The organism is Haloarcula sp. Atlit-120R (genome assembly GCF_003665885.1).
Classification (GTDB): Archaea; Halobacteriota; Halobacteria; order Halobacteriales; family Haloarculaceae; genus Haloarcula; species Haloarcula taiwanensis.
The window spans coordinates 1-51,730 of record NZ_QPLN01000011.1 but is presented as its reverse complement, the minus strand read 5'-3'; the positions used below and the strand labels follow the sequence as shown (position 1 = coordinate 51,730).

Below are 51,730 nucleotides of genomic sequence, written 5' to 3'. Positions count from 1 at the left end.
TCGCGTCGATCATAAAATCCTCAACATCGGTCTCGTCGAACGGCACCTTCGCGTTTGTCGTCCAGTACCCAAACAACAACTCAATCGCATTCCAAAACGTCTCATCGTCAACGTCACCAAGCCGGACACCAGTCGACTCTCCGCCAGATATGCACCCGTCTCGCTTGTTGACACGAGCGGCCCGCAGATGCACCCGGTTACCCTCTCCGTGCGGGCGCGCACAAGGTTCGCTCAGTTCGACGGGCGTCTTCGCCGGATCGTCTAGCGACGCGCCGCACAATTTTGGCGCGACATCCCGCAGAATCTGAAAGGTCGTGTGGCGGGCCTTGTCGCTGACGATCTCAGTCTCATCCCACTCGGTGCCGACCTCGTGGTGCTCGGTGGCGACAGTCTCAACCTGAGGGTCGCCCCACCAGTCATCCCGGCGGGGTTCTGGGGCGCTCGATGGCTCTTCGTGTGGCGACCGGTCGGCGTCAACGGGATCGGGCAGGCCGAGGTCCTCGCCACGTTCGATAGTCGTCTCGCCCGGCGCGAACGCCGAGTCGCGTCGCTGTTGCTCGCTATCGCTGGGGCTGGAGTTGTTGGTTGACATGGGTGGTGAGAGAAACGACTGACGACCGATCCGATTAGGGATCGGAAGCACACGCCGATTGGTCGGCCACCGCGGCCGTTCCTGGACCGCGTCCGTCCCGGCCTGTCAACCGGAGCGGCGCTTCCAGGGGGTCATCCCGTTTGGGACCACGACGATGTCCTGTTAGCTATTACAACTCATGCAACTAGCTTAAACCTGACGACAGTCAGCGATTCTAAGTAAGCTTCAGCTACTCTGAGTTAGCTTCATTCAATTCGCGTGACCCCGTCGCACGCATTTCTTCGAGTTCTTCGAGGCGGCGGAGGCGATCTACGGCAGCTCGGAGAAGGTTCGAATCTTTGTCGGCCGAGGCGGGGAACTTTTGCTGGAGCCACTCGTACTCAGATTTGGGGATACTACCCTGTATTCGGACGGCTTCATCATCAACCATACCCGTCCGTTTTCGAGGCCCGTAAAATAAGACTGCGGGAGTTACTGGAGCAAGTATCTATTGTCTAACAGCGCATACGACATATTGAAACTCGGCAGTCGCTACGCCGTTGCGACGACGATCGCCATGTCACCCTGCGATGGCTTCGGCCGCAACCTCAAGTCGTTGAGGAGAATCGCCCGCGAACGGGGCTGGATCCCGAGTGCTATCTCCGCCAGATCAACGAGACGTGACTGTAGTGGTGCCCACAGTCTTATTTACACCCCTTAATTATACTGGGCTATGTTTGACCAGCACCCCGCTAAATCATTCAAAACGGAATCAATCTCTCAACCTTGTCTTCTATTTTTACTGATTTTGGCCATGTTGAATGTCTATACATATCTTCAAGGGCAACACTTTCCTGCTGTCCGGGCTGGCCTATATCTACAGGGTGCCGAAGCGATCGCAGAGAACGGCTTCGGACTCCCTGTTCGAATTCCGAATTACGCTACATCAACGGGAATCCCGTTTGCCTATCCCCCTCTCGGAATGTACATTGTGGCTGTGTTGCACATGCTCTTTCCAGTCTCATATATTGATCTTGCTTTATACTGGCCGACGGTAATCTATGTGATCGGAGTTGCCCTGTTCTACTTTTTAGCCCGTGAATTTGCAGATCCAGTGCCAGCAGTTTTCGCGGGGGTTCTCTTCGCAACGGCAGCTGGTCCAATCAAATATCTGATGACTGCTGGTGGCATCGTCCGTGGAGTAGGTATCTGCTTTTTTATTGCGTCAGCTATCATAGGATATCGGTACTATACCGCCCCCTCTCGCCGGCGGTTGTTTATAACAGCTATCTTGGTCGCGTTGACAGGGCTTAGCCATCCAGCTTGGGCGAAAATCGCGATTGTAACCCATATTGTATTTGCTCTGACCGGGTCTGGATCGATGCGAGCAAGAATTCGTCGATTACTGACGGTCGGGGCGGTTTCGTTCACCCTCGTACTCCCGTGGCTGGCGGCCGTGATTGGCATGCACGGACTAGGCCCGTTTTCAGAGGCTCTAGCTCGACGATCGACAGGGAATTCCCTCAATCTGGGTACTGTTCCGGTCACATTGTTTGGTTTGGTTGTTATAGGTGGCGCCGGTGTACAACTCAACAACCGAGAATATACACTTCCATTGTGGCTGTTCGCGACCTGGAAAATGGAGATGGCCCAGTACATCCTCTTCGCCATCGGGATTTGGACACTCCTGCCGGCGATCCTTCGAGCCACCTTCAGAACGCTCCAAGATACTCCGATGCCAGATGTGAATCAGCAGGTTTCGCTCGTCATGACTGGCATATTGATCTTAACACTGGTCCACTCGGCTGCGGGTATTGGAATGAAAAATGCAGAGACAGGAGAACTTGTTGATGAGGGTGATCGAACTGCCTTCCAGTGGATAAGGGACAACACAGAGAGCGACGCGACGTTTGCAGCCGGCTCTTACGCCTCCGAATGGCTTCCATACATGACCGATCGGGCAGGCGTTGCGCTGCCCTTCGGATATGAATGGATCAATGGAGAGGGAGTCGATCGGCGGATCAGACTTCACAAACAAATGCGAACCTGCGACACAGCCCAGTGTCTGGAACGAACTATTACTTCCCTCCCGACACATCCAGATTATCTCTACCTTGACGACGCCTCGGGATCGCTTCGGTCGGATCTCTCGAATCACACTTGGTTCGAGCTCAGATATAATCGTGAAGGAGTCCTCATTTACCAAGTGGAGTATAATCAAACGACCTCCGCAACTTGACATCCGCAGACGATACACTGAATGGCCCAGGCATCACCGATCAGTACCGTCCGCACGGTGGGTTCGGTGGGCTTGTAGCCGGAGGCCAGTTGAGTTGGCGCTGGCTCGCTCAGGCCGTCGCGACGACGATCGCCATGTCACCCTGCGATGGCTTCGGCCGCAACGTCAGCCCGACGAGTGCCAACTCCCGGAGCACCGCCGGCGGGATGCCCTCGGTGTCACATAGCGCCGCGTCGAGCGTCCAGCGGTCGTACTGGCTCTCACTCGGCGGCAGCACGTCGACCGCGGCCGTCTCGTGAGTCACTGCAAGCGTTCGGGCCGCCCGGCGAACCTTCTCGCGGGCTTCGGCGGTACAGTTGCTCATCGGTCGTACCCTTTGACGAGGTCACCGACGAGCGACCCACCGACGTTGGGTTCGCTTTCCCAGCCGCGCCGGTCGCGGACGAACTCGCACCACTGTGCAAGTGTTCGCGTACGCGGGAGGGTGTGTTTCTCGGCGTCGCCGTCGGCCTCGATCACGGCAACGGCCCACTCGTATGAGTCCCAGTAGTGGGCCGCGCCGTCTCCGTCAACGCCCAAGAAGAGTGGTCGTCCTTGGGTGAGTAGTTCGCGGGCGCGTCGCTCTTGGGGATGGTCGGTGTCGGTACGCTTTTCAGAACTGCGGTGTGTAGTTGCCATTGTTCTCGTTCCGTCGAGAACTCACGGCCGGTGTCTCAAGCACCGGTCGGCCTTTACTGCGACCGACGACACCGTGAGTCTCTACTGTATACACAGTGCCGCAAAACCTTAATAGTATCGGATTTCTGTAATAGCTGGAAGTGGCTACCGGGTTGTGGTTTTGGTGGCATAAATATCAGATTCAATATCTAAAATACTGGCTTGTTCGACATGTGTAACAAGGTTTACAGTAGTGTCAAACTCTAAATACCCCCACCCGTTACTAGAGTCTAGTCCGACTATTCGCGGGGCTGTCATTTCAGGTTCCGCGGCCAAAACTGAGGACACCATGACCAACCACAAAGCGGAGCACGACGACACGGGTGCAGAATTAGGAAACGGCGATACGCTCGCCGAGCGTCTCGAAGACATCGATATCGATGAAGACGAGACGTGTTCATCCGACGAAATGCGAGAACGGCTTGATCTCTAAGTAGTTAGCAGTCGGATGCCAGATATCTCCTCAGTCGAGTTGGTCGAGGACTATGTTTTTGAGGACCTTTCAGACTCAAGTTTCGACAAGCAGGATCAGCGAGAGGTCCTTGACGATATTGATGAACTCGAAGAACACCTTGTCCAGTGGGGCCGAGACATCACCGATTGCACTACAATACTGAACAACACTACGCAAACGATTTACCGGCGTAGACAGGGCAATTTTCGGATATTCTTCGTTCGCGATGGCGATATCCTGTACTGCATCGGTGTGGGACTGCGGAAGCGGACGTACCAGCGCGACATAGGCAAATTCCAACGTCGAGCTTCCGCTCAGTTGGACGAGTGCTAACCAACACAATGGCCTGAATTAGTCCCGGTGTTGGTTAGCGCGCTCACTTTCACTTCCGCCGCGCATGGCTGACCACTAAGGGTGCGTCCCGTCTTGCCGCTGGTAGGCCATGATTACCGACGCTCGGGCTTTGCGATTGGAGTTCGTTCCCCAAGATTTAGAGCATCGGGGCGGACAAATCGACTACCTGTCTTCGATTTTCGAACCGTTGATGAACGACCAGCAGGGCGAACACGTCTGCATTCACGGCCCCTCGGGAGCGGGGAAGACCACGCTCGCGAAGTACACGCTAGACCACCTGAAATCACAGACCTTCGGAATCCGGTGGGGCTACGTGAACTGTATGTCCGACTCCGCGCCGGGATCGGTGCTGTACGAGCTCGTCCGGGACGCCGGCCTCGGTCGCGATCTCCGACGCGAGGGGACACCGACCGCGACGGCGCTGGATTACTTTCGCTCGCACGATGACCAGATCGTCCTTGTTATCGACGAGGTCGACGTGCTCGACGACATCCAGACGCTGCTCGCCCTGTACGAGCAGCCCAACGTCACGCTCGTCTGTATCACACTCAAGCAAACTGAATGGCTTGCCGACATGGACCCGCGGGCTGAATCGCGGTTTCGCTGCATCGAGAGCTTGCGGCTGGAGAAGTACAGCTACGACGAACTGATGGATATTCTGAAGAGTCGCGTTTCGCATGGGCTGGTTCGTAGTCGCGTCGACGACAGGGCCATCGAGACCATCGCGGACATTGCTGCCGGGGATGCCCGCCACGGGATCACGCTGTTGCGCCGGTCCGCCCGACAGGCCAGTCGTGAAGAGACTGATTTGACCGTTGAGATTGTGGACTCGAACGTCGAGGCCGCCCAGGAGGATCTCGAAGACCACCGGATTCGCTACTACGGGACGCACAAGCGAGCGCTGTATGAGATTATCAAGGCCGCCGGGGAGATCGAGCCCGGGACGTTGCACCGCCGGTACGAAGAGCGCGTCAAATCACCCAAGGCCAAGAGCACGCGCCGGAAGTATCTGGCCTACCTCAAGCGGTACGACGAGATTGATACCGTAGGGAACGGGCCAGCAACGACATACCGTTACGTTCGCTAATCGCCAGACGGCGGCGGCTCCGTTCGTAACCGTTCGCGAACCGTTCTTCTGGTGATACTGGTCGGTAGCAGCGCTGTTCGTTCGATTTAGTTTCCGAAAAGACGGGAAATAGCGGAACCGTTCGTCGCCCCGCCACAGCCCTATAGGGAGTGTCGGTCTCCGTTCAGGTATGAGCCGAGTCGCGCGTGTGAGACGATTACGTGTCGTCCGGCGGGCCTTCAGTCATCCGCTCAGATATGTCCATCTGTTCGTCGGCGGTGAGGTCGTCCGAGAGATACCGCTCACCGTAGTCACTGAGTTCAAAGAATCGCTCCTCCAATTCGTTCACCAGACCGGCGTAGACGAGCCGGTCGATCCTTCTGTAAAACGTTGTTTTCGAAGTGTCAGGGAACTCCTCGTTGTTATTGATGTACCACAGGATCGTCCCCCTTTGGACCGGGATGGATGTCCGAGACAGTATCTCCAGAATCGAGTGGTCTGTCTCTTTCATACCAAACACCGGGGACATATGCCCCGGACTTCAATGCCGGGGAGTTTGAAACCACACCATACTGTCCGTAATCGGAACACTGCGTTTTTTAATCCGTCCATAACGTCAACTATAGGTGAAACGTGGTGTCCCGAAATTATAAGTGTAGGGGGACGAGATACACGAGTGACTCAGGCGGCGTCACGTCGTTCGCAGAAATCCTGCGGCGACCGCACTGGAGGTGCGGACGCCGCCTGGGCACGAAAACCCATGTACGACTTTACACCACACCCGCAAAAAGCGTTCGACACTTTAGCGTGGAATAGCCAGCCTACCGGATTTAACAAGCAGATTATTCGAGGGGTGTCCGCATGACGGCCCAGCAATCGTTCGACCGGATGCGAGCCTCCGTCGACCGCGAAACCAACCGCGTGACGATCTGGGAAGAGCCAAAGCGGACGGATGTCACTGACGGCCAGTGGATTAGCGCCGAACTCACCCTTGACCTGGAGGCGTGCCGATGAGCGTGCAACCGTCGGCCGACCTCTACGGCGACACCATCGAGGAACACATCGAACGCGCTCGCGATGGACGCTCAAACGTCGAGAACGAAGCGATGTTCTGGACCCACGAGTGTATCGTCCCCTACACCGACCTCTCGGAAGCTCGGGAGACGCTCCTGAACGAAGTGGTGGGAATCGCCGGCATAAGTTGCTCGGAGGCGTTGAAACGATGAGCCGCCAACAGTCCCAGTCCACGCATACGGACGTGCCCGACTGGACGCCCGACGCTGACGGCCCACACGAGGACATCACTGTCGAAGCGGTCATGCGTGAGGATGTGGACGACGAGTTGTACTTCTACGACACTGTCGGGCCGGTCGACTCCGTCGAAGAGGAGTGGATACAGGCCAACACCGAAGACCTACTGGAACTGGGGGCGATGCGATGAGCCACCAGCCCAGTAACGAGGGGTATCTCGTCGCCTACGTCGCGCTGATGATCCTCGCCGCCGTCGCTGGCTACGTCCTGTTCGGAGGTGTCCTGTAGATGCCTACATGCGACTACTGCGGGAAAAACATCGACTGGGACGAACAGTTCATTCGCCACGAGACGGAGTGGTGTGACGAACGTCCGGCCGACGGCCAGCAGACGCTGGAGGAGGCGGCTCACTGATGGCGCGGTGTCAGAACTGCGAGAGTCACGTCACCGAGCAGTACGTCGCGGTTTTCGCGCCCAATGATGCGGATCATCCCCGCTGCTGTCCGAACTGCGAAGACAAGATTCGAGAGGGTGCCGATGTCCGAGATGCCCGCGCCCACCGCGGCGGGAACGGTGAGGACCCCATCAGCTACGACCCCGAAATGTTCGCCGGCGGAGGGTCAGCATGATGGGCGAGTTTCGGAGTGCCAGCGAGCAGCGCGTGTACGAGACCTGCGAGGGTACCCGCTCGGTCGAGGACCGCCTGGCGACCGCGCGTGAACTGCTGGTCGGCCTCGAAACCGCTGGCTGTCCGCACATCGTGATGGCCTACCAGAGCCTCGATCTCGTGCGCGGTGTCGACGACGTGTGTGTCTCGCTGGAGGGTGCGGAGGTCGCGCTCGCCCAGCTCCAAAAGGCTCCGTCGCCAGTCCAGCCCGCCGCCGCTCGCCGGGTTCGCAACGCCGAACAGATTCTGCTCGGCCTCGTGGACGGTGATTTCGATGAGTGACCAGGACGAGTGGTACGTGATGCCCCGCAGCCAGTGGAACGACGCGAAGGTTCACACCCCGGCGAAGGGCGCGACGCGAGACGACCCGGCCCCGCTGTGCAATCACAACGTCGAGGGATCCGAGGAGTTTCGAGTCGCCGACCAGTCCGACCGGGAGCGCTACGGGTTCTGTCGAGTCTGTGCCGCGATGGCGAACGACGAACCCGACCCGCGGGGCAACCACGGCCAGTCCGGCCGGTCGCCCCAGGACGTACTTCGGGACTGTGGGTTCGAGACCGCTGCCGACAACCTGGAGGCCGACCATGTCTAAGGACATCGACCGTCGGCTCCGAGGGCTTGAGCACATCGTCTTCGACGACCGGGAGGGCGAGGATGAGTAAAGCCACTCAAGGCGCGCCGGCCAAGCGCAAAGAGCGCCCGGACGAGATCGCCGACGAGAATACGCCGGTCAAGGTCGAGCGGCTGAGTGGCGATTCGATGCTCGGCATTGTTCGCGAGCGCACTGAGTACGATGCGCATGGCGCGCCTGCACGCGTGCTGGTCGAAGGCGCTGACACGACAGTGAACGTTGCTGCTGGACAGGTCAGCGTCGCACGCGGGTCAAATGCCGATGTGGTGCGCAGTCTTGTCGGAGGGCAGGAAGATGTCTGACGCTCCTAGCGGTTTTAAGGCGGCGCGTGTGCAACTCGCAGGACAGAGCAAAGACTACGAGCAAACAACGCACCTGAGAATGGGCCACCGTTCCCGGCTCAAACCTGTTGGCGCAGGATTCGCCGGGAACGACCTCAATCGTAGTTGGTCCTTCTCAGCAATCGGGCTTAAGCGTTTTCCCCGAGTGGCGACGCTGCGCAGTGCCCGCATTGCTGGCGTCGAGAGGCGTCGGGTGTCCGGAAGCACCCATAATGAGTACGAACACGCAGGGGGTCAGGATGTCTAACTCCGCCCCTACCGAGACGACCGCACAGCCCGCCGTCGATGGCGAAGCAACCGATGACAGCGCGACCGATGTTGACTGGGCCGCGCTGTGGGACGAGTTCGGATTTGCCTCTCCCGACGCCGCTGGGAACAAGATGGCGTCGGACACGCAACTGGAGGCTGCCCTCCAGGCTACGGAGCAATCGCCCGCTGGCGACGTTACCGGCCACATCAGTCAGGCCGTCGCCAGTGGGACTCTCGTCAAGTGCAAGACCGACGCCGGCACGCTTCGCGGCTACGCGTTCGTTGGAGGTGACCGATGAGCGTGGACAACTCTGCAACGGGTTCCGACGAGCTGCCAGAGAACCCCCACGATCTTCGGGACGTTGTTGCCGACCTTACCGAGGAGGTCGCGCACCTCCGTGCAGAGAACGACCAACTCCGCGACCGCGTCGACCAGCTCGAAGCCGAACTCGAAGACCAGGAGACCGTCGAATACCGCGGTGACGTGAAACAAATCGAGAATCTGGTTGTTGGCGGCGTGCCAGTCGGCCACAGTATCGCGTCAAACAAGCGAGGCCGGAAGAAGCTCAACCGCATCGTGTTCGGGAATCCAAACCCCGACATCGAGAAGAGCGACATCGAACCGTTCGTCGAGGAACACGGCACGGTCAAGGAGACCGTCGCCAGCTCCGAACAGACGACTGACGGCGACGGTGTGTCAGAACAGAGCCGGGAGAACATGCTCCCGCTGCACCGGATGATGGTCGACATGAACTCCGGTGCTGGTTCGTCGCTCAACAAAGCACAGAAGCGCGCTGCTGCGCTGTATGAGCGCTTCGTGAACAAGGCCAAGGGCGAGACCAATCAGAACGTCACGCCCGACGGCCAGAAGTACACGATGAACACTGAGCAGGCTGTGGAGGTCCTCGAAGACGAGGGTCTGTTGGAAAGTCTGAAACCACAGTCCTACTCCAAGACAGCTGGTCGCGTCATGCGGGACGTCCAGCGCTTCACGATCGTCGACGAAGACGACCACGAGGAGTGTGTTGACATCGACAAGTGTTCCGAACACGGCCTCATCAACTTCCGTCCCGGGAAGCCCCACACGCTGACCGTGGACAAACGGAAGATGGAGGTAAGCGTCCTCAACGCTGACGCTTCTGACAAAGATGTCAGAACAGGCGGAGAGGACGAGAACAGCCAAGATTCCGACGATGAGGCCACAATTGATCCACAGTCCGAACAGGTGTACGAAGGAACGGCGGTGAATGACGATGACTGAGACGCATAATGACATTGTTGTCAGTACGCTCGCGAGTAGCGTGTCAGATAGAGGTGGTACACACGATAGGTAACCACTTCCCGACCTGACCCCTGCTACAAAATCCACACGGATGTGGTGCGTAAACTACGCTTGTTCTCGTTTCGTTAGAGTGACGTGAAACGACTTCCCTTTTCCTTCCCTCTATGAGATGTAGGAAAAGAAGTCGTAGAACGAACGATTCTATCTGACATCCTCCCTCTGTTCCTTCTGACAACAATGTCAGATAGCACGTCAGAACAAGTCAGGTGGTTCGGAGGCGGTCGGTCCGTGGCTCGTACACCTCGCCCTTTTGTTTGAGTTTGTCAATTTCGTGTTCGGCTTTCGACGCATCGATCCCAACGCGTCTGGCGTGCCGAATCACTCGCTGTTCCGGGGCGCCCTCGTCAAACCTATCTTCAAGTTCTGCGATAATCGCTTTGACATTCTGAATCCGGTCTCGTTGTGAAGTCGCTCCTCCAACGACATTATCGCCGATAATGAACTGCTGTGGATGGGGCAGACCGACATCAACACCATCGCCGACAACGTCATCCACGATCTCCATGGTTGCATCGTCGTACAGACTCACAACCAACTGTGCGTTCTCTCCGTCTGTTTCGGCATCCACTTCGACTTCAACTGAATCTGGCAGTTCTTCGCCGAGCATATTCTCTAGCTGCTCCTCAGATTTTTGACTCAATTCTTCAGCTCGGCGTTCGTGTTCTGCACTGGTCTGCAAGTGTTCGCTGGCCTGTTCAACGAGCTCCATCGGTGTTTCAGAATTCTGCTCAGACACGCCTCAAACATGCCGTGTATCCCACTTGATGGTTCGCAAACCGAAGTGGAAGTAAAGACGGTATACGCTTCGCGCCTCGTGATATCGGAGTGTTCCCACACACCACCGTTTCCGGAGTAACTTCCCTACGCTGGACTGACCGGCGCAACATACTGGCTACGCACTTTGTCCCCCTCGCGCCACTGGAGGTAGTAGTACTCCCGATCGTCGATTGTCTTGACCGTCAGCGTCCCCTTCGACCGGGGGATCTCCGCCTCGTCGTAGGCGTCGTCCATCTTCTCGTCCCATTCCTCCTCGTCGTCGGTCCACTCCTCGGGCGCGTCGACGGCGTGCTGCTCCTTGACCGTGTCGTCCGTGGCGGCCGTCAGCATCGCGGCCAACTCGTCGACAGCGGCCACGGCGTCGTCGTAACACTCACGGACGGGTTCGTCCTGGCCCTCGACGTCGATCCGCTCCAGCGCCGACAGCGCTTGGTGTGCGTATTCTTCGTCGCTCATGTGCTAACCAACACATTCGGACCAAATAGCGTTTGTGTTGGTTAGCCAGACACCCCGCCATCGATGTGTTCTCACACCCCACTGTTTCATGTGTAACACGCAAAAAGAACGCCGCTATTACGGCTTGACGACTTCTTAGCTTAGGCGTCGATGTCGCCCAAGACTTCCTCCAGCGTATCGCGTAGGGCCCTGGCCTCTTTGATGTCTAACTTCGCGCCCATCGTCTCATCGTACGCAAGGGGCTTCCGAACTATTTGTTCGAGTGTGACTGTTTCTGATTCGGTGCCGACATAAATATCGACCGGGAGTTCGGACTGCTGACTGCCGTCATCGACATAACCTTCGACTTCTCGCAGCGTCGTGTGGTTGTGTGCCACGCCGGCCGGCTTAGGCGTTGACACCTAAGAAGGTTCGCTTGAGCGATTCAAACCGGCTCTCAGGACAACAGTGTCTGACATACTTATTTGTATATCGAATATGTATACAGTATCTGTATATGGTATCGGTGAAACGAGCGGCCACGTATGTCGAAAAAGGCGGCGTTGGAAAGACGACCAGCGCGGCCCATATCGCCGTTGCAGCGCACGAGCAGGGCGAAACCGTCCTGCTGGTTGACCTCGCTGGAACACAGAACGACCTCGCGACGCACTTCGGGCTCGACCTCGGGGAGGACGCCGAGCGGATCGACGCGCCGATCTCCGCGGTCTTCGGCGACGACTGGGAGTTCCTCAAGGACAACGTCGACGACCTCCTCGACCGCATGACCTTCGACACGGACGAGGGCCCCGACCTGATCCCCGCTGACCCAGGCCTCGGCGGTGCTGACAACAACCTCGCGAACGTCCCCCTGGAGGACCGCTTCGACAAGCTGGACGACTTCGTCGACGACCTCGTCGCGCCCCAGTACGACCTCGTCATCTTCGACCTCCCCGGGAAGGAGGACAACATCGCACTCAACGGCCTCTTCGCGGCCCGCGATGTCGTCGCGCCCCTCAAGCCCGGCGCGTTCGAGCGTGACCAGCTCCGAAAGCTCGACGCAACACTCGACGAAATCAGCGACGACCTCGACGTCGACCTCGGGCTGACCCTGGTCATCCCCACGATCATCAACCAGAGCGAAAACTTGTCTGAAGAATTCGTCGCGTACGTGCGCGGAGAGTTCCCCGAGGTCGTCGGCCACCCTGTCACCAAAACCGCGGACATCGGGAACAACCAGGACGAGGGCCGCACCCTCTACGGCGTCTCCGATGACGAGCTGTACTCTACAGGGGATCGTGCCCGTGAATCGTACACTGCCAACACCGAACAACTACTCGACAGCCTAACTGAACGATGACTGATGATAAAGACCCCGAGGAACTACTAGCACAGTCCAAAGAACAGAAGCGCCACACCAGCGAACCGTCCACGACCGACTCGGACGACACCCAATCGCTTGAAGAGGCCATTGCCGATGTCTACCAGTCAATTGATGAGGGCGAGACACCCCACAATCTAACCATACGAGACGAGTCGCTTGCCGCGCTGCTCCGAGGTCTCGAAGACATGAACCAACTGTCGGAACTTGCCAGCGACGCCAGCGAGGAACTCGGCCGAGATGATGTCGGCCACGACACCAGAAGCCCTGTCCTCGGTATGCTTGTCCGAATCGGCCTTAGAGAGACTCGGCCTGATCTCATCGAGGCCGGTAAAGACGCGTTCGAGATATATCGTGACAGGCAAGAAGTAGAGTTCTAATACGTATACTACATTTGTATATCGAACTTGGATATCATATATGTATACAATATATGTATATGATGGCCACAGCAGTAGCCACTCCTTCAATTCCGTATAGCGATACACACTTTAAAGCAATATTTGCCAAACCACCGTTGAGACACAAGTCTGGTACTGGTCTGCTGTGGCAACAGAACTATCAGGTTTTAGTGTGTTTAGCTCTGTATGCCGAAATCGGCTGATTCAGATTCAGAACCGGGAAAGCACGACGCTTCACCCGGGATTGAGCGGACGAAGCCGTGGCACTCCGCCGACGACGTGCCCTGGACGCTGCTGACCGAGGCCCAGCTCGCCGACGCCTATGACGCCGTGGTCGTGCCGGCGCTGCGGCGGGACGGCTTCGACCCCGAAACCGACAGGCCATCCTACGAGTGGCTCTCGAACAACGGCTTCCGTGGGCTCACGTACGCGCTGAAAGAGTACCACGACACGACGTTCGCCACGTTCTGGTCCGAAACCCTGGGCTACGACACCGAATCCAGCGGCTACGACTGGGATATCGAACACGACGGGACACGCCAGTCCTTTCAGGAGTATCTCGACGCCAAGCAATCGGCCGCAGACGACTGGACGGACAGCACCCGCGACACCATCCGGTATCGGCTCGCTCGCTACGCCCGGTCCTATCGAGAGCGCCACGGCACCGACGATCTCCTCTCGCCCGTCGACGCCGACAGCGACATCACCGAGACCGAAGCCGTTGACCGTTGCCGGGAGACCTTCGCCTACATGTCCGGTGAGTACGCTGAGTCGACTATCGCGCGCGTCCACGATGCAATCCGAACGTGGTATGGCTGGCTCGTGGAACGGCGTGTGGCGACGGTCAACCCGACGAACGGTGCGGAGGACTGGTTCTCGTGGTCCCGCTCGTCGGACACGGACCCAGTCGCCCTCGATCCCGAGCACGTTCGGGCAATGTTCGACGCTGCGATCACCAGCCGCGACCGGATGCTCGTCGTCGCACTGGCGGGCTGGGGCCTGCGGGCCGGCGAGGTCGCGGCGCTGCACCAGGACCAACTCCATCTCGACGCCGACGACCCGTACATCCAGTTCGACGAGCGAAAGAACGGGCCGGGGACCGTCGCGATCGTGTTTGGCGAGGACGTGGCCCGCCGGCACCTCTCCCGCGTCGATGGCTACCTGTTCCCGTCGGAGCGCTCGAAAACCGGCCACGTTGACGGGACCACAATCGCCGGCTGGTTCCACGACCTCGCCGAGAAGGCCGGGGTCCCCGAGGAGATCGACGGCGTCGCCCGGAAGCCACACATGGGCCGACGGTTCTGGTACGACGCCTACTCACAGACTACCGAGGACCTGCTGAAACACGTTCAGGATATCGCGGACGAACAGGGGAGTGCGAGCGCGAAGGTGGTCTTCGAGGACTATCTGACCGACGAGCGAAAGCGCGAACTGCGGCGCGAGTTCATGCGAGAGAAATTGAGCGCAGCGTTCGACGGCGAGTAGTCAGTCGTCTCGTGGATCTTCGATAAGTCGATACTCGCCGGTCGGTTTGTAGCGGCGCTCGGCGTAGCCGCCGGCCATCAGTTGTTTGAGATTCCCCCGAACGGTCTCTCGACTCCAGCCTGTAGCATCGGCGATGTGACCGACCGTGGCACAGGAACAGGGCTGTTCAGCGAACCAGTCGAGCAGTTCGACCATGCTCTCGGTCTCGTCGATAGTCATGCCCGTAGCCATATCCAGTAGGCGTTTGTACGTTGCGGTCCGCCAAGTAGTCTTGGCAATACACCTATCAAATACGGCTTTGCGTTCTCACTTTGCGAAGTGCCAAAACACCTAAATGGAGTGGTCACTATCTTACAGATATGCCACACCCGAACCATGGCAATCTGGTATTCAATCCAGATGATACGGCATGAGCACAGACGTCGACTATGATCGACTTTCGTACACTGTCAGCAGCCGGTACCGCGAAGCAGTGGTTTCGGCGCTGACTTCCCACCCGTCGACGCCGTCGAAGATCGCGGCCCGTACTGACGACGACATCTCGCACATCTCGCGTGCGCTGAACGAGCTCCGCGAGAAGGATGTGGTCGAACTGCTGGTCAACGAGGACCGTAAGAAGGGGCGCGTGTACGCGTTGACTGACCACGGCGAGACACTGGCCGACGAACTGGAGGGGTGGGACGACGAATGACACTCCAAACATCCACTGAAGAACACGACCGAGCGTACAAACTCGAAAACTACCGCACGTGCGAACTGTGCAGCGAGCCAGTCGACGGCGGCGTCGAAGGGATTGTCGAGCACATCGAGGACGAACACGATCTCGAAGCCCTCGCACACGAAGTCTCACACAACTGGACGCCCCACGAGCCAAGTGCGGTTCACCTCCCCAACGGGACGGTTCACTTCGGCGGGTCTCGACACGGGCCTGAGATGGTCGACACGACGTGCGGGCTCACTATCGAAGTAAACGACTTGGACGGTATCGAGAACCTCCGCAACCTCATCAGCTACGACCACGCTGACGCCGAGGCCTACTGCGGTAACTGTGTCCAGCTGACGAAGCGTCGCTTCGGGCGAGATTATCTGCCTAAACCGCTACAGGAGCGAGAACAATGAGTTTCGAAGTCCCAACTGAAGACGAGTATTACCCGGCGAAAGTGGCAGTAACGTTCAAAGAAAACGGGACCCTCGGAATCAAGTGCCCAAAGCCGTCTGAATACTTGTCCGAACATCCCTCGGGGAACCTTCAAAGACAGGCTGAGAAACTCGCACACAAGAAGTGGGGTGGAGATGCGCCGGAAACGCACACGGTCGAAGTATCGCGCTCTGGGGAACTAAACTACCTCGGGGAGGGCGATCTTCGATGAGCGAAACCGAAGAGATCCCGCCGCCGAAGTCTGAGGAGGAACTGAACCAGATACCCAACCTGTCCGAAAGCGATCGCGTCCACGTTGAAACACATGGCGACTGGGACGCTGACCGAACGCTCACTGTCGAGCAAGTCGACGCCGATCCAGAAAGAACGGATAATCTGAGCATCACTTCTCAGGACTCGCAGGTAGTTCTGTCGGGGTACGGAACGGAGTACCGCCTCACCATCGACCGCTCGTGGACGAACGCGTGGCAGCGCGTCACTCTCAGCTGGCCGTCGCGGCCAGAGGGTATTTCGGTCACTGATATCGGGGTGATCGACTCGTGAGCATCTACGGCACTGACACGCCGCTGGACCGCGCGTACAACTTCTACGTCCGTGTCCAGATCGCCGGGATCGACTGTTACAGCATCGTGGCCGAAACCCGAGACGAAGCCGAGTCGCTACGGGCGATCCTCGACAGCGCAGACGGCGTGCAGGAAACCGAGGTGGTCGAGTCGTGAGAAAGCACTTCTACCTCATTACGGAACATAACGACGAGAGCCGCGTCGGTGGCATCAGCATCACCGATAGCCGGCTATCGCGCGCCTCAAAGAACGACGAGACCCCAATCCATCAGATCGATCACGAGCAGGAGGACTTCGTTGTTGTCGGCAAACAGGTGGCGCTCGGCTACGTTGATTTTGACGACGAAGACGACTACGAAAACCGCGTCAGCGATGCAATCAAGGACAAACTGACGGAGATCGACACCGAGTGGCTGGAGAAGGCCGGCGTCGCAGAGGTGCTCGAAGCGTGAGCGAGAACACCTACGAGCCCGACTTTGATTTCGAAGAGGGAGACACGGTGCTCGTTCGTGTCCGTGAGAACGGCTCTATCGTCGTGAAGTTCGAGGCTACCTGTACGGATATCTCCGACCCCAGCGGTATCGGAACGTCGCGGAAGGCACGCTTCGAGATGCCCTTCGGCGTGATGAACTCCGTGACCATCTGCCCCTACGAGGCCGAGTTCGAGGTGGTCGAGGATGACTGAGGATTCTGGCCTCTACGACAAGTACGAGGTCTCCAAAGACGGCGAAGCCGTACCGAACTGCTTCGTCCTCGAACCCGAGTCCGACTCGGCGGCTCGTGAAGCGCTGATTCGCTACGCCGAAGCGACCAACGACGAAGAGCTGGCCGAGGACCTGCGTGAGTGGGTGACGGACCTCTGTACACGGGGTGAGGCAGATGACTGACCTCATCGACCGCGCCACAGCGGAGAAAGAACGCGGCCTGCTCGAACAGGATTACGCGGAACCATGCCCGAACTGCGGCGGCGTCGTTTTCGAATGGTGGGATTCCGATACCTGCCGCGACTGCGAGGGCTCCAGTGATGAATCATCTACTGAACAGACGCGGCTGGTCACCGACGGCGGCCGGCAAGTACTGTCGGCCGATGCTGTGGACGCGGCGCTGGGGAGCGCCCACAGCCGAGTCACGTACACGAATTGCTCGCCTGGCGACCCGAACTATCCGTTCCCGGATGGCGGTCGGCACGCCTTCTGGGCGGATCTGATGTCCGGGCTGGAGGGCCGCTGGGATTCGATCAGAGCGCAGGACGCTTCCGAGAAGAATAGCGAACAGAAAAGACTCGTCACCGACGGCGGGACGCCCGACCCCGACCCCGACGCCTTCTGCATCCCAACCATCGCGGAACTCGATGCGATGCGGGCCGCGGCCAACCTGTCGATGAAGGACCTCAGCGAGTGTGCCGGCTTCGTGGACAATCGCTGGTCGCACATCCTCAACAACGACGTCAACCCCCACACCCGGACCGTTCGGGCGTTCCTGACGACACTCCAAGAGTTCGACGGCCACACGGACACTGGCGACCAGGGCCCGGACCCGTCAACCAGCGAGATGGTCGAGGACGACGGGCCGACGGAGGTCGACGTCGACCAGATTGCCGCTCGGCTTGATCGGCTCGACCCCGACGCGGTCGGCGAAGATCCAGCCCCACCGGAGCCCGATGACAATCTGGTCACCGACGGCGGGCAGTCTATAGAAGATACTGACCAGGCGACGGGCCGATCACAGTTTGATGGTCCGATCGAACCCTCAGACTACGAGGCTGTCCGATCACGGCAGTGTGAAACGTGCGGTAAGCGGACCCAGCATGTTGCCCGGGATGGCAATCTCGTATGCACGGAGGACCACACGACGACTGACGAGGGGCAGCAGACGCTGATTCCCGACGGCGGCCAGGACCTCAAAAGCCCAGCTGAGAAACACCTCGCTGGTGAGACCGAGGTCACGTTCCAGTGTGGCGTCGCTGCGAGCAACCAATTCGGCCCCTCGGACCCGGAGTACTGCGGTCACGAACCGGAGACCATCGAACTGGACGAGCCGGCGTCTGTCGACGAGAACAACCGCATCCACGTCCCGGGCCGGCCGGTGGAATGTCCCGAGTGCGGGCAGCCCGTGGAGTTCGAGTTCAACGGGGTTCGGGTGATGTTCGCATGAGCGACACCGGCGACAGCCAGCAACTGAGAGTCCTCCATTCGGACGAGGACGGCACTCATTACACGTGTCCTGACTGTGGCGACTGGGTGGCAGAGTGGATGGACTGCCCGCATTGCGGCTGGTATGACGGTGATATGTGGAGGGCAGCCGTGAAGCGACGAGAGAACAGTACCGAAATCGCGGCGGCAGACCCTCTTGATTTGGAGGAATGGCGATGAGGGTCTACTACTCTGGCCCGTCGCCGGACAACCTCCGCCGTGCCCGCGAGCACGCCCCCTCTCACAGCCACGGTGCGTGCTGGACGCCGGCGAAGACGACCGTCTCCGGACTCGCGTCGGAAGTCCCGTACTTCGTCGACAACGGCGCGTTTTCTGGCACCTTCGAGGGCGAGGTGTGGGTCAACACGCTGGACACGGTCCTGACCGAACTCCCGCGGGACCCGGACTTCGTCGTGCTGCCGGACGTGCCCGGCGACGCCCAAGCGACCATCGACCTACACCGCGAGTGGCTCTACGACAAGCCGCTCCCGCTCCGGAGCGGCGAGTTGATGCGCTACTGGGTCATCCAGCCGGGCCTCCCCATCACCGACCAGATGGACCAGATTGAGGGCTGCCAGGGCGTGTTCGTCGGCGGGTCGAAACGCTGGCTGCGTGCCCACGGTGATGAAATCGTTCGCGAAGCCCGCAAGCGAGATCTCCTGACCCACGTCGGCAACCCAAGCGGCGCTGAGGGGTTGGCGTGGGCCTACCGGACTGGCTTCGACTCGGCGGACACGACGACGATCTTCCAGAACGGCTACTGGCACTACCTCGACCGACTCGAAGCGGCCACCCAGGAAACCGGGACCGGTAACCCCACCGACCAAACCCAGCTCGAACTGGGAGATGCGACACTCGCCGCCGACGGAGGTGAGCGGGATGTCTGAGCACGACGACCTCAACAGCGTCAACCGAGAGGACACGAAGTACGGCGATCGCGTCGGCGACGCACTCGATCGGCCGGCCCCCGAGCCCGAAACCGAGCCGGCGGACCACGTCAACGTCGGCACGCACTACCTGACGGTCAACGACGAACGCGAGGCCATCGAGCAGTACAACGGCCTCCAGTGGACGTTCGTCATTGAGGCGGGCACGATCACGGCCGTCGACTGTTCGCACTACTGCCCCGGCCCCGGTCATGTCGATCCGATGGGCTTCCGGGCGTGGGACGACGTGCCCGAACTCGTCCGAGACGAAGCACTGTCGGCGCTGAACGGCCACGGCCGCGAGGGCGACGTGGTAGACATCGAGGCCGTCGACGAGGCCGCGGAGCGCTCGCTATGATGGCCGCCGACACCGGCACCACTCGCCGTCCGGGCGCGTGGGACCTCCGGCCGGTCGACACGCGCGACGACGCGTATTTCGTCGCCAGACAGTGGGAGCACTACTTCGGCGTCGAGTATCGGTGCAACGACCAGCTGCCCTGGCCGCTGGCGCACATCCTGGGCTGGACCGACGACGAGCCCGACGCGCCGATCGACGCGGCGGCCTACGTCGCGACTCACGAACAGGTCCGGATCGGCTGTGGCGTCGCCTCGCTGCGAACTCACGACCAGACCGTCGACGCGTTGCCACGAGGCAGATTCTCGGCTGGCGCGCTGGCCGGCGACCGGAACGGCTGGTTGCTCCTGGGCGCTGTCGACCCGGCGTGGCGGGGCCGCGGGATCGGCCGCCGACTGTTCGAGGCCCGACTGTCGTGGCTCACCGAACGCGGCCCCGACATGATGTTCGCCTTCGGCTGGGAACGCGACGGTCGTCCCTCCAGCCGGCCGCTGTTCGAGCGCTACGGGTTCACGCCGGTCCAGACCTTCGAGCGCTACTACGCCGACGACACCGACGGCGCGAAACGCTCGTCGTGTCCGGACTGTGGCGCGTGGCCTTCGACCGACCGCGAGTGTACGTGCCCGACGACGCTGTGGGCACTCGACGGCGACGCAATTCCCATCCGACGACTCCCGAACCGCCCGCCAACCAGCGATTGCTACGAGGCAGATTCATGAACGCAGACCAACAGACTCCCTTCGACCGACTGTTCGTACAGGACGCCGACGACCGACCCGACGAGATCGTCGTCGATGAACTAACCACGATGGACGCCGAGGCGTTTGTCGCCCAGCTCGACGCGCTCGCCGAGGCCGCCGAGGCCATCACGACGATGGCCGAAGACCTCGAACGCCTGCGCAAGACGGGCCTGTCCGACGAGGATGCCCGGGACCTCATCTACGGGCGCAACAGCGACCTGACCAAGACGGAGATCGAGGCGCTGGTCGGCGCTATCGACGACGTGCGTGCCGGCACGACCGGCTCGTATGACCCCATTGAGCGCTTGCTCGCCGACGTATCGGACCTCTCGCTCTCGGAAACGCGCGAGTTGATGGGCGAACTCGACAGACTCCAGCGGCGCTACGGGGGTGTGGACGGTGAGTAAGACCGGTCACATCCCGACCCCAGAGGACGGGGCAATGGATGTCTACGTCGACGGCGAGCGTGCACAGTTCCGTGACGGCTACCGCGACGGGGCAGAGGTCACCCATCGCGACGAGAACGGCGTCCTGTCGGTGTTCATCACGGGCAAGGAACGCTTGGGCATCACCAACGTCTCCGGCGAGTTCTGGGCCGACGAGGATGATGCCTTCCAGGTCGACGGCCAGCAGGTTGAGTTCGAACACGAGCGCACCGACGACGAGGGTGTGCTCCGGTTCGAGGCCGGTGACGACGACTTCACCGTCGAGATACGGTCGGTCGGGAAGGATTCGGGCGGTGATGCCGGTGAGTAGTCTCGGTGGGCATCTCGAACCCGAGCAGCAGGCCGGTCACAAGTACGATGTGCAACTCTCTTACTCGGTGGAAGTGTCCCTATCAGTGCTTGCTGGCCACGTAGAACAGGACGCCGTCGACGAGGCTGCCCTTCGCGTGGACTTCGGCAGTCTGGACCACGTCTCGGACTGGGACCTCGTTCACAGCGACGTGGAACCGATTGAGAGGGTCTGGGCTGACGACCCACGCGCCGAACACATCCTTGAGTACGGGACTCCGACAGCGCCGAGCGAGGATACGTACTGGGACGACAGCCGCCACTTCGGCCCCACCGATACCGACACCGGAGCGGATGGTGATGACGGTGAGTAAGACTGCCCGGAAGCGCCTGTCCTGGCCGCGCCACCGTCGCGAGGACGGGACGCCCATCGTCGGCTACACCTGCGACAACTGCGGCCACGAGGTCGAAGCGCCCTACACGCCGTCCCGACTCGCACGCTGTCCGAGCTGTGGCGGGAACCAGCAGGGCGTTCGTGGGTGGACCGTAGAGGAAACTGTCGACACCCGCCGCATCCGACTCCGACAGCAACTCGCCGCCCGCTACGGCCCCGCGGACTACCCGCTCGGCGAGGATGGCACGGTGTGTGCGGCCTGCGGGGCGACCGAGGACGTGCATATCTGCCCCGGCGAAGACATGGACGACTTTCAGTATCGCTGTGACGACTGCCGCCGGTTCCCGAACTACTGGTGGCAGCCCGGCGACCATCCGTCGCTGCTGGTGCGGGACTGGATCGAGACCTGCGACCGCTGCGACGCGGAGTTCACGGCCGTCTTCGGCGTGACGTTCTGGATCGACACGCACGGGTCGGGCTACCACGAGGAGGACCTGTGCCTTCGGTGTGCTGACACTGGGCGCGTCCGGCGGGCCTTGGAGGACGGGCGATGAACGAAGTAATCGACTGCTGGGACGTGGACCTCGATAGGGACGCTGAACAGCGGTTCGTCGAGTGCCACGGCCACGTCAACGAGATTGCCGTCGGCACGGTGCTAGAATACGATGGCTGGCAGTGGGCCGTCGTTACGGAGCTGGCCGCCGACCGCGACGAACCGATGTTCGGGTTCGTCCTTGTGGATGAACTCGGCGACGCCATCATCAAGCGGCTAGAGAAAGCCGGTGGGTGTCGCCAGCACTACGAGGCCGTCAAGCACCTGAGAGACGGCGACCACGAGTACTGGACCCCGGTTGACTACGTCGTTACCGACGACATCTGGACCGTCCGCGGACCGGTACATCCTGGCCACCGCGACGACTCGCCGGAGGCCGACCATGCCTAAGGAACTGACCCTGTGCCAGCCGATCCCGCCACTGTCGCATACCGACATCGAGGACCTGAGCATCACCCATACTGGCGACGGCGAGGTCTACGCCCGCGGTATCGAGTTCCACGCCGGCGGCCGGACGTTCAACCTGCTGGATAAGGACGGTGACGGCGTCGTGGATTTCGCGTTCTCCTTTGGGGCTGGCCCGGACTGGTGTGTCGACCACGAGGCCATCCCCGAGCCCGCGATCGCCCGGATCGAGATGTGGCTCGAACCGCTGGACCTGACCATCCCTGAGGGCATCCGCGCATGACGGTCTCGGGCACCGCTGCTGACGGCGTAGTCACGCTCCAAGACGACGACAACGACGACGCCTGGATACGCGCGGAGTATCGCGACGGCTGGGTCGGCCGGAAGCTCATGAGGGACGACGGGGACGCCTACGCCGATATGGTCCATCCGTTCTACTTCCGATGTCGCTGCTGCCGGGAGTATCGCACGACCGAGCGCTGGGGCGCGGGCTCGCCGTACTGTCCGGGTTGCGAACAGCGCTGGCACTGTATCGGCGATTGGCTCGAGGCAACCGAGGATGGGGAGCTGCCAGAGCCGACGACCTGCCCCGAGTGTGGGTCCGTCGACGTCGAACTGGAGATTCTGGTTCCGTCGACGTGCAACGACTGCGGCACCGAGTTCTCACGGGAGGGACTGACAGCATGACAGAAACGCCCGTTGACAATCGCTCGAACGCGGTGCTCAGTGACGACCGGGAGTACCGCTACCGACTTACGCGGACGTGGGACACGGACAAGCCCACGGTGGCATTCATCATGCTGAACCCATCGACGGCCGATGAAAACGCCGACGACCCAACGATTCGGCGCTGTCGCGGCTACGCCGAGGACTGGGGCTACGGAACGCTCGTCGTCGGCAACCTCTTCGCGTATCGAACCTCGGACCCCGAGGACCTCCGTGGCGTCGACGATCCAATCGGGCCGGACAACGACGCCCATCTCGAAGCCATCTGCCAGGAGGCAGACAAGGTGATCGTGGCGTGGGGGACCGACGGCGATCTTCTTGACCGCGAGCGCGAAGTTGTCGAGCACCTCGACGCCGATCTGTACGCGCTGAATACGACGAAGCACGGCCATCCGAACCACCCGCTGTACCAACCCGCTGATGCCGAACCGGAGCTGTTCGAACTGGAGGATTCAGCATGACCGACGCCGTCCTCGACGAACACGATATCGCGCTCGATCAACTGGAGTACCTCAAGACTACGGGCAACGTCTGTGCGGACGGCAGCATGACGGGCTGGACGTGGCTTCGCTACCACGAGGGCGACTGGCAGGCCCTTCGGTTCGCCACTGAAGCGGTCCATACCAGGGAATATATCCATGGCGAGGTTTGGGATCGCGAGCGGGTCGTTGACTGGCTCGTCGACAATCCCGTGACGATGCACCCGCAGTCGTCGGCCTATCGCTGGTCGCCCGACTCGAAGACAGTGTGGGACTACGCCGACGAACAGGATGCCTTCAGCGACCGCGACCGGTGTGTCTGGTGTGGACACAGCGACCGAACGCGGTCACTTGGGGTGTACGAGACTGTTGAGGACGGCACGGTTGGTCTCTGTGAGGGTTGTCGCGACGACTGGGACCGTGCTGGTGAACTCGTCAACGGCGAGGTGCTGGAATGAACTCCGACAAGGCCGCCGCAGTCCGAGACTCAATCAACGGGTGCCCTGACATCGTCAACGATGACGACCGTCTTGACTATGGAAACGCACTGTTTGAGACGACGAAGTATGGAAACCAAGTGACCATCGGCGGCGAGTTTGTTGAACCGTCTCCGACGAAGTTCAAGCCGGCATACATTGAACAGTCAGGAACGATCGGCGACGGGAATGGGGCCGAGCGGCCAGTGTATGTCGTCGTTCTCGAATCGGTGTGGCTGAACAGTCAGGATGTGCGCTCGCTGTCTTCGGAGCTGATTTACGAGGTCGCCAAGCACGACTGCCGCCTCCGATTCTACCCACCCGAGCATCGCCTGGGCGGCACGATCTGGGTGACCGACCACTTCACCGAGGACCTCTCGAACACCGATGGCGACCGGTGTCCGGACTGTGAGGGGACGTACTGGAAGCTCCGGGACGGCGAACCCGAGTGTGCCCGGTGCGGCCATCAGAAACACAGCGACGCCACTGAGCGCGAGCAGGTCACCGTGGGGGACTACACGTGAGCCGCTACGATAGCGAGAACATCCGGACGGGCAAACGCCTGATGCGCTCGCCGCTGACCGACGTGGTCTATCTGGTCACGCGGTGGGTCGACATCGAGGGCAACAAGGAACGCGCCCTAGAGAAGGAAACACTCTCGGAACCGCCCCATGACTACACGCTCCCCGGCGTCGAGGGCCTGGACACGTGGCCCCGTGGGCCGCTGGGGAACGAGCCAACGGACACACGGACGACGGTGGCTATCGGCTTTTGCCCGCGTTGTGGGGCGAACTGCCGGGCGACGACGGCCGTCCGGGGCGTGTTCGTCTGTCGCTACGGCTGTGGGTATCAGTGGTCCGACGAACGCGCGGGCGACCAGCAGCGTGATATCGAGGACTACTTCGTAAAGGGAGAGACGTGAAAAACCACTACTTTCAGTGTATAAATTCTATCTACTGTCCCACATCAGCCTTATTGTACAAAAAGAATATATCCTGGTATGTGTCAAGATGATAAAGAGCACATATATGAGTCTAAATTATCGGGGCACAACCCTCTCACGTTCAGCAAACCAGATGCTCATTCGCACGCAAAATGACCTCTGAATGTTTTATTTGCGGCGACCACCGGCCGAATAGTTTGGAAACTCATCATGTTGTTCCGAAGCGGTATGGCGGCAGTGATAAACCGGAAAACCTCGTTGGTCTTTGTGCGAGCTGCCACTCTGCCATAGAAAAACTGTATGATGACTCCTTCTATCAGCGGCTGGGTATCGAGGCTACTGAAAACGAGTCCGCTGATTTGGGATTAGATGTTGAGGGGACAGAATTGAAGCCAACTAACACGAAAGACAGGGACTTCCACCCCCAGTCCCCACATGTATCAACTGAGAACTGGTGCTTAGAGATGACCTTCTACCAGTTTATATCTTACAGCCCTGACGAGCTGATTTCAGGCCACTTCCCTGAGTCAGAGCATCTCGAAAACCAACTCACTGAAGATGAAGAGGAGGTCATATCCTTCTTCAAAACGCATGGGGGCCCGCTTCGATATTGGATATTCCCCGAAAAGCCAAGAGAAACCCCGCCTGTCGCAATTGTGCTGAATGAGATTGACAGTGAAGATCTACCAGAAATAGCCAGTGGAGGTCAACGAAGTATAAAAACTGATGAAAAACTCGAAATAACGTCAGAATTCCAGCGGTATCACTGTGGGTACTGCCATTCAGTATATACAGAAGAAGAGAAGGCTGACCTAGCGGCCCACCTGCGAGTAAAGCACCGTATCGAAAACCCGTATGGAACCGATGTGCAAAACAATCCAGACGAGTATGGACTGCTTGACGATAATATGTTTTCCCGATAACAATTTAAAGACAGTACCGCTCTAACCAACACGGATCCATAGCATATTTTGTTGGTTAGACAATCCAACGCGTCCCTCACGCAGAGATTAACCGACGGAAGTGGGGTGGTGGGGGTGAAGTATACAGACACCGAAAGTGGATTCTAGGGGTGGTGTCTGTGACTGAGCATCGCCTGCCGCCAGATATGAACCTTCTGGCCTGAATTTTACTGGCGATAACACCTATCCGACGCGCGGCCCAATCGCTGGTGAATGACCGATCGGGAGCTGACCGAGGCCGAACGCCGGGTACTTAACACGCTGATCGCACAGACTAACGAGTTCCAGGGCGAGTGGACGAGCGAACGGAGCCTCCTCACGGTCTGTGCCGCCAACGGTCGGCTGACCGCAGACGAGACACTCACCGCGCTGGTTGCACTCACTAACAACGGCCACGTCGAGGAAGACGGCGAGGAGTATCGGCCGGCGGAGGGCGTCGAGCGGGTGCCGCATCCGGGTGAAGTATCGAAAAAATAGCGCGGAGCGGCTCGCTATGCCCCCGCTGCTTTCGCCAACAACTCTAGACCGTCTATCGCTGTCTGGAGTTCCGCGTTGGTAATCTGTCCGTCCCGTCCCACAACGCCGAGCCCGACCAGCGCAGTCCCGGCGATGACTTGTAACAACCGTTTCCTTCTCATTGTGTCACGACCGGCCCAATCGCCGGCCACTCGGGCGGCGAGGGTCTGTATATTAAAACTACCGAGCGTACCTATCGCGGTACATACGGCCGTAGTGACGCGCTAACCAACACAAAAGCCCGAACTACGCTGAGTGTTGGTTAGCTTCTTGTCAGCAGAGGGAAATTTTAACTACCCACCCTGTTCCATACAAATACATGTCAATATCAAATAAGCTACCAGGCATGGCTGCGGGGTCAACCGGACGCAACCTCGTGGTCGCGGTGGTGTATGTGCTAACGTTCCCAATCTGGCTGACACTGTTTCCCTTCATTGTCGGTATCTTTGTCTGGCGGAACAGCTACGGGTGGGCTGAGACGCTTGATGCGCTGCCTGGAATCGGGCCCAGTGGCGGACTCGTCGCGGGCGTGATTGCCTTCGGTTATATCATTGTCCTATTCGCGGCCTTTGGTGCAATCTTCGGCGGGAGTGGTGACGGTGGCAACACGCAGCAGGCCACCGACGGCGGTGCGGCAGATGCGCCCGGGACTGACACCAGTACACCTACGCCAACAGCGGCCGCGACGCAGACTCCAATCCCCGAACCTACGCCGACACCTACATCGACTCCGACGCCGACTGCAACCCCGACACCAACTTCAACGCCAACCCCAACCCCGACGCCAACCCCAGAACCGACCCCAACTCCCGCGCCCGAACCGGCTGAACCGACCTATGAGGTCCGAATCCAGTACGACGCCGAATGGCAGGGCTCACTCTCGATCACGGCAGATGGTGGATCGGCGAGCCGGTCGGTGGACGGATCGGGCACGACAACCATCGAAATTGATGAGTCAGACGTTCAGATCATCTCGGCCAATGCACAGAAACAAGACGACAGTAGCGCGACGTTGACAATCCAAATCCTCCAGAATGGAGATGTGGTCGCAGAGGCCACCACGGACACAGAATACGGACTCGCGCAGGTTAGCGAATCCTTCTTCTAATCTCCCTAGCGTGGGCTTCGACGGGCTCCGGGCCGACGAAGACCAGCCCAGCCGCGCCGTCCATTACATCCAAAACGCTAACCAACACAAAACTCCATTCCGCAACCTTTGTTGGTTAGCTCAATGCCGCCGTGCCAACGCCCGCCCCTTGTTCGGACCGATGCCGTTGACCTCCCGGTGCCCCTCCCCGTCGGCGTCGCGATACGCGGCCCAGCCGTCGAACCACTCCGCGATACGAAACGCCGTCTTCGGTCCGATCCCGTCAACGTCGGTCGCGTCGCGCATGATGCGCTCCGTGTCGGGATCTTCGACGACAGCAATCCGCTCGCCGAACTCGACGTAGTCCATCTCGGTGGTCTCGTAGCGCTGGCGCAGCTCGGCTTCGCGGTCGGTGAGGAACGCCTCGATCTCGTCGGGACCGTCGTCGCGGGTTTGGATGTCACGGGCGAGGTAGCCAGCGACAAAGCCCAGCACTATCGGCCCGACCAGCAAGAAGTCGACCATCGTCACCCACGCAACACGAGGTGGCCGTCGCGTTTCGTCCACTCGCCACGCAGGCGCTTCTCGTGCTTCACCTCACGCCAGATGTGTTCGGGGACGCGCCGGGTAATGCGCTCTTCTAACTTCTCCGCGGGGTAGCGGCCGTGTTTCGAGCGCATCTTCCCCTCGGCTTCCTCTTCGGCTGTCTTTTCGAGTTTCCGTTCGGTCTCGTCGACGTCAACGATGCCGAAACGGAGCAGGTCCTCGGCGAAGGCGTGCTCGACGGACGGGCCGGGACTGTCGCCCTCGAAAACACTTCCAGCGACCCGACAGACAGCGTCGGTCAGCGTGTCGGCGTCCTCGTGGGCGAGTTCGTGTGAGTTGACGCTGGCGTAGTAGCGCTCGCCGTCGGCTGTCGACAGTCGATAGGCCCGCACCTGGACCTGCGATGGTGTCCGCTCGGGCGACTCCATCTCTGTCGCTCGGTACCGAATCCGCCGGAACAGGTAGTACGCGCCCCGTGTGCCGACACCGGCTACCAGTGCAAACACACCGGCGACGAACCACGGCAGCCCGAAGCCAAGCGCGAGAAAGTACACTGTCACCATCGCGACAATCGGTACGCCGCGACGGAACACGGCCAGCCGGACGCTGGTATCGGCCGCGAGGTTCCCGAGTGCAGCCCGGAGGTCCGGGACAGCGCCGCGGGTGACCCACGCACCGACGACCAGCACCAGCAGGACCAGCAACCCACCGGCGGCCTGGACGGCGACCGACCCGGCGAGGAACGCACCGACTATCCCTGACAGTTGCCCGGTCGCAACGGCAGCGATGAGGTAGACCGGGATAAGCGGTGCAGCGACGGCGGCCGCCGTCACACCCAGCCGACGAGCGACGAGATACGCGACTGTCTCTCTGTCGGGGTCGTTGTGCGCTCGCACGAGCGCCCGAGTATCACGGACGACGCTGCGGCCGATAAGGTAGCCGAACACCAGCGCCACCCCAGCCGCCGACACTAGCCCGACGAGTGCGCCGACCCGCGGGATACCGGCGAGTGATCCCAGTGCCGCGGGGACCGCACCGGCAAGCCACACGCCGACGGCACCGACGACGACTGTCCAGATACTCAACCGCGACGTGACCGATATGTCTCGGGCTTCCGGCGCTCGTCGGTCGAGCAGGATGACGGCGACAGCGCTGGCGAGTAACAGTGCGATGACGGCCAGCGGGTGGTCGTACACCCACGACGCGGCCTGGACTCCGTACGCGAAGGTGAGCGCCCAGATGAAATCGGCGTAGGGGAACGCCCCGAACGCATCGACGGTCAGCGAGACGAACTCGCCCACCGCCCACTGCGTGTCGAGCCACAACTCGTCGACGCTCACGCCGTCGCCGCCGGCGAAGATGTCTCGGTACGTCGCAACGGACACGTGTACGAGCGCCGCCGTCACCGAGAGCCCGACGGCCAACTCCAGCAGCCAGCGTGCAAGCCGCGGAATAGCCGTCGCGTAGCTCCCCCACGCGTCGCCGAGTTCCTGTCGCACGGCACCCACGGCCGTCCGCAGCGACGCCTCCTCAACGTCCGGCCCGTCGCCGTCGAACAGCGCCCGAATCTCGTCACCCATCGCGTCGAGATCATCGTCGGCGTGGAGTCGCAGTGTCGTCGCCTCGATGGCCTCCCGCTGGCCGAGCAGGGCCTTCTTCTGGCGTGTCTGCTCTTCTGGCAAGCCGGAAAACTGGAGTAAATAGCTCCCGGCGACGAGGGCGGCCCCGAACAGGACGAGCAGGCCCACGGCGAAGGCCATCTGGGCGGCCGTAACCCCACCCGTCGAAAGGTCGATACCGGCCTGCAACAACAGGTTAGTCATCGGCTGGCACCCCGTTCTTGACGTTCTCGATGGTACGGTCGGCCTCTTCGACAGGGTCGCTGTGCTGGACGGCCCATTCCAGAGCTTCGGATTCGGCTTTGAAGTGCGGTAGTTCGAAGCCATCCGAGAGCATGTCGTCGGCGTCCATCCACTCGTTCAGGACGAGCTGGATGTCGTCCGGTCGCCCCTCGTTGTCGCAGATGTCGTGTTCGCGGACGAACTGGACGAACTCCAGGAGGTACTGGCCCCAGTGCTGACGGCTATCGAATTGCATCAGGTCCGCACCCAGCGCGTCCGAGAGTTCTTCCAGCGACATCGGGGCCTGTTCGACTGTGATGTCTGCCGGCGTCGCGTCGGTGTCGCTGAGGTCGTAGTTCCAGAGCGTCTGGTCGTTCCAGTCCAGCGCCTCGAGGAACTGCTCGTGTTCGTCCTCGTCGAGGCCGGTCAGGTCGACCGTCTCCACGTCGTCGGCCACGGTCTCCGATCGGGCAACGCGGGCGTCGATTATGGCCCGCTCGCTATCGTCGCCGCCGTCAGCCGAGACGTCCTCACGCTCGACAACACCGACGTAGCCGTCGTGGCCCATCGCCTGGATGCGGTGATCGACGAGGTTCCGGGGCCGTCGGGCTGCGACGAGTCGCTTCAACCCGTCGAAGGGCGTCCGACCGATGGCCTGGTACGCTCTCGCCACCAAATCCCCGAAGAAATCCGACCAGTCCCACTTGGCGACTGAGCGCATCTTCTCGCGCCAGTTGAGTTCGCGGGCCTTGTCGTCGATGTCCTTCTCCTCGGCTTTCAGCGACTCGCTCCGGTGGATGTATTGGATGTCCGAGAACCGCGTGACGAGGTGGAAGGTTCCGAACAGCGCCAGGATGAGGAGCCCACCCAGCGAGACGAACAGCGCGACGACGAGGCCGGTGAAGTTGCCGGACAGCGCCGCCAGCGGGTTGTTCGCGAGCTTCGATAGTTCGACAGCCTTCTGGGTTTGCTGCTGGATATCGACGCCGCTGCCGTAGATCCCGACGAGTGAACTCTCCCATTCGGACCAGTTCGCCGCGTCGGTGCGCATCTCGTCAATCTCGCCGCTCTGGTAGTGCTCGTAGCTGGTGTTTCCTTCCGACCGAACCGTCGTGACGTAGCGCGTGCGGACGGTCTCGGTCCCGTTGTCGGTCCGCACCTGTTCCTCAACTTCCCAGTAGAGTTCAGCGCTCCCGACGACGCCGTTCGTGTCGTACTCGAAGACACCCATGCGGTCGTTGAACGTGAGCTGGCCCTGACTGCCAACGACGCCGAAGCCGATGACGTTCTCGGCGTCGAAGTTCTGGGGCTGGAGCGTGGCCTGCGTGCCGTTCATCACGTAGATGGTCTCGTTGTTCTGCCGGAGCGTCGATGTCTCACCGACGTAGCCCGGGGTTTCGATGGCGACACTCGCCTGTCGGGCCGTGGGCCCGCTAGTTTCCGAGTCGCTACCGTCAGTACTGTTCGCCTGACTCTCGTTGTACCACGCCGGTTGGAGACCGGTTTTCTCCCAGGTCATCCAGTCGGTGATGTGTGCTTTCTGGGTCTGGTTAAACCCGAACTCGTCGTCGTGGCGCGGTGAGATCGCGTACACCGCGTCGATCTGTTTCTGCGACGACGTCGACGGGTTGGAGTGGACGATGTCCGTCACCTCCTCGGCAGTCGTATTCTCGACGAGGCACTGCCGATAGGCATCGGTACTCTCGTACGCGCTCATCGCCTGACAGTCAGCGGGTGACGCTGCGGCTGGACCGGTGACGCCGGCGACAGCACTGACGAGCAACAGCGCGGTCAGTAGGATTCGAAGGCCGCGCATCAGTCACTGCCCCCGTTGGTCATCACTCGCTCACCAGCTGACTGCTGGGGCCGAGCCTGTCCACGTGGGACCATCCCGGCCTCGGCGAGGTCGCTGTGTGTCTTCACGATACGCTGTCGGATCTCGCGTTCGTTCTGCTTGGCGCGAGTCTGCCACTTGTCACGGTCGTCTTTCACGTTGTCTAACTCCGTTTCGGTCTGTTGCAGCGAGCGTTTGAGGTCCGCCAGCGATTCTGCGAGGTCGCGATACCGCTCGGGATCGACGATCTTCGGTGGCTTCGTCACCACGTCGGACTCCGCGCCGAATTCGTCGAGCACGAGCCCGTCACAGAGGACGGCGGTGATCCGGCCGACGAACGTCTCCCGGTCCGAGTGCAGTGCGTCCTCGATGCGGATGCGTGCCTGGTCGTCGGCCTCGCGGCCCTGCTTGGACCACTGGCGTTGCCAGTCATCAGCCAGGTCCGCAAGCGTCAGCGGTCGGCCGGACAGCCCGGCCAGCGAGAAGCCTTTCAGCGGTTCGAATACAGCGTTGCCACCGGAGTCCTCGGTCCGGTTCCCGACGTAGAAGCCGAGGCCGCCGCCGTCGGTCTCAGATTTCGGGATGAGCAACACCAGCCAGTCGACGTGCTGGAGTTTCGACTTGATGAGGCGCATTCCAATCCAGATGAGGACGGGCACAGCGACCAGCCACTTGATGAACTCCCGAACGATTGGGTTGCCCGTGAGTCCCGGGAGAAACCGGCTGCTGTAGACGGCGAACAGGCCGCCACCGACGACGAAGAAGTACCCGAACAGGAAGAACAGTCGCTTCCGGCTGGCGAGTCGGTCCCGCAGCGTCGCGCTGGTTTCGTCCCGCCACGTACTCGGGTTGGCGGCGTCCTCGAGGTCGACGCGCTGGTCGTCGTCGGCACTCCGGTATCGGTCGGGGTTCGTGACGATGTCGTAGAACGCTTTCAGTCGCTCACCGGTCATCGGTCTCACCACCTATACTTCCGGTGCTGGTTGGTTGTACGCAATACTGCTCGGTGTCGTGGCCCGGCGTTAGCAAGATCCCGATGTTCGGGATAAGCCGGGCGGTGCATTCTTCGCCCTGGGACAGCGGACACGCCGAATCCCGCAGGAAGTCCCGCGAGAAGTACGGCTGTGCCCCGTGGCCGTTGGGCGTCAGTGTAACGTCTATCTGGTCCATGATGTACTATCGAACTGCGACAGAAGGTCGGTTGAAACTCTATACTCCGCTGGCGAAAAAAGGGGCCAGCGGTGGTGGTCGGTCTCTACGCGTGTACGTGCGAGTCATAGTCCTGAGTGTTGTTCGCGGTAGACGTCGACGAGTTCCGTCGGCAGGTCCTCGATCTCGACGGCGCGATAGCCGGCCTCGCCGAACTGCGTTTCAAGGCCGTCTTCCTGAATCCCGCCGTAGCCAAAGCCGACGACGGCCCACTCCCGGTCGCGATCACGAACATTGTCGACGGCTGTTCGGGTCGCAAATGGACTCGCTGCACCGCCGTCCGTGAGTACGATGAGGAGGTATCGGTCGGCCGAACACTCGGCAAGTAGTTCGGCCCCGTCGGCAACGGCTTGGCTCGTCGGCGTCCCACCGCTGGGCTGGCCTGCATCCAGATGCTCCCAGCGGAACCGCTCACGAGCACCAGTCATGAGACACGTAACGCCGCTCCCGAGGTTCGGATACGAGACAGCGACAGTCTCGCCGCCGAACTGCTCGATGGCGAAGAGGAACGCGCCGGCCGCGGCCTTTGCATCAGCCTCGGCGTCATCTTGCCCCATCGACCCGGAGAGGTCCAGCACGATCCCGACGGCCACGTCGTCGTCCTGACCTGGCGATGGGCGCTCGAACACGTCCCGCACACGGAGGTCGCCGGCGAATCGACGAACAACCTGTCGCATCGCCGGCCGGCCACCGACGACATCCGTATCCGGACGGCCGAGGTTCTGTCGGGGCTGGACCTGGGTTCGAGAGCCACGGAACAGGTCGGCGAGTTCCTGCTGGATGCGCTCGGCGATGCCGGACTCTCGAAGCCGTTGGCGGATGTCCGCGTGCGGACACGAGCCAGAATACTCGTCGATCCGCTCGTCACGGTCGCCAACTGTGTCATCGAAGGGCAACTCTTCGACGTGGCCGCCACCCTCCGAGACGCTAGCCGGGCCACCGTCCGCGTCGTCTGGGTCCAACTCGTCGAGTGCGTCGGCGAGGTCGAGGTCGCCGTCAGGCCGGTTCGTGTCATGTGGTTCATCCCCGGACGGTTCGGAGAGTCCGTTCTCGATATCAACGTCGCCCTCCGAGGCTTCGGCCGTGTCGGCGTCATCTCGTGGCCCGTCGCTATCCTCGTCGGGCGTGATATCGTCGGTGGGGTCGACAACCTCACCGTCAGCCTCGGCAGTGTCAGGTTCGGCTTCTTCGAGGTCGGTTTCCGCCGCCGAACCCTCGGTTTCATCGTGAGGAGATGCGCCTTCAGCGGACTCAGTCTCGGCTGATTGCGCACTCTCATCGAAGAGACCGCCCTGCACCCAGTCCAGCAATTGCCGGGTTTCGTCTGGCAGGCGCATGGGTTAGAGGCGGGCCTGGAGTTCGGACATGAGCAGTTGTTCAACCTTCTCGCCAGCCGCGTCGTCGTAGTGGGCGTCGACGACGGCGGACTGGATGGCACGTTGCATCGGGTCCGGTCGGTTGGCTGCCTGATACGCACTCGCCGTCTGGACGAGCGTCTGGAGCACCGATGTCGAGATGCCGCTGCGGACGATGCTGGTTTCGTCGGCCGCGGCCTCACGGACGGCGTTGGCCGCCCGGACGAACGCCTCGGCCTGGTGGTCCGGGATCGGCGTCCCGCCGGCGAGGATGTCGGCTTCGCGCTGGATACCCTCCGACCCGGTCATCCCGAGGTAGGGGACAGGGTAGGTGTTCGCGTGTCGTCGCCGTTCGGCCGGGTCGAGTTCGAACGTCTCGTACTCCGCGCCCTTGTTCATCGTCGCGATCGTCGTGATGTTCTCGGGCTGGCCCCGAATCCGCTCATCACGGGACCGGATGTTCACGAGCCCGCGGAAGTCCAGAAACGGCTGGAGTGAGGACTTGCGCTCGAAGGGTGTCCGGTTGATCTCGTCAAACAGGACCAGTACATCACGCTCGCGCGAGGCCAGCACCGCTTTCGTCAGCGGGCCATCAAGCCAGACTTCCTCGCCACCCAACAACATCGGCCGGCCGAGCAGCTCGTAGTCACGCATCCCGGCGGTGATCTGGATCTCGAAGAACGGCCACTGTCGCGCGGCCGCGATGTGGCGCGCACACGTGGTCTTTCCAGTACCGGGCGGGCCGGTCAGCCGGAACCGTGGCAACAGGCCGTTGTACTCGGCTGGGTCGGCGTCCTCGTCCCGGGCGTCGGTCGCACGGTCGAAGAGATCGTCCCGGGCGTCGATGATGGCCTGCATGTCAGCGAGTTCGCCATCGACATCCTGGTAGCCGGTTTCGGATGGGCTTGGGACGTACCCGGACCAGTCGTACTCACGGTCGTTGTACACTGGGCGTCGATATCCACCATCGCCGCCGTCGTCGCCGTCCAGCTCCAGGCCGTAGATGCGTCCGTTCCCGTCGGGCGCCGTCGAGGCGGTGATCGGACTCGACGGCTCGTCGGCAAACTCGTTGAGATTCCGTCGAGCGGTGTCCTCGTGACACCCAGTTTCGTTCGCAACCTCGCCCGCGCGAGTCGCGCCCGACTCAAGGGCATTTATAAGTTCAGATTCTTGCATCGAAATCACCACTGAGGAGAATAGCCGGGTTTCTGCGGGTCCCGTACGGGTTCGTACGGTTCCCCGGGCTATTTGCGGGGTCGCGTGCGCTCATCTGTTGGTCGATTCTGGAATTGTCGCGGCTTACGTGACGCGCGCGTGATTTACCATGTAGGGGACTATCCCACGCATCATCAACAACAGATAAACAACCGCGCGCGGTTTCGAATATTCTAAAACACACGGCTCAGGCACTCTCTAAGTCAAGAACCAACTCTCCGCTACCCTTCTCAATGTCGCTTACCCAACCGTGGATTGTTGACCGGTCATAGGGCTTCCCAGTGTCCGGATTATTGGGTATTTCTTCGGTGATTTGTTCGTAGCTCTTTCCAGAGTGCGAATACATCTGTCTAGCAGTCATTTCTGCGTACTGCTTCGTCGATAGCTTCTCACTCGGGTCATCAGGTTCGTCTGCTTCGTCAGGCTCACCGAACGAGTCTTCGTCGACGGCTTCAGCGTCGCCGTCGCCGTCAAGGTCCCACGCATACTCAGGCGTCCGGAGTTCCTCGTCGTGCATCGCGTTGGTCTGGCGGGATATCTGGACGCGCTTCTCCCAGCCAGACGGGCCTTCATCCTTGTCGTGGTGGTGCCACGACGGCGGTGTGAGGTGGACTGGGCCGATGCCCCAGCGGTCGGTGTTCGAAGCGGCCTCACACCCCTTCACGATCCCAGCATGGCCGGGCTTGTCGACGAGGGAGTTTTTCAGCGAGTACCATTCGTCCTGTCCGGACCACGAAAAGATGTCTTTCAACTCGCTATCGCTGCCTTCGAAGACGACGTAGCGGTTGAACCGGGTCCGAACTCCGCGTTCAACGTCGCCGGGGTCCTGCGTGTCGGCTAGCACCTCCATGTTGAGGTCGCGGGGCTTTCGCATGATGCGATAGAGTTTGCTGACGATGAACTCCATGAGGTTCCGCACGACCTCGCTCTCTTTCCGGCGTATCTCCCGATGGGGCGCAACCCCGGAGAGTTCTCGAAGCCACGTCGCCAGCTGTGGCTGGCCGGAGCCTCGGATGCGGAGTGTCCACAGCCGCTCGATGAGGTGCGAGAGGACGAAGTACCGAGATTCCTTCCGTTCGAGTGCGTTCATGTTGATGGCTGTGATGACATCCGTCGAATGGAAAATTGACCGCCAGCGGTCCCGAGAGAGGGCGTGTTCGTCCGCACCGGTCCGAATGAAGCCCTGCGACTGGAGATTCTGGAGCGCTCGAACGGCTGACTCCTTGCTGCTATCCTGTAGGCCGTCACGGGAGCGGATCTCCCGAGCGAGGTTGTCGAGACTCCAGTCGTCGAGGTTGTTGTCGACGGCGCGGTACGCATCGCCGAGCGCCCGCCCCTCTCCGTCCGACAACTGCGGTTCGAGGAATGCTTGGTAGAGGTCGGCCGATACCTCCGCCGCCGGGATGGTGAACGGCTTCGGGACGAACTCGCTGTCGTCACGGTCGTACGGGAGCCGATAGTCCGAGAGGTCGGGCGACAGAGGAACGAGGAACTCCGCCTGTGGTTCGTAGTCTTCGATGTCGGTCCAGTCGGCGGGTTCGTCGTGCTCTTCGCGGGCACGGCGGAGTGCCTGCTGCCACTGTGGCACGTCGTAGGCGTTGACGTTTTCAGTGGAGAGGCCGGCGGGGTCGAGGCACTTGTAGTCCCGACCCTCGCCGAGGCTGCTGATGTAGTAGTCCTCGAACTGCCGGCCGGCGGCGTTACTCTTCCCACCGCCAGTCCCGCCCGTGAAGTAGTGTTTGAGCGAGCCCAGGTCCGTCCGAATGGCCGAGACAGGGTCGCCGAAGCTCATGTCCGGCTTTTGCTTGTGCTCGCCGAGTTTGACGGAATGCCCCATCGCATCGGCTTTCCGCTTCAGCTCCGCGGCCGTTACGTCGTGATGGGACGCGATGGATTCTACAGAGGCGAGCGTCCGGGCGATAGTCTTCGCGGCTGCCTCGTAGTCAGTCGTGTCGCCGTTGACCGTCGTCGGGAGATCGTCAACGCCAGCCGGACCACGCGCGACGCGGGCACAGACCCCGGTCGGGTCCGACGTGAACCGGTCGACGGCCGACCAGTGCCACGGCAGCGTGCTGTCCTGTAGCTCCCGATGGTACAGTTCGATGGGTTTCGTCCACGGCAGGTCTCGAACCGCTGGCAGTATCCGGTCCCGGAGGATGAGGCCCGCATCGTGGTACTGGCCGACCGCAAGCGACTCGTTGGCGGCCTCGATGCCCTCTTTCAGGCTACTCTTTTGCGAGTACTGCTGTCGGTTCTGTGCTTGCCGCTGGACGAACTCACCGAAGCGCTCACTATCGCTACTCATCGGCATCTGCCTCCACGAGCGCCCACGGGTCCTCGGCATCGAGGATCACGACAGCCTCCGCTGCTAGTGAGCGAACGTCGGCGATGTCTTCGACGAACGCCTCGCGAGCATCCCGGAAGACAGCGCCGTTGCCGATATGGTCGCGGCGCCACGCTCGGAGCCCCTCGGCGAGATCGTCGTAGGTCTCAGCCTGCGGTGGAATCTCACCGATCTTCGCCGGACAGGTCGGGCGCGGGCAGTCACAAACCTCGTCTCGCTCGCCTGTTTCCAGTTCGTCGAGCGCATCCGAGAGGTAGTCCGTAACGTGCTCGCGGTACGCATCGGGCTGGGTCAGCTCGGAGAGCTTTGGTTCGGCCTCGCGGAGTTTCTGGTTACTCGCTTCGACCCGCTCGGCGTTCTCTACTTTCTGCTGGGATGTGATATTCTGGAGCACAGCCTCCAACGACTGTGCTCGCGGGTTATTCGTTGAACTCATAACGGGATAGCCTCCAGTATCGTATCGGTCACGTCGTCGAAGAGAATCCACAGGACGCCATACAACAACATCAGCCCGCCGACGAACATCAGCAACGGCGAGCCCGAGCTGATGAACGCCAGCGCGAAGATTAGCCCGCCGATGCCAAACACCAGCATGCGGGCCGTCCGAATCCGGTTAAACCAGAGTTTCGTCGTCTCGGGGAAGAACCGAATCAAGACCAGCGCCGCTACGACGACCATCGCGATAACCAGCAGCGTCGCCGTCATCGCCGCCCTCCCCGTGCGTAGACATCGACACGGACACCGAGGTAGTACAGCACGGTCAGGACGACCGCCGCGATGACGGCCCCAAGCAGCGCCGCCGTCGGCGAGGTCGTGAAGACGACGAAGAAGAGCACGGCGGCGAGGAATGCCAGGACGACGATGCCCTTCCCCGTGTCAGCCTGAAACTCGAACATCAGGCCCCTCCGAACAGCGAGCCAAAGAAGTCCTTGGCCCGGTCGTCAGTCTGTCGCAGGTCGTTTATCGCTCCGCCGAGGTCGGAGAGCAAGTCGGTACTACTCTTGTATCGGATGCGTGGGCTGTCCTGGCTACTCATGATGATTGTTGCATTCTGCTCTTCCAGCGAACACACCGCCTGTGTGCTGGGGTCGTCGCATTCGGGCACCGGCAGCCACTGTGTGCCGCCGTCCGGCGCCGCAGTCTCATACTGGATGGTCGCACTGGTGTCGTTGATCCGGGCCGGTGAGGCAGTAGAGTAACTGCCGGCGCGGATGTACTGCCACTGCTCGCCACCGCCGGCCAGCGTCGGGAACTCCCACCCGGTCTGGTTCTCGGCCTTCTCTCGGGCACTGGAGCGGACCGACCAGATGCCACCCGCCGCCGTCGAGATGGCGTACGTGCTGTCGGTCTGGCCGTCAACGTCGATACTGACGGCTGTCATCTCGCCATCTCGAACTGGCGTCAGTGAGACTGGTGTGTTGCCGCGCTTGGGTTCGAGCGTGCGTTGAACGCGCGGTGCGAAGTACTCCGCCGGCAGGTAGAACCGGATGGTCCGGTCGACCCCCTCGTCGTAGTCCAGCCGGAGATAGACGTTGCCAGTGTCCAGATAGAAGCCGTCCAGCCCGACGCCGTCGTGGCCCTCGGCGACCGTAACGTTCAGATCCACCTGTGCGAAGGCCGCCGACGTGACGCCCTCGCTCTCGAAGGTCTCGATGTGGGCGTCATCGGTCAGTGGGTGGCTGGTGTCGATGGTCGTTGTCGTCGCTGCGACAGGTGCCGTGACCAGTGTCGCAACAAGAGCCAGTAACACGAACTGTCCTTTCATGTCCCATCAATCCGTGATTCTCGCAACTGCGTTGGCGTCTTGAGATACCAGATGACTCCTCCGAAAACGGTGATGTTTGACGCAGCAACAATCCCGTGCCACCAGAGGGGAGTTTCCTGGTAGTACGCTACTATTTTAGCCCAGGTGTCGCCGGAATAGGTCGTGAAGTACGCCCCGTACCAATCTCCAAAGGCCGCGCCTGCGAGTGCTACAAGCGGGTACGAGAGTGTAGTTGTAACGAGGAACGCGAGTATTATTTCATCACCACCTATTCCGGCAGGTAAGTTGTCGTCGCTTTCGATCATGTGTACGGAATCCTGAGTTCGGCCCAGTTACGGTTCCAGAAGTCCCGGAAGAACGCCCGGACCTCGTCGGAGATGAGTGTGCTGATGGCCGCGCCCGCCACGACGCCACCGAAGACACCGCCGCCCACAAGCAGCACGTAAAAGACTACCAACGCGACTGCGATGACGGCCACTTTCCAGAGCGTATCGAGCACACCACCTGACAGCAAGCCCTGTACCTCGTCGACAGCACTCTCCGGGACGAACGGTATCCGGACCATCAGGCGACCATCCCCCAGAACAGTCGGACGAACCCGACGAACGCGAAAAACGTCGCGGGGATAGCAATCACGAGCGTTGCCCCGAACGTGAGGTAACTCGTCGCGATAGCGACCGCCGTGATGGTCGTCGCTGCGACGATTTGCTCGGCGGGCGTGCCCGTCCCGGCCGCTTTGGTCCCGAAACTCCAGATGAACGGGACGTACGTCGACGGGTCAGCTATATCGAGCCCGAAATCGACGCTTGTGCTTGCTGACATCAGAGCCCCTCCGTACTGAACGAGCAGTCGACATTGCTGCCGTAGCGGCTGCCCATCGACGCGAGGTAGTCTGTCGTCACGTTCCCGTCGTCGGCAACGTAGTCCTCGCGGAACTCGCCCAGCTCGTCGGCGGCATTCCGCGCTGCGTTACCCTCGATCTCACACGACTCGTCAACCGTTCGGTCAGTGCTGTTTCGCATGGTTGTGTTCGTATAGCTCCCGTCCACGACATCGCTGGTCAGATACAGCGTCTCGCTCTCGTCGTCCTGTGAGATCGTCAGTTCGAGCACGTCCAGCGACGTGTCGGCCGTGGTCCGGTTGTTCGACCACGACTCGTACGCGGCGCTGTTGTCGTTGTACTCGGTCTGGAGGTCCGCGGCCATGTCTCCGGCCGTCCGGTCGTCAGTTGCGCCGGCGACGCCATCGGATATCCGGCCCAGCACGCCGTCGCGAATGCCTTCGAGCGTGTTCAGGACCGTCGACTCCTCGGCGGCCGAGAACATGCCGTCGATAGCACCCTCATCGGACTGGGCCGCCACGGGCGCGACACTGGCCTGTACGACCAGCAGCGTCGCTAGGAGGAGTGCGAGCGTTCGTTTCATCGGTCCCTCCGACAGACCGCGCAGTACTCCGGGCCGTGTTCGTCTAATGTCTCGGCACTGATTTTCCGGTCACAGTCGTTGCAACGCTCGTTCGTCCGTCTGAACCGCGTGATAGGACCGTCTCGCGGTGTGGTAGTGTGATGTATCATAATAAGTAGACCGCCAGACCGGATTTGAACCGGCTCCAACTGGCGGTGAAACCCACCCAAGGAATTGCACCGAGGCGTGTCTACTGTGGGTTCTGAGAGGAAGGTATTTTAGCGAAAAGCGCAATATTACCTATATGAGCTCTCTGCCGCCTAGTCAGACGGCGTTCATTATGATGCTGGTTACGTTCGGCCTGATGTGGTTCGCCCGATACGGACCTGACAAAGTTGAGAGCCTCAAAACTAAACTCAGAGCGGTCATACCGATCTGACAATCACCAACCATCCAAAGGTTGGGACGGCGTAGAAGTAGATTGTCGGAATTGCTAAACCAAACACTACAGCCAGCGATATCAAAGCTGTCAGAACTGCGATTGACTCCAGCGGATGAAGGCTATGAAACCATGCAAGTGCGGCTTCGGTTTTGCTATTTGGGAATTGGTAGAAAATGTAGACAAGAAGGGCCCAAACAGTCAAAACAACCGTCCGAAGGAATCCAATGACGATGCTATCTGTATCTGGTATCATTGACATAGGCCCGCCGACGGAGGTGCGCCGTCGTAATCTACTGCGGGCTGAGTGTGGGGTACACGGACGTATCGGAAGCTGGATGGCTGAAAACCGGGCACAGGCCCGGCCGTCAGAGGCACGCCGGATTTAGCCCTCCGAGGTAGGGCAGGCGTCGCTCGTGGAGTCGAACCACGACAGCGGACCATCGCGACGATAAAATGGGTGTGGGTTGGTGTGTCTCAGACGTCGGGCAGCCACATCATCCCGCCGTCGCCTGTGAAGGCGTAGATCGTCAGGTCGACGGGCCACAGCAGCACGCCTTTGACTATCCCGGCTGGCCGCGAGGACGACGAGAGACCGTCGGTCCCGAAGATGAGCTGCCAGAGCACGTCGACGATGCCCCAGACGAGGCCGACGATGCTGACGATGGACGCTACGAACGAGGCCGGAATGGCCCAGATGAAAGCCCAGACACGCCAGAGTGCGTCAGCACGCATACCCATGAATTAGACCTCCGTGAGCTCCGGCTGGCCGTTCAGGTTGAGCGCGTCGATGCCGACCGACAGCGAGTCGAAGGCGCTCGCGCCGTAGTCGGATGCGAGGTTGCGGGCGTTGTTGAAGCCGATCGCGTCGTTCGCCTCCATCGAGAAGTCAGCCTCCGTGTCGTCCTCAGACAGGCTTTCGCCGGCGTTGACGACTTTGACCGTGCTCCCGTCCTCGCTGACGGTCGCATAGGTCATGTCCTCGTCGAACCACGACGGCGTGTCCTGGCCCGCGGCGAAGACCGGGATGGTCTCGCCACTGAAGGACGCGACGCCGACCGTCGAGAACGCTTCAGTCTCTTCGGTCGCGTCGTAGACCGCGGCCGTGCTGTCCTGGGCGTCAGCGTTGCCGATGTTGACGATGACGCTATCCTGCGAGTCGCCGTTGACGCCGATTCCTTCCTGCGTGACCTCGGCCGCACCAGCGTCGGAGTCGTTGCCACCAATCGAGAACACAGAGGCGCGGATGCCCGCGCCAGTGCTGTCGGCGACCATCGTCTCAGAGTTGTTCATGTGGACGAACGAGACGTTCGCGTCGTTCGAGAACGTGAACGTCGTGTTCGTCATTGTCTCTGGGTCGTCGGCCGTGTTGATCGAGCGAACCTCGATCGTCACGTCCTCTCCGGCGTCGGCCTCAAGCCCGGGGTAGTCCGAGCCGTCGTCGGCCAGCTCCAGCCTGTGGTAGTACGTCCCCGAGACGACGGTCTCGTAGTTGAGGTTGTCGCTGGAGTTTAGTTCGTGCGTGTCCAGCAGGCGACCGTCAGCGCCCTGCCGGATTTCCGCGGTCGTCTGGTTCGAGTCCTGCGAGGTGTTCAGGAACGAGGTTGTTGAGGTATTGTACGCCTGCGTCGATGTGCCGTCGAGTTCGGTCGTCCCGGCCGTATCCGTCGTTTCGGTATCTAGGCTGGGCGCGGTCGCCATGACGCCCCCAATTGCGGTCAGGAGCAGCATGGCCGACATGCCGACGGCTATCAGTGATTTCTTGCGCATTGGATGATTGAAAAGCAGTTAGTTGGAAATCGGTGCGTGTGGGTCCGGGCCGCCCGAGGGCGGTGGTACCACTGGGGGCGGAGGGACTGGCGGGATGGGTGGCGGGATTCGCCCGGTTTCCATCGGCGTCCGCTTTTCGTGTATTGTATTCATGGTAAAATCACGCCCAGTCGTCCAGGCGGAACGGGTTGCCTGGAATGCTCAGATCGTGCCAGAGCACGGCCAGCCGGTGGTTTATCTGGTCGTCTTCGCGCCACCAGTTGCCGCGTTCCTCGGCCGTCGGCGGGTCGACGACACTGCGGCGGTGAACGTTCCAGCCATTCACCAGCCACGATGGGTACTCGTCTTTCATATCGGCCAGCGAAACGAACTCACCGTCGCTCGTCGTCGTTCGTGTCCCGTGCCAGGGTTTGATGACCTCCAGCTTCGGGTGCGTGGACTCGTACAGCGGCGGGTCCTCAACGACTTGGGCGCTGTAGTGCCAGTCCGAGATGACGATGTGGTCGACCTCGCCGTTGTCGACGGCGACATAGACAGGTTCCCGGTCCGGCAGATGCGAGTCCTCGCTGCTGACACCCTGTTGAGCCGTGTAGAACGCCCAGTAGCAGTTCCAGTCGTAATCGTACTCCGGACTCGTGACCTGCCACGCGTAGAGGTCCGACGGCCGCACGCGAACGTTCGAGAGGTCCAGCAACGGCTGGTAGGTCTCGATGTCAGTCCGTGCATCTGGCAGGCCGGTGATAGTCACATCGTCGGGTTGCTCGCTGAACTCCGCCGCCGCAGGGCCGGAATACACGGCCCCCAGCCCGCCAACCGTAGCTACGGACTTGAGAAATGCTCGTCGTGATTGCATGGGACTATGCTTCTATCCGTGAGAGGATTCCCGAGACTAGGCCGTCGGACCCGGCTTCGCGCCAGAACGTGTCCCGGCGCTGGGCCGTTTCATCCATCGCGTCGGCCTGACTCTGTTCGGTCTGGTTGTCGGCGATGGCCCGATCCGAGGCGACCATGCCGTGGCCGGCCTCGACCTCAGCAGCCTGCGGCATTCTGCGAGCCGTCACAGTCAGTCGGGCCTTGGTTTGTTCGCTGTCGTTGACCAGCGTACTGTTGGCTTCCAGCAGTTGGGCCGCACTGCCAGCAACGAGCGGCTGGGCCATGCTCGTGCCCGAGAGGACCTGATACCGCTGTGTCTCGTCGGTCCGGGCGACCGTCGCATTGACCTGCATGCCCGGTGCCGTCACGTCGATCCCCTCGCCGCGGGTGACCCCACCCGACATATCCGTCGTCGCTGGGTCACTCCCGAGCTGGCTAAAGGAGGCGACGCCGGCCGTATCCGGGTCGCTGGTGTTTGAAGCCGCGACCGAGACGACACAGTCCTCGGGCGTATCTGCGGGTGAGGCCAGATACGGCGAGCCCTGCATGCGAGCATTGCCCGCTGCGACGGACACCGTTGTCACGTTGCCCGCACACGCGTCTCGGATGGCCGACGCGACCTCCGGCGTGTAGCGCTGGGAGCCAAGGCTCATCGCGAGTACGTCAGCGTCGTTGGATTCGGCGTAGCGGACGGCTTCGGCGATATCCGCCGTGCTTCCGCTGCCGTCTTCGTCCAGCACTCGCAGGCCGAGGATCGTTGCGTCGGGTGCGACGCCCTCATAGGTTTCGTCGGCCACCGTGTCGTCAGGGTCAGATGCGACAGCGCTGGCTACCCACGAGCCGTGGCCCTGGGGGTCGCTGACGGACTCGACGCCGGTTTCGTCGTCAACGAAGTCCTTGCTCTCGGGGCTGATGTTGTCTTTCAAGCCGATGGTCCCGTTGGCGTGGTTGACGCCAGTGTCGATGACAGCGACCGTGACGCCCGCGCCCGTCTCGGAGACGTTGTCGGCCCCGATAGTCTGGCGGGCCTGTGCCATCGTCGTGACGTTCGTCGAATCACGATAGGCGATACCGTTGTCGGGGTATTCTGACTGCAAGCCGAACGGCCGCCAGGACTGCCAGTTCTCCGGCGCGGTCGCGTTCTCCGCGGTTGGGATCGAGGACTGCGAGACTGGTTCGGCCAGCGTGAGGTCGCGGTTCGGCGCGATACTCAGCACGTAGCTGTTGGTAGCCAGTCCGTTGTCGAAGATGGCCGCCAGTCGCGTCAGCCCCATCTCGCCGGGACTGGCAGCCACGACCGACCGGTTCTGCCCGGCCGAGCGAACGACCGCTCGGGACTCCGAGGCATTAGCCCAGCTGGACAGCGCGTCCGGGTCGTCGGTGTTGACGATCCACGTCGGCTCACCGGTCGAGCCGTGCATGATACCATCATCGGCGATGTTGAAGCCACGGACCCACTCCTGACCGGCCGTAATTTCCGGGCCGAGTGGGCCACTATCGGCTGCCTGTGCGGTGGCCGGGGCCACGACGGCAGTGACCATCAGCAATGCGACGACCGCCGTTGTGAGTGTTCGTGTCATGCTATCAGCCCCATTGGTGCGATAGTGAACGGCAGGTTCGGCAGCGATTCTTGGATTTTCTGATACCGCCATTGGAGGTCCTCGACAAAGGTCGGGTCGGCGACGTAGCGGATGGAAACCTCACCGTCGCTCCCGGAGTACGTCGAGACCGTGGTGCCGTTCTCGCCGCTGATGGACCCGTACTGGTTGCCATCGGGCGCGATTGGCTGGATTTCGCCGTCGGCCACGCGGTAGACGTGGGCGTCGTCGCCGAGGTCCTTGAGGTGGACGATGGTCGTCGTGCGCTGGCGAACGACTGTATCATCGGGCGCACGAGTGACCCGGACCGTGACGGTGCCGGTGCGTGGCGTGTCGATGGTCTCGACGTGTGAGTGGACGGTCGTCGGCGGGTCATCATTGGCCCCGACGCGGCCGAGTGCGGTTATCTGGGCGTTGCCGAGGCGCGTCTGGAGGTCGCCACCCACGAGGTCGTCACCAGTCAGCGCGTACGGGCCGCCGACGCCCCGCTGGGCGCGGATGGTCGCGGGCTGGTCGATGTCGGCGCGCAGTGCCTCGACGTCGACGCGCTCGGTGAAGTTCTGGCCGCCCGGATTACTGTACGTGACGGCGACGGTGTAGACACCTTCGCCGCTGGTTTCGAAGGACGCCTTGCCGTTCGAGACGGTCGTCGCCACAGTGGCACCGGTCGGGTCGGTCACGTCGACCGTTTCGAGCGTCTGGTAGTTCCGGCCGCCGTCGACGCTGACGGTTACGTCCTCGTTCGGGCCGGGAGCGAGCGAGGAGAGTGAGATGCCACGCAGTTCGGGTATCTGGCCGGTGAACATCGGGTTCCGAACGGTTACGGTTTCGCTGCCGGTGTCACCGTCGTCAAGCACCTGAGCCCGGAACGTGACCGCGGCCGGGTCGGTGCTATCGACCGGGTAGTCGCTGACCTGAATTTGCGTTCCCGCGCCGATGAGACCGTCCTGTTCGACTGAGTAGTACGTCTCGTTGACGAGCTTCGTGGTGCCATTCGCGTACTGGGCGTAGATAGCTACGTCGTCGCTCGTCAGGTCCCGTGCGAACTGGAAGGCGACGTTCAGCGTCTCGTTCGTCGCTTCGCCGACTGAACTGGAGCTGTTGATGACTTCCTGCTGCTCTTGCATCGCCGCTTCGAGGGCGTCGATGCGCTCACGCAGCTCATCACCGTTCAGGTCGCCCGGCGACTGGTCCCAGTCGACCGACTGGTTGCCGGGGAGTTGTTCCTCGGCGCGGTCGCGGATGGCCTGCGAGTCCTCGGTCAGGTTGATTTTCGTGCCGTAGTAGTCCTCCAGTTCGTCGACCGGCATATTCTCGATGAGCCGCTTGTCAAGTCCTGAGAGTCCTGACCAGCCGAGTTTGTCTTTGAGGAAGTCTCTGATGGCCTCAGTTCGATTGGCCGTTCTGTTGATGCCCAAGAACGGTTCAGCCGACAGTTCACGAACCGTGACGTTGGCGTTATTCGCCGGCGGTTCGACGGTGTTCGGCGCCGTGGCGATGTAGACCGACTCAGCCGTCAGCGCATCCGAGAGGTTCTGACTTTCGTAGTACTCACGAATGTCTGCACGCGTGGCGCTTTGTGGGTCTACATCAAGCTGTGATGGGATCTTGTATGCAATGACCGACGTGCGGTTGACCGTCTGGCTGGTTTCGACGGCGTAGTAACCAGTCTCGTTCGTGCTGGTCCGAATAACGTCGAAGGTCCCATTGGATCGTAGGTTTTGGAGTGTCTCAGCCTGAGACGTGAGAGACCCAGATTGCGTGCGCAGGTTTTCGGCCCACCCACGGACAACGGATTCGGGTTCGCCGACAGCAACGATGTACGCCGATTCCTGACTGCCCTTCGGGTACACGCGATAGAAGCCATCCGAGAGCGTCACTTCGGCGAACTTGTGTTCGCGGGCGGCCAGCGAGCCGCCGATGGACTTGTCGGTCTCGACGGTTTTGCGGTCGAGGATGTTATCGCCGCCGCCGGGGCCGAGCTGCTCGATGACGACCTCGCCCTCCGTGGTCGCTCCTGGGAGATCACTATCGGCCGGGTCGGCGAAGTTGAGCACGTTACCGCCGTCGCCATCCCAGACCGACAGGATGAGTGTTTGGTCAGAGGGAGCCTTTGCAGCGCCGCCATAGGGCCCGTTCTCGGACTCGAATCCGAGACTCGGGCTTCGGAGCCGGTAGCCCGTGTCGCCAGCGATGGGTGCAGTGACGACTGTCGGGTCTGGGATATCCCACGCCTGTGGCGTGTGGACCGCGACGTACTCGCCGCTGGTTCGTGAACTTCCGAGGAGGTCACTCGTAGCTTTGTTGCCCTGGCCAACGTTGAGACCTTCTGGCCCTCGCCACGCTGACGGTGCCGGGTTCGACGCCAGAGATTCGTATTGTCGCGCCTGCTCGCGTTTCTCCTCGATGGTCCCGTTCAGATTCGCGAAGTCCACGCCTGTAACTTGTACAGTTGAGTTCTCAACCGACCGGCCATCTGTTGTTGTGACGTACCCAGTGACGGTCCCCTGATATCGCGATATCGTCGTATTGTATTCGAGATTGTCTACCGTTACCGATCGGCTGGTTCCGGACCCAGTTGAGTCTTGGTTGATTTGATACCGGCTGATTTGAGAGGCCTGATTTTTGAACGCGAATGGCCCATATTTGCTCCCTTTGATGATGATGCTATACTGATTATTTGCAAAATCCACATCCGTAAATGAGGCGGTATAGGCCTTACCACCGCTCCACGTATCCACAGCAACTAGTGTTGTGCCATCTACTGCCTTAATCTCTGCAGAGGAATCATTGAACACAATCGACGACACTGTGGTCGAGCCATCCTGTAGGCGGAAAATAGTTTCATCAGTCCCTGTTCCGCTGCTTGTCTGTGACGAGATCCGCATGTCAATGCTGACATTGTTGGGCTGATGGCCGAGATTCGTCCGCTTGACATCGACTGAGTTTGAGTCTCCGTTCGTCGACAGTTCCCCAGCCACAGAGCCCTCTATGGCGCTAGACGTGGTCGTGAAGTTTGCCAGATCCCCATTCCAACCAGTCCAGCCACGATAATCGGTCCCGAGGTCGCCATCCTCGAAGTCATCTCCGACAGGAGAGATTTCACCGACCGGGAAGTTGTCCCCGCCAGCTTGCAGATCGTCGACCACAACGTCGCGCGCCGTTCCGACATTCGAAATGTCGTTCGTTGCTCGGAATTCATCAAAGCCACTCACCGAATTCTCCATCGCATACGTGCCAACGTCGAACCCGTTGATATAGACCGTAAACTCATCAGTTGAGTAATCCATCTCAACGTCAACTTTGTATCGCTTTTCAGCGACCCAGTCGAACCCGGTATCCGTGAATCCGGAAGATGTGACAACAGCGATATTTCCATCGTCAATGAATTGGACCCGCGTTATTCGAGTTGAGCCACTGTATAGGTCATAACGGACAGCATCGTCTCCAGAATTCAGCTTGTCACCGATTTCAGTCCGCCAGGCGAGTCTGTTTGCTGACGTGGTCGATGACCTAGCTACACTGACGGTTTGGGTGCCAGACGATGCAGTCGCCTCCAGTCGGCCGGAGTATGAGCCATTTAGGACGCCACTCGTGGTAGCCGATAGCGAGCCCGTATCGCCGCTCCAAGAGCCCCACGAGGAGGCTGGGGTTGTGCTTGCATCGCCATCTTCGAAGTCATCTATTAGAGTGGCGTTCGTCGTTGCCGCAGACACCGACCCGGTTAGTGCGATAAACGGTGCGATGGACGCCAGCGTAACCAGTACGCAGAGACCCGCAACGAGTGGTTTCGTACTATACCTGTCGCTCTTGAGTGTGTCTGGAATCATTTGTGTGAGTGGATGGTTATGTCAGATTAACAGTCGAGCCCGCACCTGCGCCATTGGACGCACCGCTTGCGTTCCCCTGCGCTACGCCCTGATACCGGTTATTATCGGACCCACTGGCGTTGAGGCCGTACCCGCCGTTGTCATTCAGAACCACATTGAACAGGCTCTTTGTGACATTGGATGACGCGAACCCGTCCGCAGATCCGGCCAGGACTTTGATTGTCCCGGTAGCGCTGGAAATGGAATCCAGAACGACACCGTCCGAGCCCGGATTCCGGGCGGACACGTCTATGTCAAGCGCTGGCAACCCCACCAAGTACACCGCATTTTTACCCGGAGAGGTTATCTCAACATCAATCGTCCAGTCTCGCTCGTTCCGACTGGACTGCTTCCGGAGCGCGTCCCCAGGGCAGTTTCGGGATTTGCCCCGCACGGTCAGCCCAGTCATGGTGTTACTTTCCGTGGGGGAGCCCAGTTCAACGTAGTCAAACAGCCGACACCCTCGTGCCTTTATTCCGGTAAAGGTCATGTCCCGTCCAGTCGAACCGTCGCCGTTCTTTTTTACCCGGACAGCTGGATTCGAGGATGCTGTGTCGGGTTCGTAGACTACATCCCGGACGGTCAGATTATCACTTGACACGCCGGATTTCTCGGTGTGGACACCAGCTGATGCATCTTTGACCGCTACCGCTACGGCGGCAGGTTCGCTGCCCACGGCCCCGTATCGCTTGACGTTCTTTACTGTGGTCCCGGTTTCGTCTGTGATGTCAACAGATTCATTCGCTATGTCGATTCCGATGATATTCCGCACTGTGTTGTGCTTCCCAGCCTGATTCAAATCCACCACTTCAGTCACATTGGTACTAAGTGAGTTATCCCCAATCGCCATCAGCGTGTCATAGGTGACGCGCTCGGACCCTTCGTGAACGATGATTCCAGATCCAAGCGTGTGGTCATCTCTGTTGATGTTATAGAATATCTTTTCGAGCGTGGCCTCTTCGACATCCACGACAATGATACCGCGCCCGCCCCGGACCTCCAACGGACCCTGGATGTAGTGATTTTGCGTGCCGCCGAAGAAGTCCACGTGGAAACGGCTCTTATCGCCCGTGATGTTCGCGTCAATAATTCCCATTCCACCGATACAGACGATTCCGCAGTCAGAGTTGCCTGCAGCGTCTATCACTTTCCCCACGTCGGGGCCGACGTTCTTTGGCCGTGTGTTCAGCGACCCATGTGATAATCCGTCCTCGACGCGGACGCCAGCGCCGTTGTAAAGATACAGCGTTTTCCCAGCTGGCAGCTCGACCGATGCATCAATCGTCAGGACGCCATTATAGATGAGCGCACCATCAGCGTTGTTCTGCAACGCGTTGTTTAGATCCGCAATTGAGTCTTTTTGTGCATCGATCCTCCCGATTGATGGGATGCCGCTGGACTTGCCTGTCGCCGACAGTTTCACAGTCCCGGTGGAGGTCTCTGCGGCATCGATACCAGGCCCAGCATTGAGGACGCCAAGGTCCTCAGCAACCTGTGCGCCATTATTCTCGATTGTCAGGCTGATTGGACTGTCTTCGTCGTTTAGCCCCAGGAGATCGTCCAGATAGTCTCCGTCGCCATCCTCGTCAAGGGACCAATCCATTACTGCCATCCCGGCAATCGTCTGGATGAGGGACCGCCGCGTGGTGTCGATACTACCGTCTACTGGATTGTTTGATTTTGACATGAGAAGCTCCGAGTGTTTGCGAGCGTCGATCCGGTCTTTATGAGGGCTTAACAACGGCCGTCATAGGCGTAAATAAGCGCCTCTGCGCCATCCTCCCAGCCGGTCGTACTGCGTTAGTGATGTCTAAATTATATATTTCGTCTGAGGCGAGTTGGCTTAGAGTCAAAAACAATAATATCGGTACAATTTAGATTTTTATATGGCAATCCAAAAGCTTCGTCAAGCACGCCGAAAAGCTGGATTTCGAGGGGTGGTTAAGTCAGCGGTCAGTTCTGTGAGGCATACGGGAAGACCAGATTCCCTGCTGTTTCATACGAATACAATTACCGATATCGACGAGTCTACCCAGTTCGAGATTAGCAATCGTATTGAAGTAGGCATAGGAGACCGTGGGGCGACGCACCCACGGATTGG

76 protein-coding genes are annotated in these 51,730 nt (G+C 60.6%); 43 read left to right on the top strand and 33 right to left on the bottom strand.

Annotated elements, in window-relative coordinates; translation table 11 throughout:
• On the bottom strand, positions 1–592 hold a 592-nt coding region (locus DVK01_RS20630), incomplete at its 3' end, for a hypothetical protein (protein ID WP_147435220.1).
• A gap of 229 nt (positions 593–821) precedes the next feature.
• A complete protein-coding gene (locus DVK01_RS20625; RefSeq protein WP_121538716.1) occupies positions 822–1,022 on the bottom strand; it encodes a hypothetical protein in 201 nt (66 codons plus the stop codon).
• A gap of 282 nt (positions 1,023–1,304) precedes the next feature.
• On the opposite strand from DVK01_RS20625, the gene DVK01_RS20620 reads away from it, so the two are divergent.
• Positions 1,305–2,810 carry a glycosyltransferase family 39 protein gene (locus DVK01_RS20620; protein ID WP_121538714.1) on the top strand — a complete coding sequence of 502 codons (1,506 nt, stop codon included), beginning with the start codon at positions 1,305–1,307 and terminating at the stop codon, positions 2,808–2,810.
• Between the two features lie 109 nt (positions 2,811–2,919).
• Here DVK01_RS20620 and DVK01_RS20615 read toward each other — a convergent pair whose 3' ends face one another.
• Positions 2,920–3,174 (bottom strand): hypothetical protein, encoded by a 255-nt coding sequence (locus tag DVK01_RS20615; RefSeq protein ID WP_121538712.1) that lies wholly within the window; start codon positions 3,172–3,174, stop codon positions 2,920–2,922.
• The gene (locus DVK01_RS20610) at positions 3,171–3,488 is read right to left on the bottom strand and encodes a hypothetical protein (RefSeq protein ID WP_121538710.1); all 318 of its coding nucleotides are present in this window, start codon (positions 3,486–3,488) and stop codon (positions 3,171–3,173) included. Before DVK01_RS20610 ends, DVK01_RS20615 begins: the two co-directional genes overlap by 4 nt.
• Before the next feature lie 328 nt (positions 3,489–3,816).
• Between DVK01_RS20610 and DVK01_RS21955 the strand changes: the two genes are divergently transcribed.
• Complete coding sequence (locus DVK01_RS21955; RefSeq protein ID WP_158598796.1) at positions 3,817–3,960, top strand: hypothetical protein; 144 nt, start codon at positions 3,817–3,819, stop codon at positions 3,958–3,960.
• Between the two features lie 75 nt (positions 3,961–4,035).
• On the opposite strand, the gene DVK01_RS21755 is transcribed toward DVK01_RS21955, so the two are convergent.
• A complete protein-coding gene (locus DVK01_RS21755; RefSeq protein WP_147435219.1) occupies positions 4,036–4,281 on the bottom strand; it encodes a hypothetical protein in 246 nt (81 codons plus the stop codon).
• 142 nt (positions 4,282–4,423) lie between these two features.
• On the opposite strand from DVK01_RS21755, the gene DVK01_RS20600 reads away from it, so the two are divergent.
• Positions 4,424–5,422 (top strand): Cdc6/Cdc18 family protein, encoded by a 999-nt coding sequence (locus tag DVK01_RS20600; protein ID WP_121538706.1) that lies wholly within the window; start codon positions 4,424–4,426, stop codon positions 5,420–5,422.
• Between the two features lie 196 nt (positions 5,423–5,618).
• Here DVK01_RS20600 and DVK01_RS20595 read toward each other — a convergent pair whose 3' ends face one another.
• Positions 5,619–5,912, bottom strand: a complete 294-nt coding sequence (locus DVK01_RS20595) for a hypothetical protein (RefSeq protein ID WP_147435218.1) — start codon at positions 5,910–5,912, stop codon at positions 5,619–5,621.
• 350 nt (positions 5,913–6,262) lie between these two features.
• Between DVK01_RS20595 and DVK01_RS21950 the strand changes: the two genes are divergently transcribed.
• The 10 genes from DVK01_RS21950 to DVK01_RS20555 all read left to right on the top strand — a co-directional run bounded on the left by DVK01_RS21950 (position 6,263) and on the right by DVK01_RS20555 (position 9,801).
• The gene (locus tag DVK01_RS21950) at positions 6,263–6,415 is read left to right on the top strand and encodes a hypothetical protein (RefSeq protein WP_158598795.1); all 153 of its coding nucleotides are present in this window, start codon (positions 6,263–6,265) and stop codon (positions 6,413–6,415) included.
• Entirely contained in the window at positions 6,412–6,627 is a 216-nt protein-coding gene (locus DVK01_RS20590) for a hypothetical protein (RefSeq protein WP_121538702.1), read from the top strand. Before DVK01_RS21950 ends, DVK01_RS20590 begins: the two co-directional genes overlap by 4 nt.
• Positions 6,624–6,842 (top strand): hypothetical protein, encoded by a 219-nt coding sequence (locus DVK01_RS20585; protein WP_121538700.1) that lies wholly within the window; start codon positions 6,624–6,626, stop codon positions 6,840–6,842. The genes DVK01_RS20590 and DVK01_RS20585 overlap by 4 nt, the downstream gene beginning before the upstream one ends.
• 98 nt (positions 6,843–6,940) lie before the next feature.
• Positions 6,941–7,066 (top strand): hypothetical protein, encoded by a 126-nt coding sequence (locus DVK01_RS22905; RefSeq protein ID WP_255410242.1) that lies wholly within the window; start codon positions 6,941–6,943, stop codon positions 7,064–7,066.
• Positions 7,066–7,281 (top strand): hypothetical protein, encoded by a 216-nt coding sequence (locus tag DVK01_RS20580; RefSeq protein WP_121538698.1) that lies wholly within the window; start codon positions 7,066–7,068, stop codon positions 7,279–7,281. Before DVK01_RS22905 ends, DVK01_RS20580 begins: the two co-directional genes overlap by 1 nt.
• Positions 7,278–7,601, top strand: a complete 324-nt coding sequence (locus DVK01_RS20575; protein WP_158598794.1) for a hypothetical protein — start codon at positions 7,278–7,280, stop codon at positions 7,599–7,601. The genes DVK01_RS20580 and DVK01_RS20575 overlap by 4 nt, the downstream gene beginning before the upstream one ends.
• Positions 7,594–7,911, top strand: coding sequence for a hypothetical protein (locus DVK01_RS20570; protein WP_121538694.1), 318 nt, complete (start codon positions 7,594–7,596; stop codon positions 7,909–7,911). The genes DVK01_RS20575 and DVK01_RS20570 overlap by 8 nt, the downstream gene beginning before the upstream one ends.
• Before the next feature lie 62 nt (positions 7,912–7,973).
• The gene (locus DVK01_RS20565) at positions 7,974–8,252 is read left to right on the top strand and encodes a hypothetical protein (protein ID WP_121538692.1); all 279 of its coding nucleotides are present in this window, start codon (positions 7,974–7,976) and stop codon (positions 8,250–8,252) included.
• Between the two features lie 251 nt (positions 8,253–8,503).
• Positions 8,504–8,839 (top strand): hypothetical protein, encoded by a 336-nt coding sequence (locus DVK01_RS20560; protein ID WP_147435217.1) that lies wholly within the window; start codon positions 8,504–8,506, stop codon positions 8,837–8,839.
• The gene (locus tag DVK01_RS20555) at positions 8,836–9,801 is read left to right on the top strand and encodes a hypothetical protein (protein ID WP_121538688.1); all 966 of its coding nucleotides are present in this window, start codon (positions 8,836–8,838) and stop codon (positions 9,799–9,801) included. Before DVK01_RS20560 ends, DVK01_RS20555 begins: the two co-directional genes overlap by 4 nt.
• 283 nt (positions 9,802–10,084) lie before the next feature.
• On the opposite strand, the gene DVK01_RS23040 is transcribed toward DVK01_RS20555, so the two are convergent.
• From DVK01_RS23040 to DVK01_RS20540, 3 genes are all read right to left on the bottom strand, one after another.
• Complete coding sequence (locus DVK01_RS23040) at positions 10,085–10,489, bottom strand: hypothetical protein (RefSeq protein WP_233562826.1); 405 nt, start codon at positions 10,487–10,489, stop codon at positions 10,085–10,087.
• A gap of 254 nt (positions 10,490–10,743) precedes the next feature.
• Positions 10,744–11,115: a hypothetical protein gene (locus tag DVK01_RS20545; protein WP_121538686.1), complete on the bottom strand. Its 372-nt coding sequence runs from the start codon at positions 11,113–11,115 to the stop codon at positions 10,744–10,746.
• A gap of 140 nt (positions 11,116–11,255) precedes the next feature.
• Positions 11,256–11,516 (bottom strand): hypothetical protein, encoded by a 261-nt coding sequence (locus DVK01_RS20540; protein WP_147435216.1) that lies wholly within the window; start codon positions 11,514–11,516, stop codon positions 11,256–11,258.
• A gap of 95 nt (positions 11,517–11,611) precedes the next feature.
• On the opposite strand from DVK01_RS20540, the gene DVK01_RS20535 reads away from it, so the two are divergent.
• From DVK01_RS20535 to DVK01_RS20525, 3 genes are all read left to right on the top strand, one after another.
• Positions 11,612–12,451 (top strand): ParA family protein, encoded by an 840-nt coding sequence (locus DVK01_RS20535; RefSeq protein ID WP_121538682.1) that lies wholly within the window; start codon positions 11,612–11,614, stop codon positions 12,449–12,451.
• On the top strand, positions 12,448–12,852 hold the full coding sequence (locus tag DVK01_RS20530) for a hypothetical protein (RefSeq protein ID WP_121538680.1): 405 nt from the start codon (positions 12,448–12,450) through the stop codon (positions 12,850–12,852). The genes DVK01_RS20535 and DVK01_RS20530 overlap by 4 nt, the downstream gene beginning before the upstream one ends.
• Positions 12,853–13,059: 207 nt before the next feature.
• Complete coding sequence (locus DVK01_RS20525; RefSeq protein ID WP_121538678.1) at positions 13,060–14,358, top strand: tyrosine-type recombinase/integrase; 1,299 nt, start codon at positions 13,060–13,062, stop codon at positions 14,356–14,358.
• Here the strand turns inward: DVK01_RS20525 and DVK01_RS20520 are convergent, their stop codons facing one another.
• Complete coding sequence (locus tag DVK01_RS20520) at positions 14,359–14,577, bottom strand: helix-turn-helix domain-containing protein (protein WP_158598793.1); 219 nt, start codon at positions 14,575–14,577, stop codon at positions 14,359–14,361.
• Between the two features lie 190 nt (positions 14,578–14,767).
• On the opposite strand from DVK01_RS20520, the gene DVK01_RS20515 reads away from it, so the two are divergent.
• From DVK01_RS20515 to DVK01_RS20390, 26 genes are all read left to right on the top strand, one after another.
• Positions 14,768–15,049, top strand: coding sequence for a winged helix-turn-helix domain-containing protein (locus DVK01_RS20515; protein WP_121538674.1), 282 nt, complete (start codon positions 14,768–14,770; stop codon positions 15,047–15,049).
• The gene (locus DVK01_RS20510; protein ID WP_121538672.1) at positions 15,046–15,477 is read left to right on the top strand and encodes a hypothetical protein; all 432 of its coding nucleotides are present in this window, start codon (positions 15,046–15,048) and stop codon (positions 15,475–15,477) included. Before DVK01_RS20515 ends, DVK01_RS20510 begins: the two co-directional genes overlap by 4 nt.
• Complete coding sequence (locus DVK01_RS20505; protein WP_121538670.1) at positions 15,474–15,728, top strand: hypothetical protein; 255 nt, start codon at positions 15,474–15,476, stop codon at positions 15,726–15,728. Before DVK01_RS20510 ends, DVK01_RS20505 begins: the two co-directional genes overlap by 4 nt.
• Positions 15,725–16,060: a hypothetical protein gene (locus DVK01_RS20500; RefSeq protein ID WP_121538668.1), complete on the top strand. Its 336-nt coding sequence runs from the start codon at positions 15,725–15,727 to the stop codon at positions 16,058–16,060. The genes DVK01_RS20505 and DVK01_RS20500 overlap by 4 nt, the downstream gene beginning before the upstream one ends.
• On the top strand, positions 16,057–16,236 hold the full coding sequence (locus tag DVK01_RS20495) for a hypothetical protein (protein ID WP_121538666.1): 180 nt from the start codon (positions 16,057–16,059) through the stop codon (positions 16,234–16,236). Before DVK01_RS20500 ends, DVK01_RS20495 begins: the two co-directional genes overlap by 4 nt.
• On the top strand, positions 16,233–16,532 hold the full coding sequence (locus DVK01_RS20490; RefSeq protein WP_121538664.1) for a hypothetical protein: 300 nt from the start codon (positions 16,233–16,235) through the stop codon (positions 16,530–16,532). Before DVK01_RS20495 ends, DVK01_RS20490 begins: the two co-directional genes overlap by 4 nt.
• Complete coding sequence (locus tag DVK01_RS20485; RefSeq protein WP_121538662.1) at positions 16,529–16,765, top strand: hypothetical protein; 237 nt, start codon at positions 16,529–16,531, stop codon at positions 16,763–16,765. Before DVK01_RS20490 ends, DVK01_RS20485 begins: the two co-directional genes overlap by 4 nt.
• A complete protein-coding gene (locus DVK01_RS20480; protein ID WP_121538660.1) occupies positions 16,758–16,967 on the top strand; it encodes a hypothetical protein in 210 nt (69 codons plus the stop codon). The genes DVK01_RS20485 and DVK01_RS20480 overlap by 8 nt, the downstream gene beginning before the upstream one ends.
• Positions 16,960–18,234 carry a hypothetical protein gene (locus DVK01_RS20475; RefSeq protein ID WP_121538658.1) on the top strand — a complete coding sequence of 425 codons (1,275 nt, stop codon included), beginning with the start codon at positions 16,960–16,962 and terminating at the stop codon, positions 18,232–18,234. The genes DVK01_RS20480 and DVK01_RS20475 overlap by 8 nt, the downstream gene beginning before the upstream one ends.
• A complete protein-coding gene (locus tag DVK01_RS20470; RefSeq protein ID WP_121538656.1) occupies positions 18,231–18,452 on the top strand; it encodes a hypothetical protein in 222 nt (73 codons plus the stop codon). Before DVK01_RS20475 ends, DVK01_RS20470 begins: the two co-directional genes overlap by 4 nt.
• Positions 18,449–19,159, top strand: coding sequence for a hypothetical protein (locus DVK01_RS20465; RefSeq protein ID WP_199722402.1), 711 nt, complete (start codon positions 18,449–18,451; stop codon positions 19,157–19,159). Before DVK01_RS20470 ends, DVK01_RS20465 begins: the two co-directional genes overlap by 4 nt.
• Entirely contained in the window at positions 19,152–19,556 is a 405-nt protein-coding gene (locus DVK01_RS20460) for a hypothetical protein (RefSeq protein WP_121538654.1), read from the top strand. The genes DVK01_RS20465 and DVK01_RS20460 overlap by 8 nt, the downstream gene beginning before the upstream one ends.
• Positions 19,553–20,272: an N-acetyltransferase gene (locus DVK01_RS20455; protein ID WP_121538652.1), complete on the top strand. Its 720-nt coding sequence runs from the start codon at positions 19,553–19,555 to the stop codon at positions 20,270–20,272. The genes DVK01_RS20460 and DVK01_RS20455 overlap by 4 nt, the downstream gene beginning before the upstream one ends.
• On the top strand, positions 20,269–20,700 hold the full coding sequence (locus DVK01_RS20450; protein WP_121538650.1) for a hypothetical protein: 432 nt from the start codon (positions 20,269–20,271) through the stop codon (positions 20,698–20,700). Before DVK01_RS20455 ends, DVK01_RS20450 begins: the two co-directional genes overlap by 4 nt.
• Positions 20,693–21,049: a hypothetical protein gene (locus DVK01_RS20445; RefSeq protein WP_147435215.1), complete on the top strand. Its 357-nt coding sequence runs from the start codon at positions 20,693–20,695 to the stop codon at positions 21,047–21,049. Before DVK01_RS20450 ends, DVK01_RS20445 begins: the two co-directional genes overlap by 8 nt.
• Entirely contained in the window at positions 21,042–21,401 is a 360-nt protein-coding gene (locus tag DVK01_RS20440) for a hypothetical protein (RefSeq protein WP_147435214.1), read from the top strand. The genes DVK01_RS20445 and DVK01_RS20440 overlap by 8 nt, the downstream gene beginning before the upstream one ends.
• Complete coding sequence (locus tag DVK01_RS20435) at positions 21,394–21,975, top strand: hypothetical protein (protein WP_147435213.1); 582 nt, start codon at positions 21,394–21,396, stop codon at positions 21,973–21,975. The genes DVK01_RS20440 and DVK01_RS20435 overlap by 8 nt, the downstream gene beginning before the upstream one ends.
• Complete coding sequence (locus DVK01_RS20430) at positions 21,972–22,364, top strand: hypothetical protein (protein ID WP_121538642.1); 393 nt, start codon at positions 21,972–21,974, stop codon at positions 22,362–22,364. Before DVK01_RS20435 ends, DVK01_RS20430 begins: the two co-directional genes overlap by 4 nt.
• Positions 22,357–22,662, top strand: a complete 306-nt coding sequence (locus DVK01_RS20425) for a hypothetical protein (RefSeq protein WP_121538640.1) — start codon at positions 22,357–22,359, stop codon at positions 22,660–22,662. Before DVK01_RS20430 ends, DVK01_RS20425 begins: the two co-directional genes overlap by 8 nt.
• The gene (locus tag DVK01_RS20420; RefSeq protein ID WP_121538638.1) at positions 22,659–23,066 is read left to right on the top strand and encodes a hypothetical protein; all 408 of its coding nucleotides are present in this window, start codon (positions 22,659–22,661) and stop codon (positions 23,064–23,066) included. Before DVK01_RS20425 ends, DVK01_RS20420 begins: the two co-directional genes overlap by 4 nt.
• Positions 23,063–23,566: a DUF1643 domain-containing protein gene (locus DVK01_RS20415; protein WP_121538636.1), complete on the top strand. Its 504-nt coding sequence runs from the start codon at positions 23,063–23,065 to the stop codon at positions 23,564–23,566. The genes DVK01_RS20420 and DVK01_RS20415 overlap by 4 nt, the downstream gene beginning before the upstream one ends.
• Complete coding sequence (locus DVK01_RS20410) at positions 23,563–24,042, top strand: hypothetical protein (RefSeq protein WP_121538634.1); 480 nt, start codon at positions 23,563–23,565, stop codon at positions 24,040–24,042. The genes DVK01_RS20415 and DVK01_RS20410 overlap by 4 nt, the downstream gene beginning before the upstream one ends.
• Entirely contained in the window at positions 24,039–24,584 is a 546-nt protein-coding gene (locus DVK01_RS20405) for a hypothetical protein (protein WP_121538632.1), read from the top strand. The genes DVK01_RS20410 and DVK01_RS20405 overlap by 4 nt, the downstream gene beginning before the upstream one ends.
• Complete coding sequence (locus DVK01_RS20400) at positions 24,581–24,982, top strand: hypothetical protein (RefSeq protein ID WP_121538630.1); 402 nt, start codon at positions 24,581–24,583, stop codon at positions 24,980–24,982. The genes DVK01_RS20405 and DVK01_RS20400 overlap by 4 nt, the downstream gene beginning before the upstream one ends.
• Positions 24,983–25,155: 173 nt before the next feature.
• Complete coding sequence (locus tag DVK01_RS20395; protein ID WP_121538628.1) at positions 25,156–25,926, top strand: HNH endonuclease; 771 nt, start codon at positions 25,156–25,158, stop codon at positions 25,924–25,926.
• Between the two features lie 252 nt (positions 25,927–26,178).
• Complete coding sequence (locus tag DVK01_RS20390; RefSeq protein ID WP_121538626.1) at positions 26,179–26,442, top strand: hypothetical protein; 264 nt, start codon at positions 26,179–26,181, stop codon at positions 26,440–26,442.
• Positions 26,443–26,456: 14 nt separating this feature from the next.
• Here the strand turns inward: DVK01_RS20390 and DVK01_RS21945 are convergent, their stop codons facing one another.
• Positions 26,457–26,603 carry a hypothetical protein gene (locus DVK01_RS21945; protein WP_158598791.1) on the bottom strand — a complete coding sequence of 49 codons (147 nt, stop codon included), beginning with the start codon at positions 26,601–26,603 and terminating at the stop codon, positions 26,457–26,459.
• 224 nt (positions 26,604–26,827) lie between these two features.
• Between DVK01_RS21945 and DVK01_RS20385 the strand changes: the two genes are divergently transcribed.
• Positions 26,828–27,589, top strand: coding sequence for a hypothetical protein (locus DVK01_RS20385; protein ID WP_121538624.1), 762 nt, complete (start codon positions 26,828–26,830; stop codon positions 27,587–27,589).
• 120 nt (positions 27,590–27,709) lie between these two features.
• Here the strand turns inward: DVK01_RS20385 and DVK01_RS20380 are convergent, their stop codons facing one another.
• From DVK01_RS20380 to DVK01_RS20260, 22 genes are all read right to left on the bottom strand, one after another.
• The gene (locus tag DVK01_RS20380) at positions 27,710–28,093 is read right to left on the bottom strand and encodes a hypothetical protein (protein ID WP_121538622.1); all 384 of its coding nucleotides are present in this window, start codon (positions 28,091–28,093) and stop codon (positions 27,710–27,712) included.
• Between the two features lie 2 nt (positions 28,094–28,095).
• Positions 28,096–29,937: a hypothetical protein gene (locus tag DVK01_RS22670; protein ID WP_233562825.1), complete on the bottom strand. Its 1,842-nt coding sequence runs from the start codon at positions 29,935–29,937 to the stop codon at positions 28,096–28,098.
• Positions 29,930–31,771 carry a hypothetical protein gene (locus DVK01_RS20370; RefSeq protein WP_121538620.1) on the bottom strand — a complete coding sequence of 614 codons (1,842 nt, stop codon included), beginning with the start codon at positions 31,769–31,771 and terminating at the stop codon, positions 29,930–29,932. The genes DVK01_RS22670 and DVK01_RS20370 overlap by 8 nt, the downstream gene beginning before the upstream one ends.
• Entirely contained in the window at positions 31,771–32,742 is a 972-nt protein-coding gene (locus tag DVK01_RS20365) for a PspA/IM30 family protein (protein WP_121538618.1), read from the bottom strand. The genes DVK01_RS20370 and DVK01_RS20365 overlap by 1 nt, the downstream gene beginning before the upstream one ends.
• Positions 32,732–32,959 carry a hypothetical protein gene (locus DVK01_RS20360; protein WP_121538616.1) on the bottom strand — a complete coding sequence of 76 codons (228 nt, stop codon included), beginning with the start codon at positions 32,957–32,959 and terminating at the stop codon, positions 32,732–32,734. Before DVK01_RS20360 ends, DVK01_RS20365 begins: the two co-directional genes overlap by 11 nt.
• Before the next feature lie 104 nt (positions 32,960–33,063).
• Positions 33,064–34,335: a hypothetical protein gene (locus DVK01_RS20355; protein WP_121538614.1), complete on the bottom strand. Its 1,272-nt coding sequence runs from the start codon at positions 34,333–34,335 to the stop codon at positions 33,064–33,066.
• 3 nt (positions 34,336–34,338) lie between these two features.
• Positions 34,339–35,529 carry an AAA family ATPase gene (locus DVK01_RS20350; protein ID WP_121538612.1) on the bottom strand — a complete coding sequence of 397 codons (1,191 nt, stop codon included), beginning with the start codon at positions 35,527–35,529 and terminating at the stop codon, positions 34,339–34,341.
• A gap of 226 nt (positions 35,530–35,755) precedes the next feature.
• The gene (locus tag DVK01_RS20345; protein WP_121538610.1) at positions 35,756–37,873 is read right to left on the bottom strand and encodes a hypothetical protein; all 2,118 of its coding nucleotides are present in this window, start codon (positions 37,871–37,873) and stop codon (positions 35,756–35,758) included.
• Positions 37,866–38,348, bottom strand: a complete 483-nt coding sequence (locus DVK01_RS20340; RefSeq protein WP_121538608.1) for a hypothetical protein — start codon at positions 38,346–38,348, stop codon at positions 37,866–37,868. Before DVK01_RS20340 ends, DVK01_RS20345 begins: the two co-directional genes overlap by 8 nt.
• Entirely contained in the window at positions 38,345–38,617 is a 273-nt protein-coding gene (locus tag DVK01_RS20335; protein WP_121538606.1) for a hypothetical protein, read from the bottom strand. The genes DVK01_RS20340 and DVK01_RS20335 overlap by 4 nt, the downstream gene beginning before the upstream one ends.
• The gene (locus tag DVK01_RS20330; RefSeq protein WP_121538604.1) at positions 38,614–38,808 is read right to left on the bottom strand and encodes a hypothetical protein; all 195 of its coding nucleotides are present in this window, start codon (positions 38,806–38,808) and stop codon (positions 38,614–38,616) included. Before DVK01_RS20330 ends, DVK01_RS20335 begins: the two co-directional genes overlap by 4 nt.
• Positions 38,808–39,677, bottom strand: a complete 870-nt coding sequence (locus tag DVK01_RS20325; protein WP_121538602.1) for a hypothetical protein — start codon at positions 39,675–39,677, stop codon at positions 38,808–38,810. The genes DVK01_RS20330 and DVK01_RS20325 overlap by 1 nt, the downstream gene beginning before the upstream one ends.
• Positions 39,674–39,982: a hypothetical protein gene (locus DVK01_RS20320; RefSeq protein WP_121538600.1), complete on the bottom strand. Its 309-nt coding sequence runs from the start codon at positions 39,980–39,982 to the stop codon at positions 39,674–39,676. Before DVK01_RS20320 ends, DVK01_RS20325 begins: the two co-directional genes overlap by 4 nt.
• The gene (locus DVK01_RS20315) at positions 39,979–40,242 is read right to left on the bottom strand and encodes a hypothetical protein (RefSeq protein WP_121538598.1); all 264 of its coding nucleotides are present in this window, start codon (positions 40,240–40,242) and stop codon (positions 39,979–39,981) included. Before DVK01_RS20315 ends, DVK01_RS20320 begins: the two co-directional genes overlap by 4 nt.
• Positions 40,242–40,499, bottom strand: coding sequence for a hypothetical protein (locus DVK01_RS20310; RefSeq protein WP_121538596.1), 258 nt, complete (start codon positions 40,497–40,499; stop codon positions 40,242–40,244). The genes DVK01_RS20315 and DVK01_RS20310 overlap by 1 nt, the downstream gene beginning before the upstream one ends.
• On the bottom strand, positions 40,499–41,101 hold the full coding sequence (locus DVK01_RS20305; protein ID WP_121538594.1) for a hypothetical protein: 603 nt from the start codon (positions 41,099–41,101) through the stop codon (positions 40,499–40,501). Before DVK01_RS20305 ends, DVK01_RS20310 begins: the two co-directional genes overlap by 1 nt.
• An 895-nt stretch (positions 41,102–41,996) precedes the next feature.
• Positions 41,997–42,254, bottom strand: a complete 258-nt coding sequence (locus DVK01_RS20300; RefSeq protein WP_121538592.1) for a hypothetical protein — start codon at positions 42,252–42,254, stop codon at positions 41,997–41,999.
• Between the two features lie 9 nt (positions 42,255–42,263).
• Positions 42,264–43,289, bottom strand: coding sequence for a hypothetical protein (locus DVK01_RS20295; RefSeq protein ID WP_121538590.1), 1,026 nt, complete (start codon positions 43,287–43,289; stop codon positions 42,264–42,266).
• Positions 43,290–43,449: 160 nt separating this feature from the next.
• Positions 43,450–44,142, bottom strand: coding sequence for a hypothetical protein (locus DVK01_RS20290; protein WP_147435212.1), 693 nt, complete (start codon positions 44,140–44,142; stop codon positions 43,450–43,452).
• 4 nt (positions 44,143–44,146) lie between these two features.
• Positions 44,147–45,742, bottom strand: coding sequence for a S8 family serine peptidase (locus DVK01_RS20285; RefSeq protein WP_158598790.1), 1,596 nt, complete (start codon positions 45,740–45,742; stop codon positions 44,147–44,149).
• Positions 45,739–48,195, bottom strand: a complete 2,457-nt coding sequence (locus tag DVK01_RS21750; protein WP_147435211.1) for a hypothetical protein — start codon at positions 48,193–48,195, stop codon at positions 45,739–45,741. Before DVK01_RS21750 ends, DVK01_RS20285 begins: the two co-directional genes overlap by 4 nt.
• A gap of 1,411 nt (positions 48,196–49,606) precedes the next feature.
• Positions 49,607–51,316: a hypothetical protein gene (locus DVK01_RS20260; protein WP_121538576.1), complete on the bottom strand. Its 1,710-nt coding sequence runs from the start codon at positions 51,314–51,316 to the stop codon at positions 49,607–49,609.
• Positions 51,317–51,730 lie beyond the last annotated feature (414 nt).

What these genes read in the sequence shown, in the direction of transcription:
- DVK01_RS20625 (WP_121538716.1), bottom strand. Translation starts at nt 1,022, where the DNA reads ATGGTTGATGATGAAGCCGTCCGAATACAGGGTAGTATCCCCAAATCT.
- DVK01_RS20620 (WP_121538714.1), top strand. Translation starts at nt 1,305, where the DNA reads ATGTTTGACCAGCACCCCGCTAAATCATTCAAAACGGAATCAATCTCT.
- DVK01_RS20615 (WP_121538712.1), bottom strand. Translation starts at nt 3,174, where the DNA reads ATGAGCAACTGTACCGCCGAAGCCCGCGAGAAGGTTCGCCGGGCGGCC.
- DVK01_RS20610 (WP_121538710.1), bottom strand. Translation starts at nt 3,488, where the DNA reads ATGGCAACTACACACCGCAGTTCTGAAAAGCGTACCGACACCGACCAT.
- DVK01_RS21955 (WP_158598796.1), top strand. Translation starts at nt 3,817, where the DNA reads ATGACCAACCACAAAGCGGAGCACGACGACACGGGTGCAGAATTAGGA.
- DVK01_RS20600 (WP_121538706.1), top strand. Translation starts at nt 4,424, where the DNA reads ATGATTACCGACGCTCGGGCTTTGCGATTGGAGTTCGTTCCCCAAGAT.
- DVK01_RS20595 (WP_147435218.1), bottom strand. Translation starts at nt 5,912, where the DNA reads ATGAAAGAGACAGACCACTCGATTCTGGAGATACTGTCTCGGACATCC.
- DVK01_RS21950 (WP_158598795.1), top strand. Translation starts at nt 6,263, where the DNA reads ATGACGGCCCAGCAATCGTTCGACCGGATGCGAGCCTCCGTCGACCGC.
- DVK01_RS20590 (WP_121538702.1), top strand. Translation starts at nt 6,412, where the DNA reads ATGAGCGTGCAACCGTCGGCCGACCTCTACGGCGACACCATCGAGGAA.
- DVK01_RS20585 (WP_121538700.1), top strand. Translation starts at nt 6,624, where the DNA reads ATGAGCCGCCAACAGTCCCAGTCCACGCATACGGACGTGCCCGACTGG.
- DVK01_RS22905 (WP_255410242.1), top strand. Translation starts at nt 6,941, where the DNA reads ATGCCTACATGCGACTACTGCGGGAAAAACATCGACTGGGACGAACAG.
- DVK01_RS20580 (WP_121538698.1), top strand. Translation starts at nt 7,066, where the DNA reads ATGGCGCGGTGTCAGAACTGCGAGAGTCACGTCACCGAGCAGTACGTC.
- DVK01_RS20575 (WP_158598794.1), top strand. Translation starts at nt 7,278, where the DNA reads ATGATGGGCGAGTTTCGGAGTGCCAGCGAGCAGCGCGTGTACGAGACC.
- DVK01_RS20570 (WP_121538694.1), top strand. Translation starts at nt 7,594, where the DNA reads ATGAGTGACCAGGACGAGTGGTACGTGATGCCCCGCAGCCAGTGGAAC.
- DVK01_RS20565 (WP_121538692.1), top strand. Translation starts at nt 7,974, where the DNA reads ATGAGTAAAGCCACTCAAGGCGCGCCGGCCAAGCGCAAAGAGCGCCCG.
- DVK01_RS20560 (WP_147435217.1), top strand. Translation starts at nt 8,504, where the DNA reads ATGAGTACGAACACGCAGGGGGTCAGGATGTCTAACTCCGCCCCTACC.
- DVK01_RS20555 (WP_121538688.1), top strand. Translation starts at nt 8,836, where the DNA reads ATGAGCGTGGACAACTCTGCAACGGGTTCCGACGAGCTGCCAGAGAAC.
- DVK01_RS23040 (WP_233562826.1), bottom strand. Translation starts at nt 10,489, where the DNA reads ATGCTCGGCGAAGAACTGCCAGATTCAGTTGAAGTCGAAGTGGATGCC.
- DVK01_RS20545 (WP_121538686.1), bottom strand. Translation starts at nt 11,115, where the DNA reads ATGAGCGACGAAGAATACGCACACCAAGCGCTGTCGGCGCTGGAGCGG.
- DVK01_RS20535 (WP_121538682.1), top strand. Translation starts at nt 11,612, where the DNA reads ATGGTATCGGTGAAACGAGCGGCCACGTATGTCGAAAAAGGCGGCGTT.
- DVK01_RS20530 (WP_121538680.1), top strand. Translation starts at nt 12,448, where the DNA reads ATGACTGATGATAAAGACCCCGAGGAACTACTAGCACAGTCCAAAGAA.
- DVK01_RS20525 (WP_121538678.1), top strand. Translation starts at nt 13,060, where the DNA reads ATGCCGAAATCGGCTGATTCAGATTCAGAACCGGGAAAGCACGACGCT.
- DVK01_RS20520 (WP_158598793.1), bottom strand. Translation starts at nt 14,577, where the DNA reads ATGACTATCGACGAGACCGAGAGCATGGTCGAACTGCTCGACTGGTTC.
- DVK01_RS20515 (WP_121538674.1), top strand. Translation starts at nt 14,768, where the DNA reads ATGAGCACAGACGTCGACTATGATCGACTTTCGTACACTGTCAGCAGC.
- DVK01_RS20510 (WP_121538672.1), top strand. Translation starts at nt 15,046, where the DNA reads ATGACACTCCAAACATCCACTGAAGAACACGACCGAGCGTACAAACTC.
- DVK01_RS20505 (WP_121538670.1), top strand. Translation starts at nt 15,474, where the DNA reads ATGAGTTTCGAAGTCCCAACTGAAGACGAGTATTACCCGGCGAAAGTG.
- DVK01_RS20500 (WP_121538668.1), top strand. Translation starts at nt 15,725, where the DNA reads ATGAGCGAAACCGAAGAGATCCCGCCGCCGAAGTCTGAGGAGGAACTG.
- DVK01_RS20480 (WP_121538660.1), top strand. Translation starts at nt 16,758, where the DNA reads ATGACTGAGGATTCTGGCCTCTACGACAAGTACGAGGTCTCCAAAGAC.
- DVK01_RS20475 (WP_121538658.1), top strand. Translation starts at nt 16,960, where the DNA reads ATGACTGACCTCATCGACCGCGCCACAGCGGAGAAAGAACGCGGCCTG.
- DVK01_RS20470 (WP_121538656.1), top strand. Translation starts at nt 18,231, where the DNA reads ATGAGCGACACCGGCGACAGCCAGCAACTGAGAGTCCTCCATTCGGAC.
- DVK01_RS20465 (WP_199722402.1), top strand. Translation starts at nt 18,449, where the DNA reads ATGAGGGTCTACTACTCTGGCCCGTCGCCGGACAACCTCCGCCGTGCC.
- DVK01_RS20460 (WP_121538654.1), top strand. Translation starts at nt 19,152, where the DNA reads ATGTCTGAGCACGACGACCTCAACAGCGTCAACCGAGAGGACACGAAG.
- DVK01_RS20455 (WP_121538652.1), top strand. Translation starts at nt 19,553, where the DNA reads ATGATGGCCGCCGACACCGGCACCACTCGCCGTCCGGGCGCGTGGGAC.
- DVK01_RS20450 (WP_121538650.1), top strand. Translation starts at nt 20,269, where the DNA reads ATGAACGCAGACCAACAGACTCCCTTCGACCGACTGTTCGTACAGGAC.
- DVK01_RS20430 (WP_121538642.1), top strand. Translation starts at nt 21,972, where the DNA reads ATGAACGAAGTAATCGACTGCTGGGACGTGGACCTCGATAGGGACGCT.
- DVK01_RS20425 (WP_121538640.1), top strand. Translation starts at nt 22,357, where the DNA reads ATGCCTAAGGAACTGACCCTGTGCCAGCCGATCCCGCCACTGTCGCAT.
- DVK01_RS20420 (WP_121538638.1), top strand. Translation starts at nt 22,659, where the DNA reads ATGACGGTCTCGGGCACCGCTGCTGACGGCGTAGTCACGCTCCAAGAC.
- DVK01_RS20415 (WP_121538636.1), top strand. Translation starts at nt 23,063, where the DNA reads ATGACAGAAACGCCCGTTGACAATCGCTCGAACGCGGTGCTCAGTGAC.
- DVK01_RS20410 (WP_121538634.1), top strand. Translation starts at nt 23,563, where the DNA reads ATGACCGACGCCGTCCTCGACGAACACGATATCGCGCTCGATCAACTG.
- DVK01_RS20405 (WP_121538632.1), top strand. Translation starts at nt 24,039, where the DNA reads ATGAACTCCGACAAGGCCGCCGCAGTCCGAGACTCAATCAACGGGTGC.
- DVK01_RS20395 (WP_121538628.1), top strand. Translation starts at nt 25,156, where the DNA reads ATGACCTCTGAATGTTTTATTTGCGGCGACCACCGGCCGAATAGTTTG.
- DVK01_RS20390 (WP_121538626.1), top strand. Translation starts at nt 26,179, where the DNA reads ATGACCGATCGGGAGCTGACCGAGGCCGAACGCCGGGTACTTAACACG.
- DVK01_RS21945 (WP_158598791.1), bottom strand. Translation starts at nt 26,603, where the DNA reads ATGAGAAGGAAACGGTTGTTACAAGTCATCGCCGGGACTGCGCTGGTC.
- DVK01_RS20385 (WP_121538624.1), top strand. Translation starts at nt 26,828, where the DNA reads ATGGCTGCGGGGTCAACCGGACGCAACCTCGTGGTCGCGGTGGTGTAT.
- DVK01_RS20380 (WP_121538622.1), bottom strand. Translation starts at nt 28,093, where the DNA reads ATGGTCGACTTCTTGCTGGTCGGGCCGATAGTGCTGGGCTTTGTCGCT.
- DVK01_RS22670 (WP_233562825.1), bottom strand. Translation starts at nt 29,937, where the DNA reads ATGACTAACCTGTTGTTGCAGGCCGGTATCGACCTTTCGACGGGTGGG.
- DVK01_RS20370 (WP_121538620.1), bottom strand. Translation starts at nt 31,771, where the DNA reads ATGCGCGGCCTTCGAATCCTACTGACCGCGCTGTTGCTCGTCAGTGCT.
- DVK01_RS20365 (WP_121538618.1), bottom strand. Translation starts at nt 32,742, where the DNA reads ATGACCGGTGAGCGACTGAAAGCGTTCTACGACATCGTCACGAACCCC.
- DVK01_RS20360 (WP_121538616.1), bottom strand. Translation starts at nt 32,959, where the DNA reads ATGGACCAGATAGACGTTACACTGACGCCCAACGGCCACGGGGCACAG.
- DVK01_RS20355 (WP_121538614.1), bottom strand. Translation starts at nt 34,335, where the DNA reads ATGCGCCTGCCAGACGAAACCCGGCAATTGCTGGACTGGGTGCAGGGC.
- DVK01_RS20350 (WP_121538612.1), bottom strand. Translation starts at nt 35,529, where the DNA reads ATGCAAGAATCTGAACTTATAAATGCCCTTGAGTCGGGCGCGACTCGC.
- DVK01_RS20345 (WP_121538610.1), bottom strand. Translation starts at nt 37,873, where the DNA reads ATGAGTAGCGATAGTGAGCGCTTCGGTGAGTTCGTCCAGCGGCAAGCA.
- DVK01_RS20340 (WP_121538608.1), bottom strand. Translation starts at nt 38,348, where the DNA reads ATGAGTTCAACGAATAACCCGCGAGCACAGTCGTTGGAGGCTGTGCTC.
- DVK01_RS20335 (WP_121538606.1), bottom strand. Translation starts at nt 38,617, where the DNA reads ATGACGGCGACGCTGCTGGTTATCGCGATGGTCGTCGTAGCGGCGCTG.
- DVK01_RS20330 (WP_121538604.1), bottom strand. Translation starts at nt 38,808, where the DNA reads ATGTTCGAGTTTCAGGCTGACACGGGGAAGGGCATCGTCGTCCTGGCA.
- DVK01_RS20325 (WP_121538602.1), bottom strand. Translation starts at nt 39,677, where the DNA reads ATGAAAGGACAGTTCGTGTTACTGGCTCTTGTTGCGACACTGGTCACG.
- DVK01_RS20320 (WP_121538600.1), bottom strand. Translation starts at nt 39,982, where the DNA reads ATGATCGAAAGCGACGACAACTTACCTGCCGGAATAGGTGGTGATGAA.
- DVK01_RS20315 (WP_121538598.1), bottom strand. Translation starts at nt 40,242, where the DNA reads ATGGTCCGGATACCGTTCGTCCCGGAGAGTGCTGTCGACGAGGTACAG.
- DVK01_RS20310 (WP_121538596.1), bottom strand. Translation starts at nt 40,499, where the DNA reads ATGTCAGCAAGCACAAGCGTCGATTTCGGGCTCGATATAGCTGACCCG.
- DVK01_RS20305 (WP_121538594.1), bottom strand. Translation starts at nt 41,101, where the DNA reads ATGAAACGAACGCTCGCACTCCTCCTAGCGACGCTGCTGGTCGTACAG.
- DVK01_RS20300 (WP_121538592.1), bottom strand. Translation starts at nt 42,254, where the DNA reads ATGCGTGCTGACGCACTCTGGCGTGTCTGGGCTTTCATCTGGGCCATT.
- DVK01_RS20295 (WP_121538590.1), bottom strand. Translation starts at nt 43,289, where the DNA reads ATGCGCAAGAAATCACTGATAGCCGTCGGCATGTCGGCCATGCTGCTC.
- DVK01_RS20290 (WP_147435212.1), bottom strand. Translation starts at nt 44,142, where the DNA reads ATGCAATCACGACGAGCATTTCTCAAGTCCGTAGCTACGGTTGGCGGG.
- DVK01_RS20285 (WP_158598790.1), bottom strand. Translation starts at nt 45,742, where the DNA reads ATGACACGAACACTCACAACGGCGGTCGTCGCATTGCTGATGGTCACT.
- DVK01_RS20260 (WP_121538576.1), bottom strand. Translation starts at nt 51,316, where the DNA reads ATGTCAAAATCAAACAATCCAGTAGACGGTAGTATCGACACCACGCGG.